Genomic DNA, 57,671 nt, shown 5'->3' on the forward strand with positions numbered 1-57,671 from the left:
TCCGGAGGCCCCGTCGCAGGGCCCCGCGAACCGTCCGGCGCAGCGGCCCGCAGTCGGGCGTCCCGGAGACGGGTTCGAGGTTCGCGGTGGGCGCGCGGGTCCGGCCAGGGTGGGTGGAGACGCGGCTCCGGCCGGAGCTGGAGGCCATGCGGCTCCGGCCGGAGGTCCGGGAGGCATCGCCGCGGGCGGCGTCAGCGGTGGCACGCAGGCGGGTCCCGTGGCTGGAGGGGCCGGGAACGACAGTCCGGGCGGATTGGGACTCGAGGGCGGCGTCGCGGGACAGGTGCAGCCGGAAGGCCTGGCGGCGGGCGGCGTGGGTGGCACCGCGCAGCCGCAGGGCGCGATGGAGCAGTTGCTGCAGAGCGCTCGCGACAACGTGCCCGGCTTCACCTGGCTGGAGTCCAAGGTGGACGGGGCCCTCAAGGTGCTCGGAGCCGGCACCGACGTGACGGGCTCGCAGGTGGACATCGAGTCCATGAAGCCGGGCGACAAGTTCTCCACGTCCGGCGGCTTCGACGGCGGCTACAAGATGGGCCGCCTCCAGACGCGCGCGCAGATTGAAGTCAGCTGTGAAGAGGGCATGCGCACCAACCCGACCACGGGCGCGCGCGAGCCGGGGCCCAACTACCGGCTGAGCATCGACTCGGAGATCCTGGGCGGCGTGGGCTTCGAGAACAGCAAGCTCGACGCGAAGCTGCTCGCCGGCGGTGGCGGCAAGGTGGAGTTCAAGTTCGAGACGCCCGCCGAGGTGGCCCGGGCCAATCGCATCATGGACCGCATGAAGACAGGCATGCAGGCCAACATCGCGGGCGCGGCCGACATGCCTCCCAAGGAGGACATCGAGTGGCTGCGGAGCAAGATGGCCGCCGTGGAGCTGCGGGGCACGGGCGCCGCGCAGTTCGCCGCGGACATCCCCGTCCCGGGCGGGCCGCTGGTGAACAACCTCGACGTGGGGGGCAAGGCGCGCTCGGACCGCACGGTCCGCATCGAGTTCCCGGAGGGCAAGCCGCCCGAGGTCGTCATCAAGGACGCCGTCCAGGTGGAGGTGGGTGGCGGCCCGAACCGGAACCTGGAGGTGGACAAGTCCATCGTCGGGCCGGACCGGATGAAGCTGCCCATCAAGGGCGGCGTGAAGGTGGGCACGTCGCTCAAGGGCAGCGGCAAGCTGGAGGTGGAGACGCGCATCCCGCTGCCCGCCGGGTCAAAGACAGACGAAGTCCTCAAGGATCCAAAGGCCGCGCTCGGCCCCGCGCTCAAGGACATGGCGGCGAACTCGCGCAGCAAGGTCACGCTGACGGTGGAGGGCGCTGGCCTGGTCCAGGGCAACGGCAAGGGCACGTCCTACGAGGTCAGCATCGAGGGCAACCCGGGCACGCTCGTGAAGAACGGCGCGTTCGGCAAGCTCCTGGAAGGCGACGTACCGGGGGCGTTCAACACGGCCGGTCAGGACGCGACCGTGGAGTACAAGGAGACGTCCTATACGCAGCGGGGCGTCTCCATGGCGCCCGGCTTCAAGGTCGGCCCCGTGAAGGTGGGCTGGGAGCTGGAAGTGGCGCGGCGCACGGTGGACGGCACACCGACGGTGTGGAAGGGCAACGGCGCGGATGCGGCCCGCTGGCTGGAAGGCACCCAGGAGAAGCAGGCCGCCTGAGGCTACAGCGCCATCGTCCCGGCGATGATCTCCTTCATCACCTCGGACGTGCCGCCGCCAATGGTGAGCATGCGCACGTCGCGCCACGCCCGCGCGACGTGTGACTCCTCCACGTAGCCCATGCCGCCGTAGAACTGCTGGCAGTCATAGGCCACGCGCTGGGCCAGGTCCGTGGTGAGGAGCTTGGCCATCGCGATCTCCTTCACCGGCTTCTGCTTGCGTTTGCGATTGAAGAGCTGCACCGCCTGATAGGTGAGCTGCCTCGCCGCCTCCACGCGGGTGGCGTGGTCCACGAAGGTGTGGCGCCACACCTGGAAGTCCAGGAGCCGCTTTCCAAACGCCTGACGCTCGCGGCCGTAGCGGATGGCTTCACGGAGCAGGTCGTCCATCACCGCCACCGTGTAGAGCGCCGTCACCAGGCGCTCCGCGTGGAAGCTGTTCATGATGTGGAAGAAGCCGTCGTTCTCCCGGCCCAGCACGTAGCGGGCGGGGATGCGGCAGTCCTCGAAGTAGAGGATGGCCATGTCCGACGAGCGGTGCCCCACCTTCTGGAGCTTCTTCGACACGGAGAAGCCCTTCACGTCCGTGGGCAGCGTCACCAGCGAGATGCCCGGCGCGCCCTCCCCGCCCGTGCGCACCGCCAGCACCAGGAAGTCCGCGCGGGCGCCGTTGGAGATCCACGTCTTCGCGCCCTGGATGACGTAGTCGTCGCCGTCCCTTCGCGCGGTGGTGCGCAGCCGGGCCAGGTCCGAGCCCGCGTCCGGTTCGCTCATCGCCAGCGCCGCGATGCGCTCGCCGGTGAGCGCGGGGGCCAGGAACTCGCGCTTCTGCTCGTCGGTGCCCAGCTCGTTGATGACCGGCGTGGCCATCTGTCCCTGCACCAGGAGCGACATCGCCACGCCCCCGTTGCGCGCTCGCGCCAGCTCCTCCGCGAAGGCGGCCACGTACCAATAGTCCAGCCCGCTGCCGCCATATGCCGGGGCGTGGCTGATGCCGAAGAAACCCAGCTCGCCGCAGCGGCGGAACACGTCGCGAGGGAACTCGCCGGCCTGGTCCCACTCCAGCGCGTGCGGGGCCAGCTCCTTCTCGACGAACTGACGCACGGTGCGGCGGAACGCCTCGTGCTCCGGGGTGAAGCGCTCATCCATGGCGCGGGATGCTGTCAGGGCATGCCCCGCGCTTTCAAGCCGCGCCTCCTTCAGCGTGCGCGGATGAACGTGAAGGACAGCGCCTGGCCGCCTCGCTGGAGCGCGAGCAGCGCGGGGCTGCCCGGCGCGCCCAGCTCGCGCCGCCGAGCCTCGCCCGTGTCCAGCACCACCGCTCCGTCGATGGAGCGCAGCACGTCCCCCACCTGGAGGCCCGCCACGTCCGCGCCCTCCGCGATGCCGCTGATGACGACGTCCCGTCCCGTCATGCCGAAGCTCAGGCCCAGCCGCCCCGGCTCCACGCGCTGAAGCCCCAGGCGCCAGTCCCCCAGCGCCTGCGTCTTCCCCGCGGCGAGCGTCACCCGCCGGTCCACCAGCTCCCGCCCCCGGCTCCACGCGGTGAGCCGGTGCGCGCCCGGGGCCAGGTCCTTCAACTCGAAGCGCCCGTCCGCGCCCGTGGTGGGGGACGCGATGCCGTCCGCGTCCACGTACGCGCCCGCGAGCGGTTCGTTCGTGCGCGCATCCACCAGCCGTCCGGACACGCCGCCGCCCGCGTCCACCACCACCTCCACGGCGGCCTCCGCGCCGGACGCGAGCGTCACGTCCACCTTGCCTGCGCGCCCGTCCGGCAGCGTGGCCGTGACGGTGACACGCGTGGGGAAGACGTCGTCCACCTGGAACGAGTCCCCGGAGAACTGACGCTCCACGCGGGAGAGGAAGTCGTCCTCGCCGCGCGCCGCGGTCACGGTCAGCGCGAAGCCCCGCACCTCGCGGCCTCCCGCCGAACGTACGGTGCCCCTCAGCCGGGCCGCGGGCTTCAGCTGGAGCGTGAGCTCCTTCTGGGACGCGGACACGCTCGCGGCCTCGCCCTGCCGTCCGCCATTCGTGGACCAGACGCGCCACGCGTCCGAGCCCAGGCCGTCCAAGGCCAGCACCGCCTGCCCGGCTGCGTCCGTCATCTCCTCCGCCTGGATGTCCGTGTGGCCCGCCTCCGTGGCCATCACCGTCGCGTGGACGCTCGGCGCGCCGTTGGGCTCCAGCACCGTCACGCGGAGCGGCTTCTTGGGTTCGCCCACCACCAGGTCCACGTGGCGCCGGCCGCCCGCCTCCAGCTCCACCACCTGCTGCTGGTCCCCGTTCTGGAAGCGCAGCGCGGACAACCACGCGCTCAACTGATAGCGCCCCGCGCCCACGCGCATCGACCACGTTCCATCCGGCTTCGCGGGCACGTCGACGGACTCGGAGGCCGGAGCACCCACCCGGTGCGCGGTGACCGTCACCGCGCCGGACGGCCGCGCTCCGTCCTCCTTGCGCACGGTGCCCTCCAGCACGCCTTCGCCCACGAGCGTCAGCCGCGCCGTCGCCGTCTTCCCCGCCTCCACGCGCACGGGCTGGCGCACCTGGTCCTCGCTGTCCGCGCGGCGCGCCGCGACGTACACGGTGCCCTCTGGCACATCCTCCAGCGTGAAGCGCCCCTGCGCGTCCGTCACCGAGGGCAGCGCGTCTGGCAGCGGCCGCCACCTGAGCTGGGCCACCACCGTCACACCAGGGAGCGGCGCCTCCGCGCCATCCACCACCGTGCCCTCGATGCGCCCTGGCGCCGCGAGATCCAGCACCAGCTCGAAGCGCTGCCCCGCGAGCACGCCCAGCCCCGTGCGCGTGAGCGGCTGGAAGCCCGGAGCGCGCACCTGCACGTCGTAGGCACCCGGCGCGAGTCCGCCCACCTCGAAGCGTCCATCCGCCTCCGAGCGCACCTGGAGCAGGTCCGCGCGGTCGCCATGCGCGCGCACGCCCACCGTGGCTCCCGCGATGGCCTCGCCCGAGTCCTTGCGCCGCACCACTCCCGCGAGCGACGCCGCGCCGCCCAGGCGGATCCGCACGTCCCTCACCGTCATGCCCGGCCCCACGACGACCGCGCCTCCGGCCGCGCCCGTCTCCGCTCCGTGACGGGCCGTCACCTGGAACGACCCGGGCGGCACGTCCAGCGAGAAGCTCCCCGTGTCTCCGGCCTCCACCTCCACGGCGCCATCCTGGCCCCAGGCGCTCACTCGCGCTCCCGGCGCGGGCGTTCCATCCGCCCGGGTGACGAAGCCCTCGATGAACGCGGAGCCATCCAGCTCCACGCGCAGGTCCGTCCCCGGCACGTGCACGCGCGCGATGCGGTGGGGCGCGTGGCCCGGGGCTCGCGCCTCCAGTTGATATTCACCGCGCGCCAGCCCATGGAACCCGAACGCGCCCCGTGCGTCGCTGAGCGCCTCATGCCGCGCCTCGTCCGGCACCGACGCGCCCGTCTGGAGGAACACGGGGAGCGCGTCCTCGAAGCCGGTATGCGGCGTGAGCGTCAGCTCCGTCATCGGCACGGGTGCGCCGCCCGCGCGCTCCACCGTCAGGCCTGTCAGCGACACACCGGGCTCCAGCAGGAGGCGGACCGTGGACAGCGCTTCTCCATGGGGACGCGTCACCTCCGCGCGCGCCAGGGCGAGCCCTTCCGCGTGCGCGGTGACGAGATAGGGCCCGGGACGCGCGGGCAACACCAGCGCTCCCGCCGCATCCGTCCGGCCCTGCCCCGCCACGCGCCATGACGGCAGCCGTGAGCCTGGGGACGCGGGCCCTCGCAGGTACAGCGTCACCTCCGCGCCCACGAACGGCCCCGAGGCCGTGACGGTCTCCACTCGCAGCGCGCCATCCGCGTCCCGCATGGGCTGTTCGACGGGCGCGGTCGCCCCACCCTCGGTCCGCACCGGGGCCCGCGTCGGGCCGGACGCGGGCCGCTCAGGAGACGCCACCGCTTCAGCGCGCACCGACTCGGCGGGCGAGGCGGCGCGCATCCAGACGAAGACGCCGGCCAGCAGGAGCGCCAGCCCGGCCACCACGACGAACACCTTGCGAGACGACATGCACCCTCCGGGGGAGGTGGGGAGCCGAGCCCCAAGACACCTCACCCGGCCCCCAGGTTCCAAGGGGGTGCCACGCGTTTTCCACCGCCCGCCCCTGCTTCAGGGTGGGCGCCGCCACGCGGTGCTACAGGGGTAGGAACGCGATGCGGATGCCCACGGTGAACAGCGCGTGGAAGCCGTCATCCACGGGCGTGAGCCCCTGGTCGCGGGTGCCCACACCGGTGATGTCCAGCGTCTGCGTCCCGGTGCGAACCGTGTACTGGCCCACGGACGCGGTGATGATGGGCCCCACCGACAGGGACCGCGCCACGCGCACGTCACCGCCCAGCGTGAGGCGCGCGATGGTGGGCCCCCGGTCCGTCACGTGCGTGTCCACGTGCGTGGGGAGGAACACCCCTGGCGCGACCTGCACCTGCGTGTCGCCCTCCACATGGCTCTTGAGGATCTCCAGGCCCACGCCCAGGCCGATCCACGGATCAAAGCCTGAGCCCGGCCGGATGTGGTAGCGGACCTCCGGCCCCACGCGCCACTGGAAGGTGTCGCAGCTGAAGCCCTCCGGGCACGACAGGTCGTTCGTCTTGGTCAGCACCGGCTCCCAGCTGCCCCACACGCCCAGGTAGAACCGCGGAGTCACCCGGAAGCCCAGCTCCGCGATGAGGGGGAAGGAGATCTTCGCGGACTGGGTGATCTTCAGGTCCTCCAGACCGCCGCCCGGGGCCTGACCGTTCGTGTAGACGTAGCCCAGGCCGAAGCCCACGTTGCCGCTCACCGCGAACTGCGGTCCGACGCGCCCCTCCTGGTGGTGTCCCCCCGACTTCTGCATCTCCTCCGAGCTCATCGTGGTGGTCGCGGTCGTCGTGGACGTCTCCGACTCCGTTTGTGGCTCCGGCTCCTGCGCCCCCGCCGACGTGGCGATTCCCAGCGCGGCTGCGAGTGACAGCGTCCAGCGGAACGGCGCATTCATCGAGGTCATCCGGTACATCCTCCGTGTTCGGGATGGATGCGGACGGAAGCAAGCCGCGAGTGCCGTTAGAAGCCACCTGCCTCCAGCGCGCGCCGCCATTCGACAGACACCCCCCCTCTGCGATCAGTCGCGGACATCCACCCCACCCCATGGGGAGGCAACCTGTCGGGGTGGATGGGAAGCGTGCGTGCGGGAGGACCCAGGAGAAGGGACGGGCGCCTTCACCGCGATCCTCAATCTAGCAAGTCGGCCCGAAAATCCAACGGGTTGACCCGGCGGTGGCCAGCGTTCACCTTGCCCGCTCCACGAACGCCCACGGGCGGAAAGGAAAGACATCATGGCCGGCCAGGAGCAGGAGCTGTCGCCCGAGGCGCTCGCGCTCATCGCCGAGGAAGAGGCCCTGCTGTCACGCGTCCAGCAGGCGCTGGCGGAGGCGCGCCGTCAGGCCTCGGAACGCACGCTGGACACACAGGGGCTGATGGCCCAGCTGGCGGTGCTGCGCGACGACGCCACCACGGCGCACGCCGCGGACCTGCCGCACGTCTTCACCCAGATGAACGAGGTGCGCTCCATGCTGGAGCGGCAGGAGGCCGTCCCGCTGCCAGACGCGCACGCCCCCTACTTCGCGCACCTGCGCCTGTCCGGGCCCACGGGCGCGCGCGACTACCTGCTCGGCCGCACCAGCTTCGCCAACCTCTCCGCCGGCGTGCGCGTCATCGACTGGAGATTCGCCCCCGTCGCGCGCGTCTTCTACAACTACGAGGAGGGCGACGCGTTCGAGGAGTACTTCGGAGACCGGCTCTCCGAAGGCGAGGTGGAGGCGCGCCGGCTGGTCATCATCGAGAAGGGCGTCCTCACCCGCATCAGCACCGGCCCCTACCTGCTCCAGCGCGATTCACAAGGCCGCTGGCACTCGCGCGGCCGTGACGCGGCCTCCGTGCTCGCGGGCGGCAGCGGCACCGCCGCGCGTCCGGGCTTCCTGGGCGTGGGCCGGGGCGCCACGCACGTGGAGGACGCCTTCGGCGTGACGGCGCTCCTGGACGCGGAGCAGTACGCCGCCGTCAGCACCGGCCCGGAGCAGCCGCTGCTGGTGCTGGGCAGCGCGGGCAGCGGCAAGACGACGGTGGCGCTGCACCGGCTGGCCAAGGTCATCTTCGACGACGCGAAGTCATACCCGCAGGCGCGCACCAAGGTCGTCGTCCCGGAGGAGGGCCTGGCCCGGCTCACGCGCCGGCTGCTCGCGCCGCTGGGCCTGGGCAAGGTGTCCGTGGAGACGCTGGAGGCCTGGTCGCTGGCCACCGCGAGAAGCGCCTTCAGCGTGCCGGGCATCAAGCTGTCCCCGGACACGCCCGCGCTCGTCTCGCGCTTCAAGCGCCACCCCGCCCTGCGCCGCGCGCTGGCCGGCCGCTTGCCCTTGTTCAAGGGCAAGGCCCTGCCCCCCACGCTGGACCGGCTGCGCATCAAGCTGGCGGACGCGTACATGGACCGCGCCTTCCTGGAGGCCGTGGTGGCGGACGCGAAGGGAGAGCTGCCGCGCACCGTGGTGGCGGAGGTGATGGAGCACACCAGGCAGCAGACCGCCACGCCGCTGTCGCGCCAGTACAAGGGCTTCGACGAGGACCGGCTCGTCACCGTGGACGGGCGCGCGATTGAAGCGGACACGCCGGACGCGCTCGCGGGCACCGTGGACGCGGACGACCTGCCCGTCCTCATGTTCCTCAAGGCGCAGCGGGGTCATCTGGGCGCGGAGCGGCTGGCGCACGTGGTGCTGGACGAGGCGGAGGACTTCTCCCTCTTCGAGCTCTTCGTCGTCAGCCAGCTGCTCGGCGACAGCCGCAGCTGCACGCTCGCCGGAGATGAGGTGCAACAGACGACGGCGGGCTTCGCCGGCTGGGACGCCGCGCTGGACGAGCTGGGCATCCGCGACGCCGCCACCTGCCGGCTCCAGGTGTCCTACCGCTGCCCGCGCCCGGTGGTGGAGCTGGCGCAGCACGTCTTGGGCACCCAGTCCCCGGCCACCGCCGCGAAGGCCGGCCGCGAGGGAGCCCCCGTGGGCTTCCACCACTTCCCCGACGAGGCCCAGGCGTGGCTGTTCCTGGGAGACGCCCTGCGCGACCTGGTGCTGCGCGAGCCGCACGCGTCGGTGGGCGTCATCGCCAGCAGCCGCGAGTCCGCCCAGTCCTTCCACCGCGTCATCCGGGAGATGCCCTGGGCGCGGCTGGTGCTGGAGGGCGACTTCTCCTTCGAGCCCGGCGTGGACGTGACGGACGTGGACAACGTGAAGGGCCTGGAGTTCGACTACGTCGTCCTGCCGGACGTCACCGCGCGCGCCTACCCCGCGGACGACGAGGCCCGCCGCAGGCTGCACGTCGCCGTCACCCGCTCCTCCCACCAGCTGTGGGTGGCCTCCTCCGCCGTGCGCTCCCCGCTCATCCGCACCTTCCCCGGCGCGGACGCGTCGATTCAGGGCTGACGGCCACCACCGGCCCGCCACTCCTTCTGCCGCTGGGCGTGGGCCTCGCGGCGCGACAGCGCCTCCGACTCCTGGCGCGGAAGCTCCGCCAGGCGCGTGCGGTGCATGTTCACGCTCAGCTCCAGCAGGCCCCGGTGCTCCGAGGGCAGCTTGTCGCCGTAGTCCTGCAGCATCGTGGTGGCGAAGGCGATGGCGTCCTCGGACACCTGGCGGCGGTGCTCGTAGTACTGGTGCACCTCCTCCTCCGAGGCCTCGTTGGACAGCACCTTGCCGTAGAGCGCGTTCCACTTCGCCTTCACGCCCTCCCGGCGGCTCAGCTCCGCCGGGTCCTTCGTGGGCGCGTCCATTTCAAAGTACAGGTTGCCCGGCAGCTTCGCGCGCAGCGCCTCCAGGTCCACCGGATAGGGGGCGGCCTCCGGGTCCGGTGCCGCCGCCTGCACCTGGGCCGTGGCCGCGCCCACCAGGTCCAGCCCGCCGTCCTTCGCGCGGGGCACCGCCGGCGTGGAAGCGAACACGGGCGGCGGCACGGGGGCCTGCGTCACGGGCGCGGGCGCCACCACCGGCGCGGCGTCCCGCGGAGCCGGCCCGCCAAAGACAAGCCACGCCCCCACCGCCAGGACCAGGACTCCCGCCGTGCCCAGGGGCAGCTTCCAACGCGCGTGCGTGCTCATGCCAAGGCCATACCCCGCGCCCCGCACCCGCCGCAACCCGTGCCATGCCCTTACGGCGACGCACTGCGCAATTGATACATTTAAAACATGTCACGACGCGTCAATTCTCAATTCCTGGCTGACGCGCGACGACAATCCCAATCGTTTCGGATGGAATGCTGCACCCAACATGGAATTCACTATTTTCACCGCAAGCGAAGTTTCCCCGCTTACGGCTGATAAACAAAAACGTATCATCCGCGGCCGCAACCCCACTCACTACTCCCCCTTTGGAGGAAGCCGCATGAGAAGTTTTCTCTGGATGAGCCTTCTGGCCCTCTCTGCCCCCGTGGGCGCCGCGCATGCTGAAGTGCTGGTGGAAGGCATCGTCGACGTGCTGGTGGACGGCGGCAATACCTACCCCTGGCAGAAGGTGACGCTGCCCGGCCTGAAGTGTGGCAACGGCTCGCAGTACAAGTTCTTCGTGCACAAGACGGGTTCGCCCAACCTGCTGTTCATGATGGAGGGCGGTGGCGCGTGCTGGGACTACGATTCCTGTAGCGGCCGCCTGGGCATCCTGGGCGCGGCGAACCCCAACGGCATCGCCGACGACTACATGACGCAGTTCACGGCCAAGTACGTGTCCCCCATCGTCAACGGGGCGGACCCGGGCCTGCCCTTCCGCGACCGCAAGGACATCGTCACGAAGGGCTGGAACGTCGTCTACCTGCCGTACTGCACGGGCGACGTGCACATCGGCAACAACGCCAAGACGTACGTGGACAGCACCGGCGGCCAGGCGCCGCTGACCTGGTACCACAACGGCTACACCAACACGCTGGCCGCGGCGAACTACGCCAAGCAGAACTTCCCCAGCGTGCAGAAGCTGCTGGTGACGGGCTACAGCGCGGGCGGCACGTCCACCTCCGCCGGCTACTACTTCATCCGCAAGGCCATCAACCCGGCCAAGGGGTACATGATCAACGACTCCGGCCCCATCTTCATGGCGCCGAACGCGAACTCCCTGTCGCGCCCGCTGCACGACAAGATCCGCTCGTCGTGGAACCTGGACTCGGTGTTCAGCCAGCTGCCGGCCAGCTTCAACATCAACGACATGGGCTCCATCAACAAGATGGTGGCCACGGAGTTCCCGAACGACCAGCTCGCGTACACGGGCTACACGCTGGACTACAACTACTCGCGCTATTCGTATGAGCGCTTCAAGACGCCCAACGACCAGGCGTCCATCCACGCGTACTGGAAGCAGGACCAGGATGCGTTCGTGAACGAGCTGAACAAGTACAACAACTTCAGCTATTTCATCCCGCACCACCGCGCCATCAACCAAAGCCACTGCAGCACCATCATCACCTTCGTGGGCGCGCACGCCTGCCAGCGGATGGAGAAGAAGTACTGGTACGAGTACATCGACAGCCCGTGGCAGTCCTGGGCCTGCCACAGCGAGATGGTCCCCATGGACGTCTTCCTGTCGCGCTTCATCAACAACAACCAGCGCATCCGCATCTACGAGCCGGCCAACAACTACAACAACGAGGACGCGGGCATGAGCATCCTCGCGCCCCTCATCAACGGCGCGCTCGGCGGGTAGTCCCCACCGTCGCTTCGCTGAAATGAAAACGGGAGCGGGCCCCAGGGGTCCGCTCCCGTTGTCTTTTCCGGGGCCTGTCAGGCCACCAGGAGGCTTCAGCTGAGGTCGAGCGTGCCCGCGTAATCGTCGTGGCCGAAGCGATCCACGTTCACGCCGAAGGCCTGGGCAATGGAGGTGAGCAGCTTGTTGTGCGGCACCGCGCCCTCCAGCTTCGCGCCCGGGCCCTTCCAGTCGCCCAGCGGGTCCTTCCCGGGGCGCAGGGACAGCATGCGGCCCATGCGGAACTTCCCGCCCGCGCCGCCCGCCAGCACCGTGGGGATGGACACGTTCATGTGGCCGGCGGCGTCGCCCAGCTCGTTCCCCCACAGGATGACGGTGTTGTCGAGCACCGTGCCGCTGCCCTCCGGGATGGACTTGAGCGTGTCCATCAGCCGCGCCAGCTGTTCGGAGTACCACCGCTGCACCGCCACCATGCGCAGGCGGATTTCGGTGCGCGCCGGCTCGGACTGGGTGTCCGTGCGGTGGGCGATGTCGTTGTGGATGTCCTCGTCGATGCCAATCCACGGCATGGACGGGCCGGGGATGGTCATGGTCACCACGCGCGTCAAATCACACGCGAACGCACGGGCGATGAGGTCCATGTGCAGTTCGGTGAGGGCGGGCATGTTGTTGATGTCACCCAGGTCGGTGTTGGCGGGCTTCACCGGCGCGGAGCAGTTGAGCGCGCCCGAGTTGGTGAGCCGCCGCTCGATGTCGCGCAGCGCCGCCAGGTGCGTGTCCAGCTTGGTGCCTTCCGCGGCCGCCAGCCGCGACTTCAGCCGGGTGGCGTCCTTGATGAGGTAGTCCAGGAGGCTCTTGCGCTTGGACAGCATGGCCTGCGCCTCCGCCTCGGAGCCGCCCATGCTGGCGAAGAGCCGCTTGTAGACGTTGGCGGGGTTCAGCTCGAACGGCACGCGCGAGCCGTTCTCCGTGAAGGAGATGCTGTTGTAGACGTGCTGGGCGCCGAACTGCTCGAAGGCGTGCAGCTGCAGCGAGCGGAACTGGGTGGAACCGCCCACCGCGTTGCCAATCACCTGGTCCAGGGACGCGTTGGCGGGCAGCTCGTCACCGCTGGACACCTCCACCTGGCTGCCGGTGAGGAAGGTGACGGGGCCGCCCTCGTGGCCGGTGCGGCCGTGCTCGTAGAGGACGCGGTAGTCCAGGCCGTCCAGCACCAGGAGCTTGTCCCGGTGGCGCTGGAGCGGCTGGAGGACGGAGTTCTCGAAGTCGATGTTGAAGCTGGTGTCATTGCCCTTGGGCACCCAGTACTCCGGCAGGAGGCCGTGGGGGGTGAACAGGGCGATGAAGCGCAGGGGCGCGGCGTCCGCCGCTTCGGCGACGGAGCTGGTGAGCAGGTGCGCGAAGGGCGCCGCCATGGCCGTGCCGGACAGGAGCTTCAGGATGCTGCGTCGGGAGAAGTCGCGGGGCATGGAAGTCAAAGCTCAACGGGTGGGCAGACGCCGCTGGGTGAAGGAAGACGAACGCACCAGGCTGACCAGCGCTTCGGTGATTTTCATGCCATCCGTGCGGTAGGGGCCCGTGCGCATGGCGGCGAGCAGCTCCGCGTCCGAGGCGTGCTCATCACGCCCCATGGCGTAGCGCACGAACTGCAACGGCACGCAGTTGGCCAATTCCTCGCTCGTCGTCAGGAAGCGCGCCAGCTGCGCGCCGCCGGTGAAGTTGCCCAGGTTGGTGGTGCCGTCCCTGGCGATGACCGCGCCGCTGGCGTCCACCTTCTTGCCGTTCTCCTCCGTGCGGTGCTGGCCCAGGCCGTCGAAGTCCTCCATGCCGAAGCCCATGGGGTCGATGGTCTTGTGGCAGCTGGCGCACGCGGCGTTGTCGGTGTGCGCAGCGAAGCGCTCGCGGGTGGTGGCGTTCTCCGACAGGGCCGGGGGAATGGTGGACACGTTGGCCGGCGGCGCGGGCACCGTGCGGCACAACAGGCGCGTGAGCACGAACTTGCCGCGCTTGATGGGCGAGGACGAGTCGAAGTGGGCGTACGTGGACATCACGCCCGCCTGCGTGAGGATGCCCAGGCGCTCCGGCGGCAGCGTCACGCGGCCCAGGCCCGTGTTGTCATCCACGTTGGTGCGCTCCAGCTCGCCGTAGAAGTTCGCCAGCGTCTCGTCCACGAACGAGTAGTTGGCGCCCAAGAGCTCCGCCACGGAGCCCGAGTGCTCCTTCACGATGAAGTCGATGAAGGCGTCGCGCTCGCGGACCATGGAGTCGCGGAAGTCCACGCTGTAGTCCGGGTACACCAGGTTGTTCTTGTTGACCTTGGCCAGGCCACCCAGCCCCAGCCACTCCACGAAGAACTGGCGCAGCTTCACCTGCGCGGCCTCCGTCTTGAGCAGGCGGCGCGCCTGGGCCTCGCGCTCGTCGGGCGAGGACAGCGTGCCGGCCTTGGCGGAGGCGAGCAGCGTGGCGTCCGGCGGTCCACCGGTCACCATGAAGGACAGCTCGGAGGCGAGCTCGTAGGCGGTCAGCTCCACCACCTGGCCCTTGCGGGCGGTCTCCGGCCCCAGCTCCGTGCGGTACAGGAAGGACGAGGAGGAGAAGAGCGCCTGGAGCACCAGCTCCGCGCCCGTCGCCATGGTGCCGCCCTTCTTGCCCTCGTTGAAGAGGGCCAAGAGGTCCGTCTCCTCCTCCGCCGTCACCGGCCGGCGGAAGGCGCGCTCACCCACGCGCTGGATGAAGGACCGCGCGCACTCGTCCTGCGTCTTGCCCTTGGGGCACGCGTAGAGGTCACTCAGTTGTGACTTGCCCTGCTCCGCCAGCGTCACCGCGGCGGTGTCGAGCTGATCCGCCAGGAGCGACGTCACCTGGAGCCGCTCGTGGGTGGAGAAGCCGAGGATGGTGTCCTCGGCCGCGAAGCCCTGGGCGATGTCCACCTCGGTGCCCAGCACCGCGGCGGCGGACTTGTTGTACTCGTCGCGCGTCAGCCGGCGCACCCGAGCGGGGGCCGCCGCGCTTTCAAGCTCCGCGTCCTGCCCACCGATGTTGCCGGTGCAGGCGGAGGCGGACAGCACGAGAGCGGAGGACAGGTAGAAACGACGCAATGGCATGATGTCTGGCATTCCTCGCATCCGCGCGGCCTGGAGCACCGGCGCACAGGCGGCTCGCATTGTACTGGTTGCTCCCCACGCGGACAGGGGTGAATTCATTTCCGAGCGTTTCCATGCTTCCCCAAGGAAGAAGCGGCACTCACGGAGCAGGAAGTGCGAACGCACCGGTCAGGTGCGCACACGGTGCGTAGCGACTCAGGGAGGAACTTCCTCACCTCGCGCCTTCCACCAGTTCTCCCCGTAGCTGATGAAGATCTGCTCACCAGGGTGGATGTCCCGCAGTGCGTGATAACGGAACACATCGCGGTCCTCCGCGCGGCTGTAGGACGCGTTGGGGTCGCTGGCGTGATTATAGATCATCCCGTAGCCCATCACGAGCGCGACCCAGTCGCCCTTGCGGGGCTCCTCGTGGCGGTGCCAGCGAATCTCGAAAACATAATCATCGAGCGGTTCACCCCGGCACTGCCGCTGCGGGACCTTGAGGTAGTGGCACTCCTCGATGAGCTCACCCGCGGCGATGAAGGTGTCGGTGAAGACGCCCATGCCCCACTCGCACGGCCGCACCTTCACGCCGGGGTGGAGGAACAGCGCCGGGCCCAGGTTCATGAGTGCTTCGCTCTCCCTTCCGGTGTCGTCCACGCGGCGCGAACCATCGCGCAAGACGGGCGGCCACGGGAAGCGGCGGCGAAAGGCGTGGGACCTTCCGCGACTTCCGGCGAAGTCAGCCTGCCTGCCCCCCGGGCACGGGGCGGCGGTGGAAGGTGTGGCGTAGCAGGTACAGGCCGGGAAGCAGGGGCAGCCACAGGGTGAAGCCGCGCAGGAGCAGGGTGCCCGCGAGCGCCGCCTCCACCGGGACGCCGAAGAGGTTGAGCATGCCCACGGACGCGGCCTCGTAGGTGCCCACGCCCCCAGGGATGATGGACACCGTCTCCGCCATGGAGGCCACCATGAAGCTGACGAACACGGTGCTCAGGGGGACCTCCTGCCCCAGTGCCTGGAGCATGGCGCCCAGCGTGGCCGCGTCCAGCACGTAGACGCCCAGTTGCAGCAGGACGCCGCGCACGAGCAGGCCGGGGTTGAGCAGCATGCCGGGCGGCACCTCCGCGATGGCCTTGAGCAGGGTGCCCAGGGACGGGATGCGCCGGGCGAAGCGGCCCGGCTTCCACTCGCGGTGCCGCGTGGCCCAGAGGATGCCCAGCGGGATGATCAACGCCACCACGCCGAAGCCGGTGACGAGCCATTGGATCCACTCGTTCAGCTCGGACCTGCGCCAGAGGAAGAAGAGGCTCACACCCACGCCCAGCGCCTGCGCGATGTAGAAGCACAGCACCGTGAGCAGCACCGCGCCCGCGGCGATGCCAGGGTTCGCGCCCTGGCGGCGCAGCCCGCGGCCCACGAGCAGCGACCCGCCCACGCCGCCGGTGGGAATCACCTGGTCGAACGCGAGCTTCATCAGCGACAGCCGCGCCAGCGACCAGAGCGAGGTCTTGATGCGCGCCCGGTGCAGGACCGTCCACCAGATGCCCGCCACGCACAGGTACGTGCCCACCTGACACGCGGCGGCCACCAGCAGCCACGCGGGCCGGGCCTGCCGCAGCAGCTCCAGGAACTGCTTCTCCTCGTTGTGCCGGGAGAGGATGAACGCAAGGAGCGCCACGAGCGCCAGCACCCCTGGAATCCACCAGCCCCGCCGTCGCCTCGTTGGCACCTCCAGCGGCTCTTCCAGGGTGGGGATGGGTTCGGCGCGAGTGCCCTCCATGCGTCTCCTTCCAGGGAATGGGCTGGCTTCGGAAAGGATGCGCTTCGCGGCCCCACGGGGCAGGTCCTGAAGCATGGCAGCCCGCCTGCTCTCCAAGCGGGCGAGCAGTGACTCCAGGCTCCAGCGGCTTCGGGGGTGGCCTTCTTCAGCGGGCGCAGTCGCCCGTCACCTGCGGGGCCGCCGCCCCGTTGACGGTGTTGCCGCTGAAGGTGTTGCCGACGCCCAGCACCAGCTCGGTGGCGTCGCCGCCGCCCCGGTTGCAGACGATGACGCCCCCGGCGCCGGCCTGGTTGCCGGTGAAGGTGTTGCCGCGCAGGGTGACGCCCGCGTTGGGCACGTCCTCCAGGTAGAGGGCCGCCCCGGGCCCGCGCACGGCGGCGTTGTTCTCGAAGATGTTGTTCTCGATGAGGTCGTGGTCGGGCTGGAAGTAGTGCAGCGCTCCGCCGCCGCCCAGGTCGTAGTGGTTCGTGCCGTTGGGCCACACCTCGTAGGTGCGCGGCTGGAGCGCGTTGGACCGGCTGCCCCGGAAGGCGGACAGCGTGTTGTTCCGGAAGGTGTTGCCACGCACGATGGAGTTGCGCCCGTGGGTGACGCACATCGCGCCGCCCCCGGACGTGGCCCCGTCGCCGGTGGCGAAGCGGTCGATGTCGCGGGTGCGGTTGTTCTCGAAGAGGGTGTCCGTCACCACCGAGCCGTCGGTGAACATCAGGTCCAGCGCGCCGCACTTGCCGGAGGACTCGTTGTCGCGGAAGAGCGAGTGCTCGATGGTGACCGGCCCCGGGTAGTAGGCCCACAGCGCGCCGCGCGTGCGGTCCCGGTCGCCGTTGTAGTCATTCTTGCGCACCTTCTCGAAGACCATGTGCCGGAAGACGGGGTCGCCGTCGCCCTTGGACTGGTCTCCGAAGAAGTTCATGCCCCACCAGCCGTAGGGATTGGTGGAGGTGAAGGTCACCGGCGCGCTGGCGGTGCCCTGCACCAGGATGCGGCCGTACACGCGCAGCTCCACGCGGCCGTTCTGGTGGTTCATCACGTCCTGCGCGCTGTCGCGCACGTCCGCGTCCGTCACGGAGGGGTTGCCCTTGAAGTCGATGACCACGCCCGGCTCCACCGTCGTCGTCTGGCCCTTGGGGATGGTGACGACGTACTGCGCGTTGCCCACGACGCGGTATGGAGAGCCGGCCAGCGTCAGGCGCGCGGGCATCGTGCCCGCCACCTGCGTGCCGCCGTCTCCGGGGATGACTACGCCTCCATCGGCGGTGCCCGCGTCCGGGGTACCGGCATCGGACGCCCCCGCGTCCGACGTGCCCGCGTCCGACGTGCCCGCGTCCGACGTGCCCGCGTCTCGGTCCGGAGTCCCCGCGTCGTCGCGGTCCGGCGAGCCACTGTCGGGCACGATGCCCGACGGCACCTCTTCAACCGGTTCGACTTCGCCGGAGCACCCCACCCCACCTCCCAGCAGGCAGAGGACGGACAGGACGATGTGGAGCGTGGCGGAGCGGTTCATGGTCTCTCTTCCCGGAAGCGCTCTGGTAGAAGCCCGCGCATGTCCGATGACATCCTCGTGCTGGCGTACTCCGGATGTGACACCTGCAAGAAGGCGCTGAAGTGGCTGGAGGCGCGAGGCGTCTCCTACAAGACGCGCCCCATCGTGGACCAGCCGCCCACCGTGGCGGAGCTGCTCCAATGGATTCCAAAGAGCGGCGTGTCCGTGCGCAAGTGGCTCAACACCAGCGGGCAGAGCTACCGCGCGCTCGGCAAGGAGCAGGTCGACGCGGCCTCCGACGCGGAACTGGTGGAGTGGCTGGCGAAGGACGGGAAGCTGGTGAAGCGGCCAGTGCTCGTCACGAAGAAGGCCGTCACCGTGGGCTTCAAGCCGGAGGCCTACGAGGCGCTCTTCCCCCTTCACGCGTCTTGAGGGCAGGCGGGCGGACGAGCCCCCGTCCGAGCGTCGTCGCGTGCGGGGCCGGTTGCCACGTTGAGTGGGCATGGAAATCGGAACCAGACGCCCGTTGGGGGAGATCCTCCTGGAGCTGGGAGTGGTCGACAAAGGCCAGCTCCGCCTGGGGCTGGTGCACCACCACGAGGTCCATGTCCCGCTGGGCCGCGCCCTGGTGAGCGAGGGCGTGTGCACGGAGGCGGACGTCCTGCGCGGGCTGGCCATCCAGTTCGACGTGGAGGCCGTGGACCTGGACCGGCATCCGCTCGACCGTGCCCTGACCAAGCTGGTGCCCGCGCGCATCGCCCGGCAGTACGGCGTCGTACCGCTGCGGCTGGAGACGCGCGAGGACCGGGAGGTGCTCCACCTGGCCGTGCCCGCGCCGCTGTCGCTGGACGCGGTGGATGACGTGCGGGCCGTGTCCGGCAAGGCACGCGTGGAGCCACACCTGGCCTCCGACGGCGCCCTGTCCCGCGCGCTCAGCGCCCTCTATGGCATCCGCGAGACGGCCGGGGCCGCGCCGGAGCCGAGCCGCCCCGCCGTGCCCAGCCCGCCGCTGATTCTCTACGGATGGCCGCCCGTCACCGCGGTGCTCATCTCCCGCACGCTGGCGCGCAACGGCATCCCGTCGCGCGTCGCCACGCCGCTGGACGTGCTGCACACGCGCGACAACGATTTGGTGCTCGCCCCCCTCCAGGCCATGGAGGGGCTGCTCGCGGGCGAGGTCCACATCGAGGGCGCGCTCATCGTCCACGGGACGTCGGACGATGAGGGCTTCGAACGGGCGCGCAAGCTGGAGGCGCGCGGCTTCCTGGCCAACCCGCGCGACGAGGAGCTGCTCCTGCGCGCCGTGCGCAGGCTGCGTCCCGATGCGGGCAGCGAGAACTCCTGGCCGCGCCACTCCTGACGCGGGAGGGCCGCTACGGCTTCGTGAGAGCTTCCGGAGCCGCCGGGGCTACCGGAGCAAGGGCCTGCATCGCCGGCTTCACCTTCGCGGCGGCGGGGCGCGTGGTGTGCTGCTCCTCTGGCTCCGGGTGCTCCAGGCCCAGCACGCCCAGCACCTCCGGGTACACCTTGTTCGCGAAGTAGCGCCCGCCGGCCACGGTGAAGTGCACGCCGTCCGTCATGCGCAGGCGCATGGGCTTGCGGAAGCCCTCCACGCGGGCCTGCTTCAGCGCCTTGCCGCGCGCGTCGGTGAAGTAGGGCCGCGTGTCCAGGTGCACGGCGTCCCCGCGCGCGGCGATGACCTCCCGCTGCAGGTCGCGGATCACCGCGAGCTTCTGCTCGAAGCGCTGGCGGCCCGTGGCGGGCAGCTCCAGCCAGACGATCTTGCGGCCCGGCGCGGAGATGGCCGTGACGAACTCCGTCAGCCGCTGGCGGTATTCGCCCTGCCAGTCCGGCTTGCCCCAGGCCACGGTGGCGCGTCCCTGCCGCGTGTGCAGGGCCTGCCCGTCGTTGCCGCCCAGGATGACCACCACGACGTCCGGCTGGTGCTGCTGCACCTCCTGCTGGCCGACCTCCAGCCAGTCGAAGAAGTCCGGGCGCGCGAGGCCCGTGGACGACTTCGCGCGGCGCTCGCAGCGGATGCGAGGGTGCGCGGCGAGCTGGTTCTGGAGGTACTCCCCGAAGCCCGTGGCGATGAGGCTGTCACCCAACAGCAACACGGTGCGGCGGGGCGCGGGCGCCGGAGCGGCGGCCTGGGCCGGAGCGGTGGGCAGCACGGGCGAGGTATTCAGCCCGGGGGCGGAGTCCGCGGCGGCCTGTGCCGCCGTGGACAGGAACGCCAGGAAGAGGAGCGCGCGAAGAGGACGGGTCGACATCGGCGGAGGCGAAGCTACTTCCCGCGCCCGCATCCGTACACCCCCCCGCCGGGCGGGTGGATCCGTTGCCCGCGCGCGCCCTTGTCAAGCCGCGCTTCCCACATCCGCCCCGAGCCCCCGGGCCGTCAGCACCGCGAGCCCCGCGGGCGCGAGCGCCTGGAGCCACGGCGTGAGCAGCCGCGCGCACTCCTCAGGGTGTGAGAAATAGGGCACGTGTCCCGCCCCGCGCAGCAGGTGCAGGGGCGTGCCCTCCGGCAGCGACGCGGCCAATCGCTCCAGCGAGGACGGCGGCACCAGCACGTCGCGGTCACCCTGGATGCAAAGACACGGCACGTTCAGCGGGCGCAGGTCCGGCGGCGGCGGCTCGGCGTGGATGGAGAACGCGCGCCGCAGCGTCGTCAGCCGCTCCAGCATCGTGGTGGGCACCACGTCCGCCACCTGATGGGAGGCCACCGGGCGCCACGCCGCCAGCGACGCCGCGACGCGTCCGGGACGTCCCAGCACCGCGATGGGTCCCATCATCGCGATGAGTCTTCCGCGAGGCCCCACGTGCTCGGTGCGGGTGAACGCCCCAAGAAACGCTACACCGCGCGTCGCGCCTCCCGCGGCCAGGTGCGCCGCCACCATGCCGCCAAAGGAGCTGGCCACCACCGCGTCCACCTTCCCCGTGACGCGCAGCACCTGCTCCGCCAGGGCCCTCGCGCCACACGCGGCATGCCCGCCTTCCGGGTACTCGACCATGACGGGACGCGCCACGTCCGTCAGCCGCAGGGCCAGTTCACGAAAGCCCGATCCACGCGCACCCAGCCCGGGCAACAAGAGGACACGGGGCCCCTCGTCATTCCCTGGCATGTCCGTCAGCTCCACCGTGCGCCGCATGTCTCTCGCTTTCCTTGAAACGCGCCAAAGAACAACGCAGGCCCCCTGGGTCTGCCCGCTCCCACCGGGTGGCCCGCACGACCCACGACCCGAGGGAAGTGCTCCCGGTCCCTCGCTTGCCATGACGGAGAGTGATACATGATTCATCCCACCACCCTTTTCCACCGACACGATTCACGGTGTCCGGAAGCCAAGGATTTTCGCGGCCGGCGTTCTGACAGCGTGGGGGCGAGGGGTTAAGAATGGTCACCGTGAATCTGCATGCCTTCGGGGAGTTTGTTCGCAAGCATCGTCCGGCCCTGGAGGTTCGGGCCGCGAAGCTTTGCGCTGGGAGTGTGGTCGACTCCACGGAGCTGGTCGGCGAGACGCTGGAGCGCGCCCTGTCCGTGTTCGAGCGGCTTCAGGACCAGGACACCGCCTCCGTGGCGCAGTGGCTGGATGGCGCCATGAGCCGCTGCTTCTCGCGGATGGGCGGACAGCTGCCGGACACGCGCGCCGCGGCGCCGGATCTCCAGCAGACGTTCGACCTGCTGCGCGCGCGCTTCCGTGAGGTGTACGCGCAGCCGGCGTTCGGCAAGAGTGCCGGCGTCCCCGGCGGCTGGCGGATGTAACAAGTCCCGCGCCCTGTGTTTCAGGGCGCCGGGCGGTGGCCGGACAGCGTCTCCACGTAGGACGCGGCCACCTGCAGGAAGCGGCCCCCACGCACGCCGGTGAGGTACTGGCGCTTCATCGCGCGGGTGGCCCCCACGTAGAACATCGCGCGGCGGATGCGTTCGTTCTCGCGCTCACTGCGCTGGCGCGCACCCGCCATCCACGCCTCGATGGAGTCCAGGGCCTCCAGTCCCGCGAAGAAGACGACGGGGCACTCGTGGCCCTTGCATGAGAACACCGTGGTGGCGCGCACGTGGTCCACGCCGCTCACCCGGAAGTCCGTCACGTCCCGGCCGCCCTTGCCGCCGTAGGCCTCCGCGGGCACGCCCGCCTTGCGCAGCGCGTCCGTGAACGACGCGGGCATCACCGGCGCCACCACCAGGATGTCGCTGGGGTGGACGCCCTCCTCGCGCACGAGCCGGGCGATCTCCTTCGCCACCCAGCGCGCCTCGCTGGTGCTGGAGGCGAAGTCCTTCACCTGGGGCAGCACGCCGCCGCGCTCGGTGGACTGCACGCGGTAGAGGCCTTCCAGCGTCTCCTCCGGCAGCCACAGGAGCCGCTCGCGGGCCAGCTCTCCGGCCTTCATGTACTCGCGCATACCGGGGTCGGTGACGCGGTGCTGGCGCAACGGGTCCAGCACCACGTTGAAGGCCACGTCGAGGATGTCGCGCGTGGCGCGGAAGGTCTCCTTGAGCACGCGGGTGCGGCCGCGGAAGGACAGCCCTTCGGGGAGCTGCTCCTTCAAGCTGTCGATGGGCACCTGGCCATAGACGTTCTGTGAGTCGTCCATGAACAGCTGGAAGCAGCGGGACTCGCGGCCGTCCTCGCCCATGATGGGGCGCACCAGCGTGTGCAGGGCCGCCAGGCCCTTGGCGTCCATGTCCTGCGCCTCGTCCACGAAGACGGCGTCGAAGGCGTGGGGCTCCAGGCGCCGGAGCGCGCCCACGTGCTTCACCGTCACCTGGGCCCTGAGCGGCCGGACCTGATCCGGGCCCGCGCGCACGGCGAGCGCCTCCATGAGCAGCTTGTCCACGAGCGGCGCGAGCGAGCGGTTGTAGAAGGACACCAGCACCCGGGCGCGCGGGTTCTCCAGCAGGTAGCGCGCGGCCCAGTGCGCCAGCACGTATGTCTTGCCGCTGCCGGCCACGCCGCGCACCAGGTGGTGGCCGTCGTCGAAGCGGCGCTCGAAGAGGGACACCTGCTCCTGCGTGAAGAGGGGGCCCGTGTCCTTGCCGCCCGCGATCTCACCGCCCAGGCCCACGGGCACCAGCGGCGGCGGGGGCGGAGGAGGAGGCCGCGGCTGGGTGGCGAGCAGCTCCAGCTTCGGCGGCGTGCCGGCGTGGACGCGCACGCGCGGGAGCAGCGACAGGAAGCGCGCGGGCACGGGTGAGGCGCGGGCCTCCGCGCGTGAGGCGAGCACCAGCAGGTATTCCTTCGCGCGGCTGGCGGCGACGTTGAGGATGGGCACCAGCGTATGCGGCGGGAAGGGCCGGCCACCGGCCACCGTGTCCACCATCACCACGTCGTACTGGGTGCCCTGCTGGCGGTGGATGGTGGAGGCGCTGAACATGTCGTGGCGCAGCCCCGCCGCGTTGCCCAGCTTGCGCAGGAGCGCCGCCTGCGCGCGGTAGGGCGTCACGCACAGCACCGTGAGGCCCAGGCGCACGGCCTGGCGGGCCAGCGTCACGGCGAGCTCCGCGGACAGCTCGCGCTGGTAGCCGGAGCCCGTCTCGCCCCGGCCGTGCGTGAGGCGGCGGGTGTCGCGGCTCAGGCCATCCAACACCAGCCACATCGCGCGGGATGGGAAGGCGGGCACGGGCGCGGGCTTCTGGGCCCGGTCCTTCACGATGTCGCCGTCCTCCAGCGCGCCGCCGTAGCAGAAGTGGCTCACCACCTTCGCGATGTCCGGGTGCATGCGGTGCTGGGTGCGCAGCAGCAGCACGTCCGGGCGCTCCGCGTCCTTCACCGCGTCCTCCAGGTGGGACAGGGCGCTGGCGCGCAGCCACGTCTGGGTGCCCTTCCCCGCCCCTTCCGCCGCGCGGCTCACGGGGCCAATCTGCTTGGGGTCACCCGCGAGCGTCACCTGCCGGGCCAGCGGGGCCAGCAGCGCCGTCGCCGCGCGTGTCACCATGCCGGCCTCGTCCACCACGAGCCGCTGGAAGGTCTCCTCGCCTTCCAGCTCCGACACCAGCCGCAGGGCGCGGTGCACGGTGAGGACCATGAGGGGGCTTTCGCCCTTCTCCGCCTCCTTGAGCGTGGGGTCCTTCACGCGGCCGCGCAGCGTGCGCAGCTCCGCCTGCATGCGGGCGAGCTCCGGCGCGGGCCCGCCTCGGGAGCGCTCCACGGTGAGCTCGCGCTCGCGCTGCTGGATGGTGTTGAGCAGCTTGCTCGTCTTGTTCTCCTCCAGCGCCACGGTGGGCAACTTGTGGAGGGACTCGCTGGCGCCGGTGCCACCGCGGAAGATGCTGCGGGCCAGGGGGCGCAGGGGGATGGGGTCGCGCTCCAGCAGGGCGCTGACGCGCATCACCAGCTCGTCCGCGGCGCGGTTGGTGGGGGCCACCGCGAGGATGCGCTCGTTCGGCCAGGCGCGCAGGGCGCGGGCGATGAGGTCCGCGACGGCGGTTGTCTTGCCGGTGCCAGGAGGGCCCCAGATGCTGCCCCACGGCTGGCGCCACAGCCGGTCCACGGGGATGAGCTCCGCGTCGCGGGGGGACGGGGTGGACGGGAGGAGTTCACCCTTCGCGCGCGCCAGGGCGTTGGTGAGGTCGGTGACGCGGTCCTCGTAGGCGGCCGCGGCGGCGCACAGGGCCTCCGCGAAGTCGTAGGGCCGGTAGCACCAGCGCTCGCAGGAGAGGACGCGGCGGTCCAGGTCCTCGCCGGAGTCGGAGGAGGCGAAGACGCGGCCGGACTCGAAGTCCAGGTGGACGATGTTCCCGGCGAAGACCAGCTCCTCGCCCAGGAAGCCGAGCAGCGAGCCACCGGACCAGTCCGGATCCGCGGCGGGAACAGGCACGAGCCCCAGCACGCCCGGCCCGGCCAGGCCCACCTCGCGGGCCTCCTGGATCCGCTGCGCGCGGTACTGGCTGCGCTCGGCCACCAGCGCGTCGCGCAGGTCCTCCGGAAGATAGGCGGGGGCGACCCACTGTTCCCGGCGGCGCCCGGAGGACACGGCGGCCTGCATGGCCTCGCGTTCCGCGGGGGTGACGTCACCGGAGGCGGACACGTCGCGAGCCGGTGCTTCTTCCGGGGGACGCGCGTCGGCCACGTCGTCCACGCGGATGAGGTCCGGCGCGGGTGGCTTCGGAGCGCGGCCTTTCGACGCTCCCGAAGCGACGTCCGCGTCGAAGGGGCCTACGCCGGGCGTCACCAGCGCCTCGTTGTTCGGCGCACGGGACGCGGCGGATTTCGCCGTGGCGGTGCCAGCGTCGACCGGACGCTGAGGCCTGTCCTCGACGGCGTCCATCGACGCGTCAGTGGCGACGGGCTCCGCATCGGCGCTGGCAGCGTCACCCTGCACGGCGGGACGCGCGGGCATTGCGCGGTTCACGCGGTGGGAGGCTGGCATGGAGGCCAGCGCCGCGGAGTCCAGCTCCCGGAAGGTCAGCGTCCTCGCCTTCGCGGACGCCCTGCCCTTCACCTCCGTCACCTTCGGCGCGGGCGCGAGGTCCTCCGACTCCTGCGGCGGCCACGACGAGCGGACCCGGAGCACGGGCGCGGCGTGTCCCGCCTGGACGTCGGTGTCGTACTCCACGCGGAGCACGGGCATGAGGTCATCCGGAGCACGCTCGTCCCGCGGCGCCTCCCCCTGACCCGACTCCTCGTCCGTCCTGCGCATCATACGGGGTGCTCGCGGCGAGGCCCTTCCTCACTTCGGAAGCGGCGGCGCCGGGAAGCCGGCCAAGCTAGGGGAGGCAGCGATCTGCGTCAACGCACGCGGGGGCCCCTCGCACGCCTGCACCAGGGGTGAAGCCCTGGCCCCTTCACGCACGACAGCCCGGGCCGCGCACACTCGCGGACCCGGGCCGTCATTCACCGCCTTGGACCTCCGCGGGGACTACAGCAGCGGGCAGAGCAGCCCGTTGCCCGTGCCCGCCGGGCAACCCTCGCCCTGGCAGTAGTTGGGCCCCAGGCCCACGGAGAGGATGCCCAGGGGGCTGGGCACCTTCACCTTGCAGGTGCCGATGGTCGCGTTACCGGACGCGTCCGCCACCGAGTACACCATCGTGTAGACGCGGCCGTTGCCCAGCAGGCTGGACTCCGCGCGCAGCTGCGCGGACTTGCGGTCCGCGCTCAGCTTGATGTCCTGGCACTTGAAGAGGGCCAGGCTGAACAGCGCGTCCTCGGACTCATCCGACTCCACGCGGATGATGGAGGCCGACTGCTGCAGGTCCAGCGTCCCGCCGCAGGTGTCCGCCGCCGGCTGCGCGCAGTCCGCCAGCGTGACCGTCTTGTAGTCGGCGCCCAGGGTGCGGGCCAGCACCAGGTTCTTGCTCGCCCCGGCCACCGGCGCCGTCGCGTCCACCACCGTCACCGTGGCCGAGCACGTGGCCGAGTCCATTCCGTCCGACACCGTGAGCGTCACCGGCGTCGTGCCCACCGGGTACTGACCCGCCGGGCTAGACGTGAGGCTCAGCGGCTGCGGGAAGCCATCCGGATCATACGAACCATCGTCGATGGACGCCGCCGCCGAGCACGACGCGTTCGCCGCCACCGTCACGTTCTTGCACAGCGCCACCGGTGCCTGGTTCACCAGACAGCCACCTCCAGGAGCCAGCGTCACCGAGCCGGTGTTGTTCTCCTCGCTGTCCTCCGGGAAGAAGTTGAACGCGTCCGCGACCACGAACAGTTTCTGCGTGCCCTCCGGCACCTGCACCGCCGTCTCGAACGCGTAGCGCTCCTTGCCTACCAGCCAGGGCACGTTCACCGTCGCCAGCAGCGTGCCGCCCTCGGCCGGGTCCCCCGCGTAGATGCCCGCCACCGACGGGTCGATGCCCGTGGGCGCCTCGTTGACGATGGTGCCCGTCACCGTCGCCACCTGCCCGTCATCACACGTCACGCCCAACCCGCTGACCGCCAGGTCGATGCCCGTGTGCAGCGCGGCCTTGGACTGGCCTGGAGCCGCGCCCTCCTCCAGGGTTTCGGTACCACAGCCACCCAGCATCAGCAGGGACGCGAACAGGGACAACGGACGGCGCAGGGACATGACTCTCTCCAATGAGATGGGCGGGACCGGGATGGGGGGAGCGGCCTGACGCCAGACAATGACAGCCAGGCCCGCGGACTATTCTCTGCCACAAACGGATTTTTCTAGCAATACGGGCAAACATGTACCCAGGTCCAGGTATACATAGACACCCCGTTGGCGCCCCAATGACCCTGCTGTCTGTCTTTGCAAGGAGGCGAGAAACGGCGCACTCCGTGTCTGGGTTTGGACGACCTGACGGGTTGCCGGTCCCTCGGGGCTCAGGAGGGCAGGCGGCCGTCGCAGTGGACAGCGCCCGCCCTGATGGGGTTGGTTGGGCCCTCCCCACTGTTGAGGGGGAACCCAGCCCATGGCCTCCATCACCCCGCGCTACGCCCACCCGTTCCTACCCGTCACCCGCGCCGACATGCAGGCCCGGGGGTGGGAGCAATGCGACATCATCATCGTGAGCGGCGACGCCTACGTGGACCACCCGGCCTTCGGGCCGGTGCTCATCGCGCGCTTCCTGGAGGGGCGGGGCTTCAAGGTGGGGCTCATCCCCCAGCCTGACTGGCACTCGGCGGAGCCCTTCAAGGCGCTGGGGGCGCCCCGGCTCTTCTTCGGGGTGGCGGCGGGCAACCTGGACTCGATGCTCAACCGGCTGACGGCCCAGAAGAAGAACCGCTCGGAGGACCAGTACAGCCCGGGTGGACGCACCAACTGCCGGCCGGACCGGGCCTCCATCGTCTACGCGCAGCGCTGCCGAGAGGCCTTCCCGGACGTGCCCATCGTGCTGGGCGGCATCGAGGCCAGCCTGCGGCGCATCGCGCACTTCGACTACTGGAGCGAGAAGGTGCGCCGCTCCATCCTCTTCGACGCCAAGGCGGACCTGCTGGTGTTCGGCATGGGCGAGCGGCCCATCTGGGAGATCGCCGACCGGCTCCACCGGGGCGAGCGCATCGAGGACCTGAAGGACATCCGGGGCACCGCGCACCTCATCAACGACGCGGCGATGAAGGCCCTGGAGGCGGACCCGGCGAAGCGCGCGGCGGACCACGACAAGGTGGTGGTGCTGCCCTCCTACGAGGAGGTGGTGGCGGACACGCGCGCCTTCGCGGTGATGAGCCGGGACTTCCAGATGGAGACCAACCCCGGCAACGCGCGCGCCATCGCGCAGCGCCACGGCAACCGCGCCATCTACATGAACCCGCCCGCCCGGCCGCTGGAGGACGGCGCCGGACAGAAGCCCGGGGACACGGCCACGGTGGCCATGGACGAGCTGTATGACCTGAAGCTCAACCGCGTGCCGCACCCCATGTACAAGGAGCCCATCCCCGCCTACGAGACGGTGAAGCACTCGGTGGTGCTGATGCGCGGGTGCTTTGGCGGCTGCACCTTCTGCTCCATCACGGAGCACGAGGGGCGCGTCATCCAGAGCCGCTCCGCGCAGAGCGTGCTGCGCGAGGTGCGCGAGGTGCGGCGCATGGGGGACTTCCGGGGGACGATTACGGACCTGGGTGGGCCCACGGCGAACATGTACAAGCTCAAGTGCAAGAGCGAGGACATTGAAAGCCGCTGCCGCAAGCTGTCCTGCGTGCACCCGGGCGTGTGCGAGAACCTCCAGACGGACCACGGGCCGCTCATCTCGCTGATGAAGCAGGTGCGCGAGGAGCCGGGCATCAAGCACGTCTTCATCGCGAGCGGCGTGAGATACGACCTGGCGGAGCGCTCGCCGGAGTACGTGAAGGAGCTGGCGGCGCACCACGTGGGCGGCCAGCTGTCCGTGGCGCCGGAGCACGTGTCGCCGCGCGTGCTGGAGAAGATGAAGAAGCCCGGCATCGAGAGCTTCGAGCGCTTCCAGCACATGTTCGCGTGCGCCAGCGAGGACGCGGGCAAGGAGCAGTACGACATCGCCTACTTCATCAGCGGCCACCCCGGCTCCACGCTGGAGGACATGGTGATGCTGGCGCAGTGGCTGAAGGAGAAGGGCAAGCGGCCCCGCCAGGTGCAGGACTTCATCCCCACGCCCATGTCGGTGGCGACGGCCATGTATTACACGGGCCTGGACCCGCTGAAGATGGAGCCCGTGTACACGGCGAAGGGCCTGCGGGAGAAGCGGCTGCAGAAGGCGCTCCTGCTCTACTGGAACCCGGAGCACTGGCCGCTGGCGCGCGAGGCGCTGAAGCTGGCGGGGCGCGCGGACCTGATTGGACGGGGGCCGAACGCGTTGGTGCCGCCGGAGTCCGCCGCGGAGGCCGCGCGCCTGCGCCGTGCCTCGGAGGGCTCGAATGCGGAGGAGGGCCTGGCGACGAATGCGTGGCCCCGTCCTGCGCAGCCGCGTCCGTCCGGGACTCGGGGTGGGGGCCGCACGCCGCGTCCGGGCCCGCGCGGGCGGTAGCAGGCCCCCGGCTTTCGTTCCGGGGGGAGGCTCGGGTATAGGGTGCGCCGCCTTTCACGAGCGGCCACACCGCCGGAGCCACACCACCATGCCCAGGACTTCCCAGGAGCAGTCGCAGGAGCGTCACGCGTTCCTGCTCGACCTCTTCCGCAACCAGCCCGACCTGAGCCGCCAGGACGCCCTGGAGAGCTTCAAGGACCGCTTCGGCGCCACCATCAACCTGCGCACCTTCAACGAGCTGCGCGAACAGGCGAAGAAGGAGCTGTCCTCGCAGCCCGCCGCTCCGGTCGCCGCCCCCAAGGAGGAGCAGGACGTGGACGTGCAGGACGAGCGGTCCGAGGTGACGGCGGAGGACGCGGGGACGCTGCTGAAGGCCGCGGCGGCCCCGGAGCTGCACGCGGGTGCGGCGCCGGCGAAGAAGCCGAAGGCGAAGGGCCCGGGCGCGCGCAACGTGTTCGTGGACGCGACGGCGGAGCAGCTCCAGTTCCTGGAGCGCGTGGTGCAGCAGCTCCAGGAGGCCGGTGCCGCCAACCTGCGCATCGACCACGCCACCGACCGGTGGATGGTGCTGGTGGTGGATTCCAAGTAGCGGACTCCCCGCAGTCAGACAGTCAAAGCCAGACACAGGGCCCGCCTCTCCTCCACGGAGAGTGCGGGCCTTGCTGCTTCAGGGCCGCCGCGAAGACATACCGAATCCCTTTGTCTGTGGATGCACTCCCGCCAAACCCTGCAACCGGAATTACCCAAACAATCCTCTGCTCAGGATCTCGGAATGCACGGGCGAAGCTGGGCCCGGCACGATCGTCGCGTGCACTGGCGCCGTACCAGTCGACGCGTTCGCTCCCGAAGCGAAGTGACGACCTGTCAGGAGCGCGGGCCGTCCAGGGGCAGTGACACCGTGAAGGTGGCGCCGCCCCCTGGCGTCTCGGACAGGCCGACGCTGCCGCCGTGGGCCTCCACCACCTGGCGGGCGATCCACAAGCCCAGGCCCAGCCCTCCGAAGTTGCGCACGGACACCGCGCGCTCGAAGCGCTCCCAGATGCGCTCGCGGTCCTCGGGGCGCACGCCCATGCCGTGGTCCACCACCGTCAGGCGCGCGCGCGGGCCCACCTGCTCCACGTGCACCTCCACCGGCTTGCCCGGTCCGTACTTCAACGCGTTGGACAGCAGGCCCTGCACCACCTGCTCCAGGCGCGCCCTGTCGAACCGGCCGCGCACCGGACCCGCGACGCGCAAGGTCACCTCGCAGCCCTCCCGGCACAATTCCTCCCGCGCCTGGGCCACCTCCTCCGTTACCAACGCGGCGAGGTCCACGTCCTCCGCCTTCAGGTGCACCGGCCCCGAGGACAGCAGGGACATGTCGAGCAGCGTCTCCACCACCGTGGCCAGACGGTGCACCTGCCGCCGCGTGAACAGGAGCCGCTCGCCCAACCGGGCGTGCGCGTCCGGCCCCAGGCCCCGCTCGATGAGATCCAACTGGAGCCGGAAGCCCGCCAGCGGCGTCTTCAATTCGTGGCTCACCACCGACAGGAATTCGTCCCGCGCGCGCACCGCGTCCTGCAGCCCCGCCTCACGCGCCGACAGCTCCGCCACCTCCCGGCGCACCCGCGCCATCTCCAGCTGGGTGCGCACCCGCGCCGCCAGCTCGCGCGCGGAGAAGGGCTTCACCAGATAGTCATCCGCGCCTGCCTCCAGGCCCTCCACGGAGGCCTCCTCGCCCGCGCGCGCTGACAAGAGGACGAACGGGATGGCCCGCAGCCGGGGATCCGCGCGCAGCTCGCGCAGCAGGCCGAAGCCGCCCAGGCGCGGCATCATCACGTCGCTCAGCACCAGGTCGGGCGGGCGCGCGCGGATGGCCTGGAGCGCGGCATAACCGTCCTCCGCCGTCTCCACCGTCACCGACGCGTCCAACAGCCCCGTGATGTACGTGCGCAGGTCCGCGTTGTCGTCCACCACCAGCACCCTGGCGGACATGGGTGGCAGCAGCGGGGTGGCCCTCACTCCTTCCGACGTTCGCGCCCCATCCTCCTGGCCCGTCGGCGACAGCCATCCGCGGATCTCCTCGACGTAGGCGGAGGCGCTCCGCGCGACGGAGTGCGAGGGACCCCTTCCCTCGGGGACGAGCTGCTCGCGCGGCAGGTGGCCGTTGCCCAGGGGCACCGCGACACAGAAGGTCGTGCCCTGCTCCGGCACGCTCTTCACGCCCACGGTGCCGCCGTGCAGCTTCGTCAGCTCCTGCACCAGGCTCAGGCCAATGCCGCTGCCCTCGTGGCTGCGCGAGCGGGCGTTCTCCACGCGGTGGAAGCGCTCGAAGATGTGCGGCAGCTCCGCCTCCGGGATGCCGCTGCCGGTGTCCCGGACCGTCAGCCGCGCCCTGCCCTCCTCCGCGCGCAGCCGGACGTGGACGCCGCCCTCGAAGGTGAACTTCATCGAGTTGGAGAGCAGGTTGAAGACAACCTTCTCCCACATCTCGCGGTCCACCCAGACGGGCTCCGCCAGGGGCGGCAGGTCGAGCGTGAGGGTGAGCTGCGCGCGCTTCGCGATGGACTCGAACTGGCTCACCAGCTCCGCGGTGAAGGCGGACAGGTCCGTGGGCTGGAAGGCCGCGCGTACGCGTCCGGCCTCCGCCCGGGTGAAGTCGAGCAGCGTGTTGACCAGCTTGAGCAGCCGGGTGGCGTTGCGCTGGACCAGGGACAGCCGCTCCGCCAGACGCGGCGCCAGCGGCTCCGCCGTGTCAGACAGCGCGTCCTCCACGGGCCCGAGCATCAGCGTCAGGGGCGTGCGGAACTCGTGGCTCACGTTGCTGAAGAAGGCCGTCTTGGCCCGGTCCAACGCCGCGAGCCGCTCCATCCGATCCACGGCCTCCTGCCGTGCGCAAGCGCTGGAGGCGGCCGTGGCCAGGGCCCCCGCCACCAGCTCCAGGAAGCCCCGGTATTCGCCCGAGGGGTTCAGGAAGGGGCTCAGGCCCACCACCAGGAAGCCCAGGTCGCGGTCCCCTTCCGCGTGCGGCAGCGGCAGCACCAGGGCGGGCCGGGGCGGCGCCTCGGCCTCCGGCGGAAGCGGTGCTCCGAGCCACCCGTTCACGTCGTCCACCCGCACGGCCTGACGCGTGCCCGCCACCGGAGCCAGGAGCCCTCCCGCGAGTCCTCCATCTTCCGGCGCGCGCAGGTCGACGTGCGCGGGCACCGCCTCGCTCCGGGCGCCCATGCCAGTGGAGCCCACGAGCGAGGCCCGTGCCCCGTCCACGTCCGTGACGTAGAGCCACGTGAAGGGCAGGTCCGCGGGGTTCTCCGCCAGCGCGTTCAGGCCGGCCCGGCACGCCTCCTCCACGGAGCCCGCGCCGCCGGCTCGCTGGGTGAGGAGGTGCAGCGTGCGCAAACGCCGCTGCCCCAGGACCTGCCCCGTCGTCTCCAGGGCCGGCGTGTAGAAGCCCACCACCTTGCCGTCGTCATCCAGCACCGGGGTGTAGGACCAGGTGAAGTAGGCCTCCTCGGCGGAGCCGCCCCGCTGGATGGGCAGCGACTGGCTCTCCGCCCAGTTCGCCTGCTTCGTGCGCTCCAGCTCGTCGAACATGCTCCCCAGCTGGTGCCACAGCTCCGGGAAGACGTCGCGCAGCGGCCCCAGTGCATGGTCCGGGTGCTTGGCGCCCATGATGGGAATGCCCGCGTCGTTGTAGAGCTGCACGCGCTCCGGCCCCCAGTAGATGAACATGGGGAAGCGCGTCGTCAGACACATGCTCACCAGGGTGCGCAGCGTCGAAGGCCACGACGCGATGGGGCCCAGCGGGGTCCCGGACCAGTCCCGCTCCAGGATGAGCCGCCCCATCACGCTGCCGCCGCGCAACGTCGCCAGCCATCCCTCGAGACGCGGCGCGGCCCCTGCGTCTGCCGCCGGTTGCGCCGCGTTCTGTACGTTCGTCGGACGGCTCAGGGGAGGCTCGAGGGGTGCGGGACGCGTGGACGAGGTGGCCTGGTGTGGACGTAGCCAGCCGGTCTCCCCACTTCAACGCCGGAGTCCGCCAGACGGCCCTTTCCGTCGCCTACCGAGCAGGGCTTCTCAGCGGAGAGGCTTCGAACCTGCCCACTGATTCCCCATGGGAGCAGGCGGGCCACCGCCGGTGGGCTCTCCGGACGCAGTGTCCGAGAGCGAGGGCCTCGCCGCTTTCACACGGGCAATCCCCGCGCGGTCTGGGTGAGATGAAGGGATGACGCGAACCTCATTCGCCCTCGTCCTCGCGCTGTCCCTCGGCTGTGCCAGCAGGCAGCAGACCTCCCCTCCTCCCGCGCGGGAGTGGGCCACGACGCTGCACCGGGACCACCCGCTGGTGGGGCGAATCTGGGACGTGGCGGGAGGCCGCTTCGTGGACGAGAGCGCCCTGCGCGCGGCGGTGGTGCCCGCGCGCTTCGTGCTCCTGGGTGAACGGCACGACCACCCGGACCATCACCGGCTCCAGGCGGAGCTGGTGCGCGCGAGGACGGACTCCGGTCAGCGTCCCGCGCTCGCCTTCGAGATGCTGGACGTCACGCAGCAGCCCGCCGTGGACGCGGCGCTGAAGGCCCATCCAGAGGACGTGGAGGGCCTGGCGAAGGCGGTGGACTGGGCCCATAGCGGCTGGCCCGCGTTCAGCCTCTACGAGCCCGTGTTCGCTGCGGGCCTCCAGGCGCGCCTGCCCATCGTCGCCGCCAACCTGCCCCGCGCGCAGGTGCGGGAGCTGGTGATGAAGGGGCCGGACGCGCTTCCTTCCGACCTGCGCTCGCGCCTGGGGTTGGAGGCGCCCGTGCCCGAAGCGGAGGCGAAGGCGGTCCGTGAGGAGTTGGACCGCTCGCACTGCGGACAGCTCCCCCAGGAGATGCTGGAGCCCATGGCGCTGGCGCAGCGGGCGCGCGACGCGATGATGGCGGACCGGCTGCTGGAGACCGTGCCCGCGGACGGCGTGGTCCTCATCACCGGCAACGGGCACGTCCGGAAGGACCGGGGCGTCCCCGCGCACCTGGAGCGCCGCGTGAAGGACGTCACGGTGCTGAGCGTGGCGCTGCTGGAGGTGTCACCGGAGGCGCTGAACCCCCAGGATTACGCGGCTGTCGTTGGCGCCACCACCCTGCCCTACGACTACGTCTGGTTCACGCCGGCCATGCCGGAGGACGACCCGTGCAAGGCGCTGCGGGAGCGCAACAAGAAGCCCTAGCACCGCGAGTGTCAGACCCCGGTGGTACGTTTCCGCAATTGATTCGTTTCACAGTCGTACCCGTCGAGACTGGAGACGTTCCCTCTGAGATTCACCGGGCTGATTCCATCCCATCCGCAACGGGCTTCACGACAATAACAGTCGCGTCGCAATGTCGAGAGTGCCGTGCTTTCCCTGCTGGCGCTGACGGGCTGTGCCGTGGAGCCTCAGCCGCAGGAGCAGGCCCCCAGCCAGGAAGAGCAGGCGGTCCTGGAGCCGCTCGGCTTCGACTTCGACCTCGCCCTGCTTGGTGAGGCTACGAACGCACCACCGGCTGGTGCTACCACGACGGTCTGTAGGCCCGGCGTGGGGGGAGCCCGGCCGTGGAGGCCATGGCCGGGCTCCCTGAAGTGACAGTGTCTCCAGGGACGGCACTCCGGGTGTGAGCGACCCGGTATGCTGACGCACATGCTCTGTCCTGCCTGTACGGAACCGCGTGCGCCGGACTCCGGGTCCCTGTGCCCGGAGTGCGGTGCCGCCCTCGTGCCCGCCACCGGGCGGCACCTGGATGACTTCGTGCTGGCGCGGATGCGACGGCGCATCGAGCACTGGCGCTTCGATGGGCTGCTGGATGCGGACACGGCGGTCCGGCTGGAGGCCTCGCTCACGGCGCCTCCTGAAACGGTCGTAAGCGTTCTGGAGGTACCCGCGCCCGAGGCCGTGGGGGTTCCGGTTCCGGTGGAACCGGCGCTCGACTCCGCGGCGCGCGTGGAGGCCTGGGCGGATGACGTGGCCCACTCGCTGCGTCGCGCGGGCGGGTGGCGTCCGGGGTGGTTGGCCTCGCTCGCGCACTCGCTGGATGAGACGGCGCGGGCGGAGCGGGAACAACAGGCGGCACGGCGGCGGGTGGTGGTGGCGCCGGATGACGGCGTGTCCTCCAGCGAGGAGGACCTGGGTTCGGCGCTGGGGTCGGGGCAGGCGTTGTTCGGCCGGGGGCACCTGGACTCGCTGGGAGGCAGCGGCCTGGAGGCGGTCATCGCGCTGGACGAGGGCGACAACCCTCCCCGCTTCAACGAGTACATCTGGTGGTTCCTCGGCGCGGTGCTCGTGCTGGGCGGCTCGCTCATGGGCGTCCGCGAGGCGTGGCGGGCGCTGGGTGGAGTGCCCCGGCAGCTCATCGTCACGGGCGCGCTGCTGGGCTACCACGCGGCCTTCATCGGGCTGGGTACGTTCCTGGCGCGGCGCTCGCGGTCGGCGGGGCGCGTGCTCGCGAGCATCGGGCTCGCCCTGCTGCCGGTGGTGTTCATCGCGCTGTCGGCCCTGGTGGCGCTGATGCCCACGGTCGGCGTTCCCGCCGCGCTCGGCGTCGCCGCCGTCGCGCTCCTTCCGCTGCGGGCCGCGGGACGGCTGTGGCCCGGGGCTTCCGCCACGACCTTCGCGGTGGCGCTGTTCCCATCGCTCCTGGCGGGGCTGCCGCTGATGGGTTGGGACGACGCGCCCTGGCTGCGTGCGCTGTGCGCGTTCGCGGGCGTGGTGGCGCTGGGGGCTTCGGTGTGGCGGGCACGGGCGGGCACGGCTTCGTTCGCCGGTGTGGGCGCCGCGCTCTACGGCGCGCTCTGGCTGGCGGTCTTCTGTGTGGCGAGCGGTCCCTCCGGATTCGATGCGCTGGAGCCCGGGGCGCCCCTGTTCGCGGGGCTCGTGCTGTGGGCGGTGGCGATGGGCGCGGTGGTGGCGGCGGGGGCGTCCTCGGAGGCCGTCCGGGCGGCGCATCCCCGCGCGGCCCCGGTGTTCGAGACGCTCGCGCACGCGGTGGTGGCCAGTGGCGCGCTCGCGGGGGCGCTCGGCGCCTTCTCGGTCTTCCCGGGCGAGGACGCTTGGGTGGATACGGCATCCGTCTGCGCGCCCGTGCTGGCCGCGCTCGTCTTCTTCCTGTTGGAGTTCCGCCGCCGGGCCCTGGTGCATCCGGCCGTCATGGCCTCACTGCTCGCGGGGGCGCTGGTCGCACGTGTGCAGGCGCCGGACGTTCCGGCGTGGTGGTGCTTCGGCGTCGCGGCGGTGGCGTCCGGACTGATGCTCCTGGCGCGCGTGACGTTCTCCGCCGTCCTGCGAAACCGGATGCTCGCGTGGAGTGTCGTCGTCTCGCTGGCGACGATGCCCGCGTTCTCCGTGCTGGCGTGGACGCAGGGGACGAACGCGCCCTGGCCCCAGGCGTACACGGGTGCGGTCATCGCGTTCGCGGCCCACTTCGCGGGGCGGTGGAGGTGGCGGGGCCTCCACTATCTGGGCGGTGTCGCGCTGCTCTTCGGGGCGCTCTCGGCCGTGGACGGGACTCCGTGGCTTGCGTCCAGCGCGGCGGGCCTGGGCGTCTTCGCGCTCGCGGCGGTGCTCTATGGCCTGGGCGGGCTCGCGCAGTCCGCGTGGCTGGAGCGCCAGGGGATGCGGGACGCATTCCGGCCGCTTGAGGACCTGTCGCTGGCCATCGCCGCGCTCGGGGTGGCTCGAGCGCTGGGGGTCGCGCCCGCCCTGCCGGACGTGCTCGCGGGGGTCGCGGTGCCCTTCTCGACGGTGCTCGCCTGCGTGCCCACCGCGGTGGCTACGGCGGTGCTGCTGCTCCGCGTCCGGCGCGACGGCAGCAGGCTCGTCGGCTTCCTGGCGGCCATGGGGCTCGCGCTCACGGTGTCGCAGGGCCTGGGCACGGTCTCTGACTTCGCTTCGGCGCGGGCCGCGCTCGTGGCGTCGGGCCTGGGCTTCGGCTTCGCGCTGTTCGCGATGCTTCGCGGCCAGGGACTCGACACGGTGAAGGGCCGGCGGCTGCTGGACGTCTTCCCCCTGCCTTTCGGCGCTCGGGGACGGCCTCTCCTCACGGATGGCTTCGCGGGCGCAGCGCTCGTGCAGGCGGTGCTCGCGCTCATCACGCTCGTCAACTGGGTCGCCCTGCCCGACAGCGCCGAGCGTCCGGCGGCCCTGCTCGCGGGCGTGCTGCTCACGGCGGGCGCGCTGCTGGCGTTCGTGTCGCGTGGCTTCGTGGCGTTCCAGATGCGGGGTTCGGTGGTGACGCTCGCCCTGTGCGGCGGGTTCATCGCGCTCACCGGGGCCGTCAATCGCGCGGGCCGGCCGCTTCCGCCCGACGTCTCCGCCTGGCGCCTGCCGCTCATCGGCATCGCGCTGTGGGGCCTGGCGCTGGGCTTGCGGCGTGTGGGGCCGTGGGTGGCCCAGCGTCTGGAGCAACCCAAGCACGGGCCGCTGTACCACGCGGTGCCCCACCTGGGCGTAGCCGTGCTGGCCGTGCTGCTGCTGCGCTCGGCCTTCGTCGTGGGCCTACCGGATCCGTCCCGCGCGCTGGGCCTGGTGCCGCCGCTCCTGGTGCTGGGGCCGGCGCTGCTGACGGTCCTGCTCGCGGCCTCGTTCCGCTCGCGGGTCCTGGCGCATTGGGGGCTGCTGCTGGGACTTCCCGGCGCCGCGCTCTGGGCCGCGCAGCAGTCGCTGATGGGCAGTCCGCTGGTGGCGCTGATGCCTCCCGACGAGCAATGGATCCGCGCCACGGCGGCGCAACTGCTCAGCCCTTCGCTGGGATGGTTGCACCCGGAGGCCTGGATGCCGCCGGGCGGCACGCACTTCCTCCTGTGGCAGCAGGCGTTCGCGGGCATCGCCGCCGCCGGGCTCGTCTACGCGGTGTTCGCGGTCGCGGTGGCCCGGGTGGACGCGGGGCGTGCGTTCTTCCGGCGGCTGCTGTCCCTGGGCACCGATGACCGCCCGGGCCCCTTCCTCGATGCACTGAGCCGGGAAACGCTCACGGCCGTGGTGCTCGTGGCGGCGGCGGCCTTCTTCCAACCCGGCGTGCTCGCGGCGGACCTCGTCCTCGCCACCGGCGCCGTGCTGTTCGTGGGCGGCGCGAGGGGGCGCGGACGCGGCGTGGTGGGCCTGGGGCTCCTGCTGCTCGTCCATGCCCTGGCCCACCTGATGCCGCACCTCGAACCGTGGCCGGGACCCACGCTGGCGCTGCTGGGGCTCGGGGTGGTGGTCGTCGCTCCCTGGCTCGCGAAGCGTCGGGGCCACGACGAGGGCCGGGCGCGACTGCGTGCCCACCTGTCCGTGCTGCCCTACTTCATCGCGGCGGCGGTGTATGCGCTGGCCGTCGAAGGGCACACGTCATCGACGCTGGCGGTTCCCCTCCTCGTGTTGGAGATGATCTCGGGGCTGACGGGCGAATGGATGATGTCCTTCGCCTTCTCCGTGACGCTGGGGCTCCTCTCGGCGGCGCTGCTCGTGGCGGCCTTCCAGTGGCGCGGGGCGCTCGCTGGGTTCATCGCGGGGCTCGGGACGATGGTCGCCGGAGGCGCGGTCGTGGCCACGGGGCTGGCGTTCCTCGCGCAGGCCAGGGCCCCCTGGGACCCCACGTACCAGCCCCTCTTCACCCGGTCCGGAGCGGAGCTGGCGCTGGCCGCCGCGGGGAGCGCGCTGGCCCTCCAGGTCACCCGCCGCATGACGTCCCGCCGCCGGAGCGACGTCGCGGGGGGCATGGGCTGGGGCCGCGACCTGTGGCTGGTGGCGAGCGCGGCGCTGCTCGCGGCCGTCGCCGTGGGAGGCCAGGCCTCCGAGGACGTGCTGCCCGTGGCGCTGGCGGCCATCGGGCTGGCCGTGGGCGTGTCCCTGCACGCCGCGTGGCGCGAGCACACGGGCCGCCATGTCTACTTCGTGCAGCTCGCGGTGGTGGGCGTCTACGCGCTGGTGCGCGGGCTGTACGCGCAGGGCCTCCGTCCCGAGCATGACGCCCTCTTCGCGCTGTCGCTGGGCTTCGTCCTCGTGGGCGTGACGGTGCTGGCGCGCAGGGCGGGTGTGCGTCCCGTGGAGCAGGCGACGCGGCGGTTCGCGGCGCTCCTGCCCATCGCGGTGGCGCTCATCCTCCCCGCCGACGCGACGGGCGATGCCGCCCTGTTCGCGGGAGGCTCCGGCCTGCTGTACGCGGCGCTGGGCGCGGTGGAGCGCAGCCGGATGTTCGGCGCGTTCGCCGCGGCGGCCTGCAACCTGGCGCTGCTCATCGCCGCGCTCGCGTTCGGTCTGGAGGGGCTGGAGGTGTACCTGGCGCCGCTCGGGCTGCTGCTCCTGATGATGGGACAGCTCTTCACGTCCAGCCTCCCGCACGCGGCGCGCAACGCGGTGCGCATCCTGGGCGGACTGCTGCTGTATGTGCCCGCGGCGGCGAAGCTGACGGCCAGCCTGGGAGAGTCCGAGGATGGCACGTATGCGATTGTCTTCGGCGCTGTCTGTCTTCTGGGGGTGGCGGTGGGCATGGCCCTGCGCATCCGCGCCTACCTGGCGCTGGGGACGCTGTTCCTGCTCCTGGACGTGGTGGCCAACCTGCTCGACGCGGGCCTGCGGGACCACCGCATCGGCTTCCTGGTGATGACCCTCACGGGGCTCACCATCGTCACCGGGCGCGTGATGGCGACCTTGAAGCGCCAGGAGTGGGACCTGCTGCTGCGGCGAGTGCGCGTCCAATTGCGCGGCTGGGACTGACGGCTCCGTGCGGGGGGCGGACGGATTCCGTGCATCGATTTTGGGCCCGGGGGCTCATCGGAAGCGATGAACGCGCCCTTCCGAACCCTGCCGGTGTGCCTGTTCCTGCTCCTGTCCGCGCAAGGACAGGCCGCGCCGCCCGCCGCCGCCCCGAAGCCCGGCCCCACCCGGTCCGTGAGCGGCCCGACCGACGCCGAGCGTTACGCGCGCCGGTGCCAATCCCAGACGGCCCAGCGCATCGCCCGGCCCCAGGGCACGATGCTGTGGGGCACCAAGCGCGGCTGGGATCCGGAGAAGCAGACGGACGAGCGCACCAGCGTGCTCGTCTCCGTGGCGCTGGACGCGCCCCGGCAGGCGGAGGACGGGGTGACGGCCCTGCGCTTCGACCATGGCCGGCTGTGGCCGGTCCCCGCGCCGGAGGCCGGTGCGACGGCCAGCGACGTGGTGGGCACCGTGCTCCAGGGCACCGCCAGCGACGGCAAGCCCGTGGAGGTGGCCATCTGCGGCGCGGAGCCCGCGGCGGATGATGCAAGCCGCGTCTTCTACCGCATCGAGGCGTGGAACCCGGTGGCGCGCGAGTGGGAGAACCCCTGCGTCGCGCTGGACCGCTCTCCCGCGCCCCGGGCCCTGGCGGTGGGCGGCGTGTGGGACGCGAGCGGCGCCCACGCCGAAGCGGCGGACCGGGTCACCTTCGCGTGTGAGAACGGCGCCATCTCCAAGTGCATCCTCTGGGGCTACGCGCCCTGGGCCTCCCGGGACGGGAAGTCGCTGTCCGGCCTCCACCAGGCGTGCACCCGGCTGGCCCGCGCGGACTACTGCGGCAACGGCCGGAGCCACACGCGCCAGGACACCACCATCGACATCTACGACCGGCTGGGCGTGCTGGAGCGGGCGACGGAGGTGACCCGCGAGTGGGACCCGGCGAAGGGGTCCTTCGAGGCGGCCTGGGCACCCGACGGCGCCACCTGCCTCTCCCGCACCCGCGACGGCCGCGCGCTGGACATCATCCTCCAGGAGTGCCCTGGCCGCTTCCAGGCGGACACAGGCGACGCACTCGGCGAGGGAGAGGTGTGCACGGTGCGCCGAGGCGACGTGAAGCCCGGGGCCGCGCTGCTGCGCAACCTCTCCTATGGCCCCCCGAAGGCGGAGCCCGCGCGGGTGCAGTAGCTCAGCCTTCCGACGAGGGCTCGCGCTTCTCGCCGAGGAGCTGGCTCAAGGTCAGGTCCAGTTGGCTGTCCACGAAGGCGATGAAGCTCTGGAAGTCCTCCGTGGAGAGGCCCAGCTGTTCCTGCAGGCGGCGCCGGGTCTCCGTGTAGACCTGCTGCTGCACCCGCTTCAGCCAGCGGGAGATGGTGGACTGGTTGACGCGGAAGAGCGGCGCCATCTCATACGTGGAAAGCCGGTCGGCGAAGTGGAGGCGGAGCAGATGGCGGTCCTCGGCCGACAGCGTGGCGGCGGCTTCCCTCACGGCCTGACGGAAGGCCGCGTGGTGGCGGCGCTTCATCACGTCCAACTCCGGATCCAGGCCCTGCGCGGGCAGCGCCTTGAACAGCTCCTCCGCGTCGTCCTCCGTGGAAGGCTTCTCCTGTCCGCGCAGCTTGTTGGTGATGCGGCTGGCGATGACGACCACCCAGCTCAAGAGGCCCCCACGCCCCGTGTAGTCCGCGATGGCGGGCGCGTGGCCCGCGCTGGCCACCAGGAGCTTCACGCTCACGCGCTGGCGGACCTCGTCGATCATCGAGTCGGGCTGGCGCAGGCTCCGCAGCCGCTCCGGCAGCCGGGCCAGGTAGTGGCGTTCAAAGGCCTCCAGCGCGACGGAGTGGCCCTGGACGCACGCGCACGCCAGGTACAGCTCCGGCAGGGACAGGGCGGAGACGAGCGGCGCGATGGGCGCGGTGGGGCTGGCCGGGGGGAGCCGCTCCGCGACGTGGGTGACGAAGCGCGCGGCGGTCAGCGGGATGCCCGGCCAGCGGGCCTGCGCTTCCTCCCAGGCGCGCGACAGCAGGGCGTCGAGTGCCGCGAGCTCTTCCGGCGAGGGGGCCACGAAGCGCGTCTTCGTGTGCGAGAGGAAGGTCGCGGCCAGTGCGGACACCTGGGACATGGCAACGCCATAGCATGCCACGCCCCGGCCCGCCCCCCACGCGCGGCGCGCGCACGATGCGGGGGGGCGTGTCCGCGTGTGTCATTGAACGCCGCGCGCCGCGTGGCTAGCGTGAAGGCTCCCACCCCGTGAGCGCGCCCCCTTCCAGCTGCCTGACCGACGACATCCTGGTCCAGCTCCTCGAGGACCATCTGACGGATGAGGCGCTGGCGCAGGTGCACCGCCACGCCGCGGGATGCAACGAGTGCCGGAGCATGCTGGCCACGCTCACGCCCGGCATCCAGCGCTCGTCCGTGGAGGACCCGGAGCCCTCCGACGAGAGGGAGACGGACCGGCTGCCGCCGCCGGAGCCGGAGCCCTGGACGCCACCGCCGTCGTTCGATGCGTTCCGCCTGGAGCGCCCGCTGGGCCGGGGCGGGATGGGCATCGTCTACCTGGCGCACGACACGTCGCTGGACCGGCGCGTGGCGGTGAAGTTCATGGCGGCGACACAGCCGGATGAGCGCTTCCGCGACCTGTTCACCACGGAGGCCCGGGCGCTCGCGCGGTTGCAACACGCGAACATCGTCAGCGTGTTCAGCGTGGGCGCGGTGGACGGCCACCCGTACATCGTCTCCGAGTACGTCGTCGGCGAGACGCTCGCGGAGCTGCCCCTGCCCGTGCCGTGGCGCCGGGTGCTGTCCCTGGGCGTGGGCCTGGCGCGGGGGCTGGCGGCGGCGCATCGCCAGGGCGTCCTGCACCGCGACCTCAAGCCCTCCAACGCGCTCGTCACGCGCGAGGGCGAGGTGAAGCTGCTCGACTTCGGCCTCGCCGAGCGCTTCGAGGTGGGCGCGGAGCTGGCGTCCGGATCGCCGCTGCTCGTGGGCACCCTGCCCTACCTGGCGCCGGAGGTGCTCATCGGAGGCCCGGCGTCCGCCCGCAGCGACCTGTATGCACTGGGCCTCATCCTCCATGAATTGTGCACGGGCCAGGTGCCCCGCCGCGCCTCGCGAAAGCCCGAGGACACCCCGCCCCGCGCCGCGCTGGGACCGGAGGTGGACCCCGACTTCGCCGCACTCATCCAGCGCTGTCTCGCGGTGGATCCGCTGGAGCGCGTGGGTTCCGCGGAGGCGCTGAGCGAATCACTGGAGCAGTTGGAGCGCTCCATCTCGCCCGCGCCGCTGGCCGCCGGCAATCCCTATCGAGGGCTCGCGCCGTTCGCTGCCGAGCACCGGGCGCTCTTCTTCGGACGCGAGGGCGACATCCGCGCCGTGCTGGAGCGCCTGCGCACGCGGCCGCTGGTGCTCGTCGCTGGCGACTCCGGGACGGGCAAGTCCTCGCTGTGCCGCGCGGGCGTGCTGCCCCGGGTGGCGGCCGGAGACCTGGGCGACGGACGCGAGCCGCACGTCGTGACGCTGTGGCCCGGTCATCGCCCGCTCGAAGCGCTGGCCGCCGCGCTCGCGCCGGTGCTGGGGCGCAGGGAGGCAGAGCTCGTCACCGCCCTCACGGACACGCCGGCCTGGCTGGGACAGGCGCTGCGCGAGATGCATGGACGCGGGCGGGGGCTGCTGCTCTTCGTCGACCAGTTGGAGGAGCTGCTCACCCTCTCCGACCCCGGCCAGGCCGCGCACTTCGCCCGCCTCCTGGGAGAGCTGGCCCTGCCGTCTACCGGAGTGCACGTGCTGCTCGCGGTGCGGGGCGACTTCCTCACGCGCCTGTGCGCGCTCCCGGGCCTGGGGGAAGAGGCGGAGCGGGCGCTCTACATCCTCCGGCCCCTATCGCCCGAGGGCGTTCGCGAGGCCATCATCGGCCCGGCCCGCGCGAGGGGCGTGGCCTTCGAGTCGCCGGAGCTGGTGCGGACGCTCGTCGATTCCACGGCGCATGGCGTGGGCAGCCTCCCGCTGCTCCAGTTCGCGCTCGCGGAGCTGTGGGAGCGCCGCGACGCCGCCCGGGGCCGCATCACGCGCTCGGCGCTGGAGGCGATGGGCGGCGTGGCCGGAGCGTTGTCCCGGCATGCGGACGGAGTGCTCGCGCGCATGAGCCCCGCGGAGCACGCGGCGGCGCGGCGGCTGTTGCTCCAACTGGTGACGGCGGAGGGCACGCGCATCGAGCGTGGCGCGGAGGACCTCGCGGACGCCTCGGACGACACCTCCCGCGCGGCGCTGCGGATGCTCGTGGAAGGCCGGCTGTTGCACACGCGCACGGTGAGCGGTCTGCCCCGCTGGGAGATTGCCCACGAGTCGCTCATCTCGAGCTGGGGCACGCTGCGCGACTGGCTGGATGACGACATCGGGCACCGCGTGCTGCGCAAGCGCGTGGAGGCGGCCAGCGTGGAGTGGGACCGCCTGCGCCGCGCCAGCGAGGCCCTGTGGGGTCAGCGCCAGTTGGATGAAGTGCGGGTGCTGGAGCCCGCCACCCTGGGCACCCGGGAGCAGGCCTTCCTCCGGGCGTCCCACCGGGCCGTGCGCCGCGCGCGTTGGGGACGGGGCCTCACCGCGCTCGTGCTCGCGCTCGCCGTCCTCGCGTCGTATGGCGGCCTCCGGCTCCAGGCGTACCTGGAGGACTCGCGCTTCATCGCCGCGGAGCTGGGCACCGCGAAGGAGGCGCTGGCTTCGGGCCGCACCCTCGCCGCGAGGTCGCTCGCGAACCGGGAGGAGTCGCTGGCCATGTTCGACGGCCGGCCGCCCTCCTCGCTGGGCCCGGAGACCGCGACGAATGCCACGGGCCTGCGCAGCGCCGCGGAGAAGCGTTGGACGGAGACGCTCGCCCTGCGTGACAAGGCGGAAGCGGCCTTCACCCGCGCCAGCCGGAGCCTGGAGCGCGGCCTGGACCGCGACCGCCACCACCCCGACACGCGCCGGCTCATCGCGGAGGTCCTGTCCGAGCGCGTCCTCCTCGCGGAAGCGTTCCACCAGCGCCACGAGCGCGACGCGTGGCTCCAGCGCCTGGAGCAGGAGGTGGACTCAGCGAAGGAGGGCGGGGCCTCCCTGCGGCGGTTCCACGAGCCCGCGGAGCTGACGGTCGACAGCACACCGCCGGGAGCCCGCCTGTCCATCACGCGCGTCCTCCGGAGCGACGGGCCGTTCCGCCGCGAAGCCGTGCCGGCCGCCGGAAGCTCGCGCTTCGTCCTCCCGGAAGGCTCCTACCTGCTCCACGTCACGCAGCCGGGACGGGTGCCCCTGGACGTTCCGGTGTTCCTCACGCACGGCGCGCGTGAAGCGTTGCGCCTCACGCTCCCCACCCAGGTGCCCGAAGGCTACGTCTACATTCCGCCGGGCTGCTTCCTCCTGGGCAGCGCCGAGCCGGAGGTGGTGCGCCGCTTCACCTTCAGCCCGCCCATGCATCGCTACTGCCTCACCGGCGGCTATCTGGTGGGCCGCGACGAGGTGACGTTCGGCGACTGGCTGACCTACCTGGAAGACCTGCCGCCGGACGCGCCCGCGAGGAAAATCCTCGAACAGCCGCACTTCGGCGACGGAGGCACCATCACGCTGCGGTGGCGGCAGGGCACCGGCTGGGTCTTCACCTTCCACCGCACCCGCGAGGAGTTCCGCACCGCGAAGGAAGGCGAGCCCCTGCTCTACGCGGAGCGCACGCGGCACGCGAGCGTCGACTGGAAGCGGCTGCCTTTGTCCGGCGTCTCCGCGCAGGACCTGGAGGGCTACTTCTACTGGCTCCACCGGACGAAGCGGCTGCCGGGAGCGCGCCTGTGTGGCCAGCACGAATGGGAGTACGCGGCCCGGGGCGCGGACGGCCGCCGCTATCCCCACGGCGACCAACTCCAGCCCGACGACGCCAACATCGACGCGACGTACGACCGGCGGCCGTTGGCCTTCGGACCGGACGCGGTGGGAACGCATCCCGCGTCGGTGAGCCCGTTCGGCCTGCGGGACATGGCGGGCAACGCCTACGAGCTCACGCGCTCCGTGACGCCGGAGTTCGGCAGCGTCGTGCTCCGGGGAGGCTCCTGGTATTACGACTCGTTCGTCGCGGCGAGCGCCGACCTGTCTCCCGGCGACGCGACCGCGCGGGACGTCCGCATCGGCGTGCGCGTCTGTGCTTCGTTCGACCCGCGCTGAAAGAGCTGCTCAGCCAATCACATACACGCGGTTCGGGATGCCGTCCTCGGTGACGTGGCGGTCCAGGCGCATCCCGAGCCGCTCCGCCACGCGGATGGACGCGGCGTTCTCCGGGTGGATGATGGCCACCAGGGGAACGTGCGGCAGGTGCCGCGCCGCCAGCGCCAGCGCGACGCGGGACACCTCCGTCGCGTACCCGGAGCCCCAGGTCTCGGGCGTGAAGCGGTAGGCGAGGTTGAGCACGCGCTGGCCTTCCAGCTCCTTGTGGCGCAGGCCGCCCAGGCCCACGACGACGCCGGGCGCTTCGAGCCGCTCCACCAGCCAGTACCCCACGCCTTCGCGCGCCCAGTCCTCCAGCCAGAGGCCCATGATCCGCCGCGCGTCGTCCAGCGTCTGCATGTAGCCACGGCGGCTGAACTGGTTCGTGGTCGGATCCGAATGGAGGGCGAAGACGGCGTCCAGGTCGCCTTCGCGAACAGCGCGGAGCAGCAGCCGGTCGGTGGTCGTGCGTTCGAAGTGCTGAAACATGCCGGACAGCTTACGTGAACCAATCCCAGTCGATGTCGTCCGGAAGCGGGGCCGGTGCAACGCGGCGCCGGGCGGAGACCTCCTCGCGCCAGGAGGCCCGCCCGCCCGGGAGCGGCCAGGCGCGCGAGACGGTTCCCCTGGGATTGGGAGTGAAGTTGAGCAGCAGCATGCGGTTGACGCGGTCGACGGTCTCCGGCGTCGCCCCGGAGCGCAGCTGGAACTCCGCGCTGAACAGGGCGCCCTCCTCGCGGACGGCGCTCGCGGGACGCGGCGGGGTGACGAAGGGCCACAAGCCCAAGAGCGGAGGCTCCACGCCTTCGAGCAGCGCCGCGTGCAGCCGGTCGTGGCCATCCAGCACCAGCCACTTCGCCAGGATGTCCACGTAGAGCAGCAGCACGGGCGGCAACGTCCCGTCCCGTGCGCGCTTGCGCCAGCTCTTCACGCGTCCGTCCTCGGGTGACGAGAGCGCACGCAGTCCGAGCACGACACCCGGCGTGTGTTCGGTCCGCGCGTCCCACCAGTCCTCGTTCCAGGCGTGGAGGAACCGCGTCACGGCGGACAGCGAGTGCGGCGGCATCGGCGGCTGACCGAAGCCCCATTCCATGGGGGAGACGGGATGCCGCTCCGACTTCTCCGAGGCGATGGCGCGCACGGGGCGCAGACACCAGGACCCGGCGTGGAGCACCGGCAGAGGGGCCTCCACGAGCGCACGAGCCACCCGCCACGCCCAGGCCTCCCACCAGGCCCCGGTGCCGGACGCGGCCTCCACGGCCCGGACCTCGGGCGCGGACAGGGGCGGCAGGACCTGGGGGGCCTGGGCCGTTCCCCGGAGGAAGGCCGCGCGGTCCCAGTAGGAATCGATGCGGGTCCAGAGCAGCGTCTGCCCCGCGCCGCGCAACCGGATGCGGTAGTCGGGAGCCGCCTCCAGGTGCACCGAGGGCCGACGCGCCCAGCGGCCCGTGGCGGGCACGTGCAGCAGCAGGCCGGGGCCAGGGGTCTCCAGTCCCCAGCTCCGGGTGTCATCGGCGACGATGGAGACTCCCGCGTTCATGCGCCGCGCTCCTCCAGATGCCCGGCTCACACGGGCGGCTGGAGCGTAGCCGACCGCACGCAAGGCATGCGGCCGTGCACGAACGCTCGTCTCCCCCTGCCGTCCCGCGCGGGCGCACCCCACCTTGGGTCAGGAGGTGATGCGATATGGCGGACAGGATTCTTGAACAGCAGCATGAGCACGAGCGGGAGCAGGAGCGCGAGCGGCTGCGCGAGCAGGAGCAGAAGGACCTGGAGGTGGAGTCGCATCGCGGCGCTCGCCCCCTGGAGGGCTTCGCGGGAGGCCACACGACGTGGACCGGCGACCAGGACGACGATGCCGCCGCCCGCGTGCACGCCGGTGACGCCGAGGCCTCCTGGGAGGCCAGTGAGCGGCAGGCCCGTCTGGAGCCGCCCGAGCCCGACGCCGAGGACGACCCCGGCCGGTAGCCGTCCTCCGCGCGCTTCTTCCGCGAGGAGGTCGGGAGACTCCTCGGGGAAGCAGAGCCCGTCGCCGGGCTCAGGGCGCGCAGTAGCGCAGCGAACGCAGGGTGTAGGTCCGGGGAGTGTCCGTGGCGGTCATCGTGAGCGCCCCCAGCTGATGCCCCGCCAGCTCATGCAGCCGCACCCATGACGCGGCGGCGTGCATGGGCATGGACGCGGTGCCGGGAGTCCAATCCTCCACGACGCCGGTCGCGCTCCGCCCCCAGAGCCGCCCTTCGACCCCGAAGGCGGCATCCCCGCTGGGGTTGGTAACAAAGAGCATGGAGAGCCACGCCAGCTGGAGTCCCCGGGAAGTCATCGTCGCGCCGAACAGGGCGGTCTGGCTCCGCGTCGTAGCGGTCAGGCTCTCCGCCATGCCCTGGTCGAAGAGGGACCGCACCTGAAGGAACTGGGGAGTGAGTCCATGCGGGTCCCGGTAGAGCAGCGTCGGCTCGCCCGCGCCGCTCTCTTCCGAGGGAGCCGTCAGCATCAGCCTGGGAGCGGCCGCGTACTTCACGGTGAGGATGCGCTCGTCCCCCACGGGCAGGAGCTCGCGGTCGTAACGCTGCAGCCAGACGCGTGTGTCATCGAACGAGCCCGCCTTGTTCTCGTTCGTCTTCACCAGGAAGCCGCCATCCTCCAGGCCCAGCACCTCCGCCGCGGAGAGATCCAGCGAGTCCGACCGGTGCAGCACGCGGGGCGCCGCCAGGACCTGGCCGGCGGGGTCCACAACCATGCCCTGCACCTCGCGGGCACCGGCGAGATCCCACGTCCAGGTCACCGCGAGCCGCTCTCCATCCACGGATGGGGCCACGTGTCCATTCGCCCAGGTGTAGGGCCCTTCGAAGAGGACGACGCCCTCGCCGATGGGAGCCCCCAGCTCATCGAGCTGCACGAGGCTCCCTCGCACGAAGTAGCTCGGCTCTGAGTACACGGCGATGGAGAAGAGCGCCGGCCCGCGAGAGGTCCGCAGCAGCTGGGTCCTCGACACGCGAATGGGCGCGGGCGACAGCGGCAGGGTCGCCGAGCCCTTCAGGCGCAGGGAGGCATCGAGCCGGAGGAGCTCGATGGCCGCCAGGCCGTCGGAAGAGACGAACAAGAAGCCCCCCTCCACGGGCAGGCTGTCCGCCCATCTGTCATCAGGAGCCCACTGCATCGGCGCGACATCCGCCCACGTCGTCGGATCCGTCACGCCGTCGCAGTCGTTGTCCAGGCCGTCGCAGCGCAGCTCCGACGCCTCGTAGTCCGCGCCATAGGAGCGCGCAGTGCACACGGGCTCGTAGGCGCCGTCCACCCACGCCCGCTTCGCCCCCGCGCACACGCCCTGGGTCTTCTCGCAGGGCGCGCCTTCCGGTACGCCGCTGTCCACCGTGCCCGCGTCCGCGACGCCCGCGTCGCCCGAGGTGCCCGCATCCGTCCCGGCATCCACCTGCGTGCCGGCATCCTGCACGGGGCCCGACGGGCTCGTGGAGGAACCACAGCCCGAAACCAGCAGGGCCACCATCAACGACAGGCTTCCCCACAGGCCGCCCCACGACTTCATCCGCGCTTGCATGTTCCCCTCTTCGTGCTGCCCTGATCCGCCAGGTCCCCAGCGCCCGAGATGTATCACGCGCCTCCGCGGAGCACCGTGAGCCCACGCAGGAAGTCCTCAGGCAGCGGCGACTCCACCTGGACGAGCTGGCCCGTCGCGGAGGACGGCACCTCCAGCCGCCACGCGTGCAGGGCCTGACGCTCCACCGCGAGCGCCGCCGGGTGCTTGCGCGCCTCCTCCGTGCCGTAGAGCGAATCCCCCAGCACCGGGAACCCGGCCTCCGACAGCTGCACGCGGATCTGATGCGTGCGCCCCGTGTCCAGGTCGATGTCCAGGAGCGCTCCCTCCCGGAACCGCTCGCGCACCGTGAACGTCAGCGCCGCCCGGCGCGCGGAGGGCACGCGGGTCGTGAAGCGGCGCGGATCCTTCGGGTCCCTCGCGTACGGTCCTTCCAGGTGCCCCGTGTCCGGCGGACGGCCCAGCACCAGCGTCTGGTAGCGCTTGTCCACGCGCTTCTCCTGGAACGCCTTCAGGAGCGCCGCCACCGCGTCATCCGTCCGGGCCAATGCCAGACATCCGCTCGTCTCGCGATCCAACCGGTGCACCACGCCCGGCTGGACCACGCCCTCCACGTCGAACGGCGGGCACCGCGCCGCGAGCAGCCCCACCACCGACGCCGCCCGCCCCTCCGGCTCCACCACCAGCCCCGGCGGTTTCGCCACGATGACCAGCGCCGCGTCGTCGTACAGCACCGGCAGCTCCGGGCCCTCCCGGGAGGCATGCGGAGACGGCCGGGGCTCCGGCGTCTCCAGCGTGAGCTCCTCGCCGCCCCACAGCTTGCGCGTGGCCTGGGCCTTCTTGCCCCGGATGCGCACGCGCCCTGCGTCCAGCATCGCCCGGGCCCGCTCCGGCGTGAGGCCCGGGACGTGCTTCGTCAGGAACCGGTCGAGCCGCTCGCCGGCAATCTCCCGGGGAACCACGAGAACCTTGTGCCGCGTCATGGCTTTCCCCGTCTCCCAAGGCAGGCAGGGAGTCAAACATCGTGTAGGCGTGCGCCCACCGAGCACGCGTCAGGGGCGCGCTGTAGAAAGAATATCTCCGTGGCCACCTCCTTGTTCTCACGTTCGGGCTCCGCCCGGGCCCTGTCCCATCGCGACTTCACCCTTCTCTGGCTGGGCACGCTCGTGTCCAACATCGGCACGTGGATGGAGTCCGTGGCCCTGGGGGTCTACGTCACGCAGGTGACGGGCCAGGCCGCCTGGACGGGCGGCGTCGCCGCGCTGACGCACCTGCCTTCGTTGGTGCTCGCGCCCCTGGGTGGAGCGCTCGCGGACCGCTTCGACCGGCGCACCTTCATGGCCGTGTGCGTATGCATGCAGGCGCTGCTGGCCGCGTTGCTCACGGTGCTGGCCGCAACGGACAACCTGTCGGTGCCGTGGGTGGCGGTCCTCTCGCTGCTCAACGGCGCGTTCAGCACGCTGGTCATCCCCTGCGCCACGGCGCTCACCGTGGCCGTGGTGCCTCCGGAGGACCTGCACAACGCGCTCAGCCTGGACTCGGCGCAGTTCAACCTGGGCCGCATCATCGGTCCCGTGCTGGCCGCGCTCGTGCTGACGAAGGTGGGCATCGCCGGGGCGCTGTTCGTCAACACTCTGTCCTTCCTCGCCGTGCTGCTGGCGCTCGCGGGGATGCGCGGCGCGGCGAGCACGCTGCCTCCCAAGGTGGAGGCGCTGTGGGCCGGCATCATGCGCGGCGTGCGGCTGGCGTGGACGGATCCGGGCATCGCGCTCGCGCTGGGCTCCGGGGCGCTGGTGGGCCTGCTCATCTCCCCCTTCGTGGGCCTGGTGCCGGTGTTCGCGCTGAAGGTGCTGGGTGGGGACGCGACCACCACGTCCATGCTGCTCACGGCGCAGGGGACGGGCGCGGTCATCGCGGCGTTCGGCTCCGGCGCCCTCGTCGCGAGGATGGGGCGGCGGGTCTTCCTGGAGGCGTCGCTGCTGCTCGTGGGGCTGTGCTCCGCCGCGTACTGGCTGTCCCCCTCGCTGCCGGTGGCCCTGGTGACGCTGTTCATCCTGGGCGCCGTGTACCTGGTCGCCTTCACGGGCCTGAAGACGGTGTGCCAGGCGCGCACGCCGCCGGAGCTGCAGGCTCGCGTGAGCAGCCTGTTCCTGCTCCTGGTGAACGCGGGTTACATCCTGGGCGTCTGGGGACAGGGCGCGCTGTCGGACCGCGTGGGTGTGCGGCCCATCACCGCGGGCTGTGCCCTGCTCTTCTTCGGCATCGTGGTGGGGATGAGGACCCTGCGCTCGCGAGGCCTGGCCGCGCTGGGCACCTGAGCGCTCAGCCTCCCGCGGTCCCCTTCACGGGCAGCAGCGCCAGCACGCGCGCGAGCACCGCGACGCCCTCCTCGTACTCCGGCAGGTCGATGTGCTCATGCGGCGTGTGGTCCAGCGCGGCGTCGCCGGGGCCGTACGCCACGGTGGGCACGGCCCACGCGGAGGCCACGGTGTTCCAGTCGGACGTGCCCGTCTTCAGGCGCAGCGTGGGCTTCACGCCGCGCTCGCGGATGGCCTGCTTGAAGACGCGGGAGAGCGCGTCGTTGCCGTTGGTGGACACGGCGTTCTTCCGAGCCACGGTGCGCACCGTCACGGTGGGCACGGTGGCCAGCGCCGCGAGCAGGGCGTCGGTGTCCGTGGACGGGCCGGTGCGGATGCTCACCGCGGCCGTGGCCCACTCCTCCGTCTCCGTGGCGCCGGTGTGGAAGGCGTTGAGGGAGGGCAGGTTCTGCTCGAAGAGAGATGGGCGCTCGCGGTTCCAGTCGTCACACAGGCGCTTGAGCGCGTTCCACGCCTCGATGACGTGTTCGGCGGCGGCGCGGTAGTCGCGGCTCGCGGTGTGGCGGCGGCTGGCGCGGTGCTCCAGGTCCAGGCGCAGCAGTCCCTTGTAGCCGATGGTCACCGCGTGCGCGCCGCTGGGCTCGCCGTTGATGACGAAGTCCGGGGCGTACTGGTCGCGCACGTGAAGGGCGCCGCGAGTGATGGCGACCTCCTCCTCCACGCAGCCCAGGAGCAGGAACTGCTTGCCGGCGCGCTCCGCGTCGTCCAGCAGCTCCACGGCTTCGATGAACGCGCACAGGGGGCCCTTGGCGTCCACCGCGCCCCGGCCGTAGAGCTTCTGTCCCTCCAGCCGCACGGGCACTTCCCCGGGCACGGTGTCGATGTGGCCCAGGAACGCGATGACGGTGTCCCCGTCCCCGTAGCGGGCGACGGCGTTGCCCACGGCGTCGGTGTGCGCCCGCCAGCCGCGTGTCCCCAGCCGCTCCACCAGCGCTCCGGCGAAGGAGGCCTCCTGGTGGCTGGGGCTGTACTGCTCCACCATCCACCGCAACAAGTCGACGCCTGGCTCACGCGCCCGCATCCGCCCTGCCTCCATCCCGAAGGGTGAACTTCGTGCCGCCCGCCTCCTCCAGCGCGGAGAACACCGGCCGAGCCACGCGCGACGCGCTCACGTACGCGGCCGGAACTCCGCCCAGCAGCGCCCGGCGCACGGCCTCCAGCTTGTAGCGCATGCGGCCGCCCGCCAGCGGCATGCAGCCCTCCACGTCGTCGCTGGAGCGCACCAGCGAGGCGGGGTCCTTCGGATCCGCGAGCAGCCCCGGCACATTGGACAGGATGACCAGGGCCTTCGCGCCCAGCGCCGCAGCGATGGACGATGCCACATGGTCCGCGTCCACGTTCACGAGCACGCCGCCCTCCGTCACCGCGGGAGGACACACGACGGGCACGTAGCCGCCATCCAGCAGCGTGCCCAGGAGCGCCGCGTTCACCGAGGAGACCTCTCCGGCCAGATGCTCGCGGTCGATGCGCATCCGCCCGTCGGCGTCCTGCAACTTGAGTGGCGGCCGGCGGCGAGCGGTGAGCACGCGGCCGTCCGCGCCGCACAGGCCCAGCGCGGTGACGCCCTTCGTGAGCAGCGCCAGCACCACGGCTTTGTTGACCTCACCCACCCACGCCATGGTGAGCGCGCGCAGCGTGGGCGCGTAGGTGAGGCGCACGACGTTGCCGTTCGCGGTGGTGGCCTCCGGGCGCGCCAGGCCCAGCGAGCCCAGGAGCCGCTCACCGGCCTCCGAACCTCCATTGACGACGACGACGCGCTCGCCCTGGCTTACGAGTTCCACGACGTCCGAGCAGACGTTCTCCAGGTCCACGCCCGCCGCGCCGCCAATCTTCACGACGACGGGACGGCGGGACGGAGCGGCGGAGGTGGCGCTCATCCGATGACGCTCGCGCCGCCGTCCACGAGTTGCACGGTGCCGGTGATGAAGGAAGCGCGCTCGCTGGCAAGGAACACCGCCGCGGCGGCGAACTCCTCCGGGAGCCCCACGCGCTTGAGCGGGATGTGCGCGCCCATGGCGCGAAGGCCCGCCTCCACATCACCCGCGTTGCCGGCGGTGCGCTCGACGGGAGGCGTGCGCATGTAGCCCGGCGCAAGCACGTTGACGGTGATGCCGGCGTCGCCCAGCTCCTGCACCAGCGCGGCGGAGAAGCCGACGATGCCCATGCGAGCGAAGCCGGACAGCGCGAAGCGGGACACGGGCCGGTGCACCGTCTCGGAGGTGATGAACAGCAGGCGTCCCCATCCGGCCTTCTTCAGGTGAGGCAGCGCCGCGAGCGCCAGGGAGATGGGCGGCAGCAGCACCGCGTCCGCCGCGCTCCGGTACGCGTCCACGCCGAAGGTAGAGGCCGGACCGGGAGGAGGACCGCCGCTGTTGGTGACGACGACGTGCAGCGCGCCCAGCTTCGCCACCACGTCATCCACCCAGCGGCGCACGTCCGCGTCGTCCTTCACGTCCACGCGAGTCGCCAGCACCCGGCCGCCCCGGGCCACGGACTTGAGCCGAGCCTCCGCCTGGGCCAGCCGATCCGTATCTCGAGCGCCGATGGCGACATGCGCGCCCTCCTTCGCCAGTTCCTCCGCGACGGCGAGCCCCAGCCCGCTGGAGCCACCAGCGACGAGCGCGACCTTGTTGGCGAGTCCCAGTTCCATCCGCGTCCCTCCAGAAGTTGGAGCACGGCTGCGCCCCAGCGAGCGCACCGCACATCACCGAACCACGCATTCACAGGTCGCGGCATTCCAGCCGGCCCCGCACAACATCCGCTCCGCCAACCGCACCCAGCGCACATCATCTCCGCCCAGGCCCAGCGCCAACGATTGGCCCGTAGAGACAAGTCCCCCACTTCGCGCCGGACAGAGCCGTATTGACGGAGTCCCCTCCCCAACCCAGCCCAGCCGTCCCTCGTGCACCCGACCGCGCCGGTGCACGGCCCCCGCAGAGCCCCGGATATCCCCGTCCGGCACAGCCCCAACCTGTCCGACTGTCCGACAAGATTCCGCGGCCCGGATGAACCGGCAGCATCCAGCCGCAGGGCGCCCAAACCGGTCCAACTGTCCGACAGGTTTTCGTGCCCCAGATGGAACGACGGGCTCCCGGCTGCGGTGCGCCAAAAACCTGTCCGACTGGTTTCCTGCGGTCCGGTTGGATCGGCAGCCCCTGCCGCGGTTCTCCAAAACCTGTCCGACTGTCCGACAGGTTTCCGCTGCACGGAGGAGCGAAGCCCCGGGCTCGGTTCTCTCGAACCTGTCCGACTGTCCGACAGGTTTCCTCAACTTGAACCGAGTGCAGTCCCTGGTCCCGGTTCTCTCGAACCTGTCCGACAGGTTTCCGTGGCTTGGGCGGAGCAAAGCCCCCAACCCTGTTTCTCCAAATCCTTCCGACGGTCCGACAGGTTCTTGCGGCTCGGGCGGAGCGAAGTCCCCGGCCCCGGCGCGCCAACCATGTCCGACTGTCCGACAGGTTTCCTCCGCTCGGGCGGAGCGAGGCCCCCGGTCCAAGTTCTCCAGAACCTGTCCGACTGTCCGACAGGTTTCCTCCGCTTGGGCGGAGCGGGGTCCATGGCCCCGGTTCTTCAGAACCTGTCCGACTGTCCGACCGGTTTCCGCGGCTCGGGCGGGACGAGGTCCCGGTCCCTGGTTCTTCAGAACCTGTCCGAATGTCCTACAGGTTCCAGCAACTCGGGCGGAGCGAAGTCCCGGGCCCTGGTTCTCCAGAACCTGTCCGACTGTCCGACAGGTTTCCGGAGCCTGGATGGCCTGGGGGCCCCCCACCATGGCCGCCCGAACCTGTCCGACTGTCGGACAGGTTTTTTCGGTTCGCCGCCGACGGGGGCTCAGCCGGGTTCTCGCCTTCTCATCCGTGAGGACAGAGCTCATGTCCGAAGGCTCAGGGCCGGGTTTCCGCGCCCGCCGCATCCGGCGCGGCCCCTCCGGTGGGAGCGCGCCGGGCTCCGCTGAAGTACCCGTACTTCGCCATCAGCGGCCAGGCGAGCGCCACGGTGAGTGCCTTCGCTCCAGAGGCCAGCTCCCCCTTCCATGCGTCGTCCTCGCCGCGCAGGAGCGTGGGTCCGCTGCGGAAGCGGTCCGGGTTGCCGGTGACGGTGTGGTTCTTCCCCAGCACCACCGTGCGGCCCTTCACCGGGTTCTGCGCGCGCGGCACGCCCACCAGGTCCAGCACCGTGTCCACGGCGCGGTCCGGCGCGGCGATGAAGTCCTCGTAGCGCAGGAAGAGCGATTGGGCGGGGAACCTCCGCGTCACCTCCTCCGACGCGGCGTTGAAGCCCAGCCAGTACGCCGTGCTGCGCGCCGCGGACATCGGGACGACGTACTGCTTCGTCTTCGTCCACGAGTGCGTCACCGCGCGCGGGTCGCGCACCAGGTGCAGGTACAGCGGCCGGATGCCCTCCACGCGCGGCAGCAGCGCCGCCTCGGACGGGAACTTCCCGCTGTCCACCAGCACCCTGCTCCCCGTCGCTCGCGCGATGGTGCGGTACGTCCGCGCGAGAAAGTCCGCGTGCGCATGGAGCGCCTGCGAATCCCCAGCCTCGTCCAGCACCCGCAACGTGTGCCGCGTGCGCACGGCGGACTGCTGCCTGCGCACCACCTCTTCCGCGTGCGCGCGCGGCGTCTGGCCCGCTGGCACGTCGGAGGTCAGCACCGTGTCCCAGATGCCACACTCCAACAACTGCTGGCCGCAGCCGCACAGCGTGTTGGAGCCGTTCCCGTACGCGTTCTTCCAGAGGAAGCTCAGCTCCCCCACGTGGAAGAAGCCCGGCACCTCGTTGAGGACGTTGCCCAGGATGGTGCTGCCGCTGCGGCACCAGCCGGTGATGTAGAGGACCGTGAGCTGCGCGCCCTCGCCCTTCGCGCTCGCGGTGGCCATCAGGTCAGCGACGCCACGAAGAAGTGGGTGGGCAGGTGCACCGCGAGCGTCGTGTAGACCTCGCCGTAGGCGGCCAGTCCCTCGCGCGGGAAGATGCCCGGCGGCGGCTCCGCGAACCGGATGACCGAGCGCTGGCTGTCATACAGCGTCGCCGCGGCGGTGAAGTCCCCCACGATGATGGTGCCCGGGTTCACCATGCGCGTGCGGCACAGGCGGATGCCCATGGCGGCCAGGTCTGACAGGAGCGACTGCTGGCCCACCAGGTGCTCGTAGAAGTCCAGCGAGTTGATGACGATGCCGTCCGCCGAACCACCCATCTGCTCCACCTGCGCGCAGGCGTTGAGCAGCGAGGCCACCGCGTTCTTCTTCGCCGGCAGCCGCACGATTCCCGGCGTGTGCAACAGGCCCCGCACGCCGTCCCCGCCCTTGCCGATGCACAGCGCCTGGTTCTCCGCCGTGTTCAGCCGCACCAGCAGCCGGAAGTCGATGAACTGCGCCAGCGACTGGGAGTCCTCCAGCAGGTTGCGCGGCACTTGAATCCACGCGCGCGTGGGCTTGAGCGCCTGCGTGTCCTGGTGGAACTCGAAGCCAGCTTCCGGACGCAGCTCCACGTCCTCCACGGGCCCGGTGGGCTTCGTCTGGGGGTGCGTCTCGTACCAGAAGGGGACAGGGTCGCGCTCCGCCCTGGCCGTCTTGAACATGCCGCGCACCGCGATGCGCGGACGGCGCTTGAAGCCGGGGAACGCGTCCACGATGGACGTGTCGTAGTCCACGTGCGCCTGCGTGCCGTGCTTCTGGACCGCCGCCGCGAACGCCGCGCCAGGGGACAGCGACGCGTCCGCCTTCGATTTCGTGCTCAGGAT

Annotated in this window: 37 protein-coding genes and 1 pseudogene (1 of these 38 running past the window's edge); 14 read left to right on the forward strand and 24 right to left on the reverse strand. The window is 71.4% G+C overall.

Features of this window, described 5'->3' with window-relative positions; translation table 11 throughout:
• Positions 1-1,651, forward strand: a pseudogene (locus D7Y21_RS09895) (hypothetical protein); the annotation flags it as partial.
• Between the two features lie 2 nt (positions 1,652-1,653).
• Here the strand turns inward: D7Y21_RS09895 and D7Y21_RS09900 are convergent.
• From D7Y21_RS09900 to D7Y21_RS09910, 3 genes are all read right to left on the reverse strand, one after another.
• Complete coding sequence (locus D7Y21_RS09900; protein WP_120564830.1) at positions 1,654-2,799, reverse strand: acyl-CoA dehydrogenase family protein; 1,146 nt, start codon at positions 2,797-2,799, stop codon at positions 1,654-1,656.
• Between the two features lie 50 nt (positions 2,800-2,849).
• On the reverse strand, positions 2,850-5,693 hold the full coding sequence (locus D7Y21_RS09905) for a carboxypeptidase regulatory-like domain-containing protein (protein WP_121712766.1): 2,844 nt from the start codon (positions 5,691-5,693) through the stop codon (positions 2,850-2,852).
• Between the two features lie 124 nt (positions 5,694-5,817).
• Entirely contained in the window at positions 5,818-6,666 is an 849-nt protein-coding gene (locus D7Y21_RS09910) for a hypothetical protein (protein WP_120564832.1), read from the reverse strand.
• A gap of 328 nt (positions 6,667-6,994) precedes the next feature.
• On the opposite strand from D7Y21_RS09910, the gene D7Y21_RS09915 reads away from it, so the two are divergent.
• Complete coding sequence (locus D7Y21_RS09915; protein WP_121712767.1) at positions 6,995-9,130, forward strand: ATP-binding domain-containing protein; 2,136 nt, start codon at positions 6,995-6,997, stop codon at positions 9,128-9,130.
• Here D7Y21_RS09915 and D7Y21_RS09920 read toward each other — a convergent pair.
• Positions 9,121-9,801 (reverse strand): hypothetical protein, encoded by a 681-nt coding sequence (locus D7Y21_RS09920; protein WP_121712769.1) that lies wholly within the window; start codon positions 9,799-9,801, stop codon positions 9,121-9,123. The two genes, D7Y21_RS09915 and D7Y21_RS09920, sit on opposite strands and share 10 nt — an antisense overlap.
• Positions 9,802-10,102: 301 nt before the next feature.
• Between D7Y21_RS09920 and D7Y21_RS09925 the strand changes: the two genes are divergently transcribed.
• Positions 10,103-11,389 (forward strand): pectin acetylesterase-family hydrolase, encoded by a 1,287-nt coding sequence (locus D7Y21_RS09925; RefSeq protein ID WP_304988560.1) that lies wholly within the window; start codon positions 10,103-10,105, stop codon positions 11,387-11,389.
• Positions 11,390-11,484: 95 nt separating this feature from the next.
• Here the strand turns inward: D7Y21_RS09925 and D7Y21_RS09930 are convergent, their stop codons facing one another.
• The 5 genes from D7Y21_RS09930 to D7Y21_RS09950 all read right to left on the reverse strand — a co-directional run bounded on the left by D7Y21_RS09930 (position 11,485) and on the right by D7Y21_RS09950 (position 17,756).
• Positions 11,485-12,858: a DUF1552 domain-containing protein gene (locus D7Y21_RS09930; protein ID WP_120564836.1), complete on the reverse strand. Its 1,374-nt coding sequence runs from the start codon at positions 12,856-12,858 to the stop codon at positions 11,485-11,487.
• Positions 12,859-12,870: 12 nt separating this feature from the next.
• The gene (locus tag D7Y21_RS09935) at positions 12,871-14,493 is read right to left on the reverse strand and encodes a DUF1592 domain-containing protein (protein WP_233591697.1); all 1,623 of its coding nucleotides are present in this window, start codon (positions 14,491-14,493) and stop codon (positions 12,871-12,873) included.
• 195 nt (positions 14,494-14,688) lie between these two features.
• The gene (locus D7Y21_RS09940) at positions 14,689-15,099 is read right to left on the reverse strand and encodes an SET domain-containing protein-lysine N-methyltransferase (protein WP_120564838.1); all 411 of its coding nucleotides are present in this window, start codon (positions 15,097-15,099) and stop codon (positions 14,689-14,691) included.
• Positions 15,100-15,214: 115 nt separating this feature from the next.
• Entirely contained in the window at positions 15,215-16,252 is a 1,038-nt protein-coding gene (locus D7Y21_RS09945; protein ID WP_120564839.1) for a lysylphosphatidylglycerol synthase transmembrane domain-containing protein, read from the reverse strand.
• A 145-nt stretch (positions 16,253-16,397) separates the two neighbouring features.
• On the reverse strand, positions 16,398-17,756 hold the full coding sequence (locus D7Y21_RS09950) for a right-handed parallel beta-helix repeat-containing protein (RefSeq protein WP_121712773.1): 1,359 nt from the start codon (positions 17,754-17,756) through the stop codon (positions 16,398-16,400).
• A 39-nt stretch (positions 17,757-17,795) separates the two neighbouring features.
• Here D7Y21_RS09950 and D7Y21_RS09955 point away from each other — a divergent pair, with 39 nt between their 5' ends.
• Positions 17,796-18,167 carry a Spx/MgsR family RNA polymerase-binding regulatory protein gene (locus D7Y21_RS09955; RefSeq protein ID WP_121712775.1) on the forward strand — a complete coding sequence of 124 codons (372 nt, stop codon included), beginning with the start codon at positions 17,796-17,798 and terminating at the stop codon, positions 18,165-18,167.
• A gap of 70 nt (positions 18,168-18,237) precedes the next feature.
• Entirely contained in the window at positions 18,238-19,095 is an 858-nt protein-coding gene (locus D7Y21_RS09960) for a general secretion pathway protein GspE (protein WP_120564842.1), read from the forward strand.
• A 13-nt stretch (positions 19,096-19,108) separates the two neighbouring features.
• On the opposite strand, the gene D7Y21_RS09965 is transcribed toward D7Y21_RS09960, so the two are convergent.
• Together D7Y21_RS09965 and D7Y21_RS09970 are read right to left on the reverse strand one after the other, a co-directional pair.
• On the reverse strand, positions 19,109-20,008 hold the full coding sequence (locus D7Y21_RS09965; protein ID WP_121712777.1) for a DUF459 domain-containing protein: 900 nt from the start codon (positions 20,006-20,008) through the stop codon (positions 19,109-19,111).
• Positions 20,009-20,092: 84 nt separating this feature from the next.
• On the reverse strand, positions 20,093-20,887 hold the full coding sequence (locus D7Y21_RS09970) for an alpha/beta fold hydrolase (protein ID WP_121712779.1): 795 nt from the start codon (positions 20,885-20,887) through the stop codon (positions 20,093-20,095).
• Between the two features lie 335 nt (positions 20,888-21,222).
• Between D7Y21_RS09970 and D7Y21_RS09975 the strand changes: the two genes are divergently transcribed.
• The gene (locus tag D7Y21_RS09975) at positions 21,223-21,498 is read left to right on the forward strand and encodes a hypothetical protein (RefSeq protein WP_120564845.1); all 276 of its coding nucleotides are present in this window, start codon (positions 21,223-21,225) and stop codon (positions 21,496-21,498) included.
• 20 nt (positions 21,499-21,518) lie between these two features.
• On the opposite strand, the gene D7Y21_RS09980 is transcribed toward D7Y21_RS09975, so the two are convergent.
• Positions 21,519-25,376: an AAA family ATPase gene (locus D7Y21_RS09980; protein ID WP_121712781.1), complete on the reverse strand. Its 3,858-nt coding sequence runs from the start codon at positions 25,374-25,376 to the stop codon at positions 21,519-21,521.
• Positions 25,377-25,592: 216 nt separating this feature from the next.
• A complete protein-coding gene (locus D7Y21_RS09985) occupies positions 25,593-26,741 on the reverse strand; it encodes a hypothetical protein (RefSeq protein WP_120564847.1) in 1,149 nt (382 codons plus the stop codon).
• Between the two features lie 349 nt (positions 26,742-27,090).
• Here D7Y21_RS09985 and D7Y21_RS09990 point away from each other — a divergent pair, with 349 nt between their 5' ends.
• Both D7Y21_RS09990 and D7Y21_RS09995 read left to right on the forward strand, forming a co-directional pair.
• Positions 27,091-29,118: a YgiQ family radical SAM protein gene (locus D7Y21_RS09990; protein WP_120564848.1), complete on the forward strand. Its 2,028-nt coding sequence runs from the start codon at positions 27,091-27,093 to the stop codon at positions 29,116-29,118.
• Positions 29,119-29,206: 88 nt separating this feature from the next.
• Positions 29,207-29,707, forward strand: a complete 501-nt coding sequence (locus D7Y21_RS09995) for a hypothetical protein (RefSeq protein WP_121712783.1) — start codon at positions 29,207-29,209, stop codon at positions 29,705-29,707.
• A 275-nt stretch (positions 29,708-29,982) separates the two neighbouring features.
• On the opposite strand, the gene D7Y21_RS10000 is transcribed toward D7Y21_RS09995, so the two are convergent.
• A complete protein-coding gene (locus tag D7Y21_RS10000) occupies positions 29,983-32,961 on the reverse strand; it encodes an ATP-binding protein (protein ID WP_199735391.1) in 2,979 nt (992 codons plus the stop codon).
• Positions 32,962-33,322: 361 nt separating this feature from the next.
• Here D7Y21_RS10000 and D7Y21_RS10005 point away from each other — a divergent pair, with 361 nt between their 5' ends.
• From D7Y21_RS10005 to D7Y21_RS10020, 3 genes are all read left to right on the forward strand, one after another.
• Entirely contained in the window at positions 33,323-34,303 is a 981-nt protein-coding gene (locus D7Y21_RS10005; protein WP_121712787.1) for a ChaN family lipoprotein, read from the forward strand.
• 522 nt (positions 34,304-34,825) lie between these two features.
• Positions 34,826-39,799, forward strand: coding sequence for a hypothetical protein (locus tag D7Y21_RS10015; protein WP_233612043.1), 4,974 nt, complete (start codon positions 34,826-34,828; stop codon positions 39,797-39,799).
• Between the two features lie 66 nt (positions 39,800-39,865).
• Complete coding sequence (locus tag D7Y21_RS10020) at positions 39,866-40,966, forward strand: ADYC domain-containing protein (RefSeq protein ID WP_121712794.1); 1,101 nt, start codon at positions 39,866-39,868, stop codon at positions 40,964-40,966.
• Between the two features lies 1 nt (position 40,967).
• Here the strand turns inward: D7Y21_RS10020 and D7Y21_RS10025 are convergent, their stop codons facing one another.
• On the reverse strand, positions 40,968-41,900 hold the full coding sequence (locus tag D7Y21_RS10025) for a sigma-70 family RNA polymerase sigma factor (protein ID WP_120564855.1): 933 nt from the start codon (positions 41,898-41,900) through the stop codon (positions 40,968-40,970).
• A gap of 128 nt (positions 41,901-42,028) precedes the next feature.
• Between D7Y21_RS10025 and D7Y21_RS10030 the strand changes: the two genes are divergently transcribed.
• On the forward strand, positions 42,029-45,958 hold the full coding sequence (locus D7Y21_RS10030) for a bifunctional serine/threonine-protein kinase/formylglycine-generating enzyme family protein (RefSeq protein ID WP_121712796.1): 3,930 nt from the start codon (positions 42,029-42,031) through the stop codon (positions 45,956-45,958).
• Positions 45,959-45,967: 9 nt separating this feature from the next.
• On the opposite strand, the gene D7Y21_RS10035 is transcribed toward D7Y21_RS10030, so the two are convergent.
• Together D7Y21_RS10035 and D7Y21_RS10040 are read right to left on the reverse strand one after the other, a co-directional pair.
• Entirely contained in the window at positions 45,968-46,486 is a 519-nt protein-coding gene (locus D7Y21_RS10035) for a GNAT family N-acetyltransferase (RefSeq protein ID WP_120564857.1), read from the reverse strand.
• A 10-nt stretch (positions 46,487-46,496) separates the two neighbouring features.
• Complete coding sequence (locus D7Y21_RS10040; RefSeq protein ID WP_121712798.1) at positions 46,497-47,537, reverse strand: hypothetical protein; 1,041 nt, start codon at positions 47,535-47,537, stop codon at positions 46,497-46,499.
• Between the two features lie 146 nt (positions 47,538-47,683).
• On the opposite strand from D7Y21_RS10040, the gene D7Y21_RS10045 reads away from it, so the two are divergent.
• On the forward strand, positions 47,684-47,965 hold the full coding sequence (locus tag D7Y21_RS10045) for a hypothetical protein (protein ID WP_120564859.1): 282 nt from the start codon (positions 47,684-47,686) through the stop codon (positions 47,963-47,965).
• A 70-nt stretch (positions 47,966-48,035) separates the two neighbouring features.
• On the opposite strand, the gene D7Y21_RS10050 is transcribed toward D7Y21_RS10045, so the two are convergent.
• Complete coding sequence (locus D7Y21_RS10050) at positions 48,036-49,553, reverse strand: hypothetical protein (RefSeq protein ID WP_147469245.1); 1,518 nt, start codon at positions 49,551-49,553, stop codon at positions 48,036-48,038.
• A 53-nt stretch (positions 49,554-49,606) separates the two neighbouring features.
• Entirely contained in the window at positions 49,607-50,533 is a 927-nt protein-coding gene (locus D7Y21_RS10055; RefSeq protein ID WP_120564861.1) for an RluA family pseudouridine synthase, read from the reverse strand.
• Between the two features lie 99 nt (positions 50,534-50,632).
• Between D7Y21_RS10055 and D7Y21_RS10060 the strand changes: the two genes are divergently transcribed.
• Positions 50,633-51,868 carry an MFS transporter gene (locus tag D7Y21_RS10060; protein ID WP_120564862.1) on the forward strand — a complete coding sequence of 412 codons (1,236 nt, stop codon included), beginning with the start codon at positions 50,633-50,635 and terminating at the stop codon, positions 51,866-51,868.
• Positions 51,869-51,872: 4 nt separating this feature from the next.
• Here the strand turns inward: D7Y21_RS10060 and D7Y21_RS10065 are convergent, their stop codons facing one another.
• From D7Y21_RS10065 to D7Y21_RS10085, 5 genes are all read right to left on the reverse strand, one after another.
• Positions 51,873-52,949 (reverse strand): M20/M25/M40 family metallo-hydrolase, encoded by a 1,077-nt coding sequence (locus D7Y21_RS10065; RefSeq protein ID WP_120564863.1) that lies wholly within the window; start codon positions 52,947-52,949, stop codon positions 51,873-51,875.
• Positions 52,936-53,805, reverse strand: coding sequence for a [LysW]-aminoadipate kinase (locus tag D7Y21_RS10070; protein WP_121712802.1), 870 nt, complete (start codon positions 53,803-53,805; stop codon positions 52,936-52,938). The genes D7Y21_RS10065 and D7Y21_RS10070 overlap by 14 nt, the downstream gene beginning before the upstream one ends.
• Positions 53,802-54,578, reverse strand: coding sequence for an SDR family NAD(P)-dependent oxidoreductase (locus tag D7Y21_RS10075; RefSeq protein ID WP_121712804.1), 777 nt, complete (start codon positions 54,576-54,578; stop codon positions 53,802-53,804). The genes D7Y21_RS10070 and D7Y21_RS10075 overlap by 4 nt, the downstream gene beginning before the upstream one ends.
• A 1,234-nt stretch (positions 54,579-55,812) precedes the next feature.
• Positions 55,813-56,808, reverse strand: coding sequence for a sulfotransferase (locus D7Y21_RS10080; RefSeq protein ID WP_121712806.1), 996 nt, complete (start codon positions 56,806-56,808; stop codon positions 55,813-55,815).
• Positions 56,808-57,671 carry the 3' portion of a family 3 encapsulin nanocompartment shell protein gene (locus tag D7Y21_RS10085; RefSeq protein ID WP_121712808.1) on the reverse strand. 6 nt of this gene lie beyond the right edge of the window, so 864 of the gene's 870 nt are visible here — the last part of the coding sequence; its start codon lies beyond the right edge, outside the window; the stop codon is at positions 56,808-56,810. Before D7Y21_RS10085 ends, D7Y21_RS10080 begins: the two co-directional genes overlap by 1 nt.

It is taken from the genome of Corallococcus sp. AB045 (assembly GCF_003668895.1).
GTDB classification, from domain to species: Bacteria; Myxococcota; Myxococcia; order Myxococcales; family Myxococcaceae; genus Corallococcus; species Corallococcus coralloides.

What these genes read in the sequence shown, in the direction of transcription:
- D7Y21_RS09900 (WP_120564830.1), bottom strand. Translation starts at nt 2,799, where the DNA reads ATGGATGAGCGCTTCACCCCGGAGCACGAGGCGTTCCGCCGCACCGTG.
- D7Y21_RS09905 (WP_121712766.1), bottom strand. Translation starts at nt 5,693, where the DNA reads ATGTCGTCTCGCAAGGTGTTCGTCGTGGTGGCCGGGCTGGCGCTCCTG.
- D7Y21_RS09910 (WP_120564832.1), bottom strand. Translation starts at nt 6,666, where the DNA reads ATGACCTCGATGAATGCGCCGTTCCGCTGGACGCTGTCACTCGCAGCC.
- D7Y21_RS09915 (WP_121712767.1), top strand. Translation starts at nt 6,995, where the DNA reads ATGGCCGGCCAGGAGCAGGAGCTGTCGCCCGAGGCGCTCGCGCTCATC.
- D7Y21_RS09920 (WP_121712769.1), bottom strand. Translation starts at nt 9,801, where the DNA reads ATGAGCACGCACGCGCGTTGGAAGCTGCCCCTGGGCACGGCGGGAGTC.
- D7Y21_RS09925 (WP_304988560.1), top strand. Translation starts at nt 10,103, where the DNA reads ATGAGCCTTCTGGCCCTCTCTGCCCCCGTGGGCGCCGCGCATGCTGAA.
- D7Y21_RS09930 (WP_120564836.1), bottom strand. Translation starts at nt 12,858, where the DNA reads ATGCCCCGCGACTTCTCCCGACGCAGCATCCTGAAGCTCCTGTCCGGC.
- D7Y21_RS09935 (WP_233591697.1), bottom strand. Translation starts at nt 14,493, where the DNA reads ATGCCATTGCGTCGTTTCTACCTGTCCTCCGCTCTCGTGCTGTCCGCC.
- D7Y21_RS09940 (WP_120564838.1), bottom strand. Translation starts at nt 15,099, where the DNA reads ATGAACCTGGGCCCGGCGCTGTTCCTCCACCCCGGCGTGAAGGTGCGG.
- D7Y21_RS09945 (WP_120564839.1), bottom strand. Translation starts at nt 16,252, where the DNA reads ATGGAGGGCACTCGCGCCGAACCCATCCCCACCCTGGAAGAGCCGCTG.
- D7Y21_RS09950 (WP_121712773.1), bottom strand. Translation starts at nt 17,756, where the DNA reads ATGAACCGCTCCGCCACGCTCCACATCGTCCTGTCCGTCCTCTGCCTG.
- D7Y21_RS09955 (WP_121712775.1), top strand. Translation starts at nt 17,796, where the DNA reads ATGTCCGATGACATCCTCGTGCTGGCGTACTCCGGATGTGACACCTGC.
- D7Y21_RS09960 (WP_120564842.1), top strand. Translation starts at nt 18,238, where the DNA reads ATGGAAATCGGAACCAGACGCCCGTTGGGGGAGATCCTCCTGGAGCTG.
- D7Y21_RS09965 (WP_121712777.1), bottom strand. Translation starts at nt 20,008, where the DNA reads ATGTCGACCCGTCCTCTTCGCGCGCTCCTCTTCCTGGCGTTCCTGTCC.
- D7Y21_RS09970 (WP_121712779.1), bottom strand. Translation starts at nt 20,887, where the DNA reads ATGCGGCGCACGGTGGAGCTGACGGACATGCCAGGGAATGACGAGGGG.
- D7Y21_RS09980 (WP_121712781.1), bottom strand. Translation starts at nt 25,376, where the DNA reads ATGATGCGCAGGACGGACGAGGAGTCGGGTCAGGGGGAGGCGCCGCGG.
- D7Y21_RS09985 (WP_120564847.1), bottom strand. Translation starts at nt 26,741, where the DNA reads ATGTCCCTGCGCCGTCCGTTGTCCCTGTTCGCGTCCCTGCTGATGCTG.
- D7Y21_RS09990 (WP_120564848.1), top strand. Translation starts at nt 27,091, where the DNA reads ATGGCCTCCATCACCCCGCGCTACGCCCACCCGTTCCTACCCGTCACC.
- D7Y21_RS09995 (WP_121712783.1), top strand. Translation starts at nt 29,207, where the DNA reads ATGCCCAGGACTTCCCAGGAGCAGTCGCAGGAGCGTCACGCGTTCCTG.
- D7Y21_RS10005 (WP_121712787.1), top strand. Translation starts at nt 33,323, where the DNA reads ATGACGCGAACCTCATTCGCCCTCGTCCTCGCGCTGTCCCTCGGCTGT.
- D7Y21_RS10020 (WP_121712794.1), top strand. Translation starts at nt 39,866, where the DNA reads ATGAACGCGCCCTTCCGAACCCTGCCGGTGTGCCTGTTCCTGCTCCTG.
- D7Y21_RS10025 (WP_120564855.1), bottom strand. Translation starts at nt 41,900, where the DNA reads ATGTCCCAGGTGTCCGCACTGGCCGCGACCTTCCTCTCGCACACGAAG.
- D7Y21_RS10035 (WP_120564857.1), bottom strand. Translation starts at nt 46,486, where the DNA reads ATGTTTCAGCACTTCGAACGCACGACCACCGACCGGCTGCTGCTCCGC.
- D7Y21_RS10040 (WP_121712798.1), bottom strand. Translation starts at nt 47,537, where the DNA reads ATGAACGCGGGAGTCTCCATCGTCGCCGATGACACCCGGAGCTGGGGA.
- D7Y21_RS10045 (WP_120564859.1), top strand. Translation starts at nt 47,684, where the DNA reads ATGGCGGACAGGATTCTTGAACAGCAGCATGAGCACGAGCGGGAGCAG.
- D7Y21_RS10050 (WP_147469245.1), bottom strand. Translation starts at nt 49,553, where the DNA reads ATGCAAGCGCGGATGAAGTCGTGGGGCGGCCTGTGGGGAAGCCTGTCG.
- D7Y21_RS10055 (WP_120564861.1), bottom strand. Translation starts at nt 50,533, where the DNA reads ATGACGCGGCACAAGGTTCTCGTGGTTCCCCGGGAGATTGCCGGCGAG.
- D7Y21_RS10065 (WP_120564863.1), bottom strand. Translation starts at nt 52,949, where the DNA reads ATGCGGGCGCGTGAGCCAGGCGTCGACTTGTTGCGGTGGATGGTGGAG.
- D7Y21_RS10070 (WP_121712802.1), bottom strand. Translation starts at nt 53,805, where the DNA reads ATGAGCGCCACCTCCGCCGCTCCGTCCCGCCGTCCCGTCGTCGTGAAG.
- D7Y21_RS10075 (WP_121712804.1), bottom strand. Translation starts at nt 54,578, where the DNA reads ATGGAACTGGGACTCGCCAACAAGGTCGCGCTCGTCGCTGGTGGCTCC.
- D7Y21_RS10080 (WP_121712806.1), bottom strand. Translation starts at nt 56,808, where the DNA reads ATGGCCACCGCGAGCGCGAAGGGCGAGGGCGCGCAGCTCACGGTCCTC.